This window comes from Nocardia sp. NPDC003183 (genome assembly GCF_053590715.1).
Genome location: NZ_JBSFTG010000009.1, coordinates 55,352 through 111,860 on the forward strand (window position 1 = coordinate 55,352; position 56,509 = coordinate 111,860).

The window sequence follows — 56,509 nt, forward strand, 5'->3', positions numbered from 1 at the left end:
AGACAACCTGTTTTCCGGCCACCGGTGACGAGCATCCCCGCCGATGGACGACTGTCAGCGAAGGATCCCCGCGGCCCGCGCGGCGCGCAGCCAGTCGGGGAACTCACCGAGCAGCCTGCCGTACAGCTCCGCGTCGCTGATCCGGTCGATGTCGTCGAGGGCGAAGAAGCCCGCGTTGTCCACGACGCGGCCGTCGAGTTCGTCGAGGGTGCGCAGGACACCGAAGTTGGCTGTGCCGAGGCCGATGAACTGCCAGAAGGCGGGCAGGTGGGCGGCCTCGCGCATCAGCGCCGCGATCTCACGCTTCTTCGCGAAGCCACCGTCGGTGAAGAACAGGACGAGGGTGGGCTCGGTGAGGGTGTCGATGACCGCGCGCATGATCGGTAGTTCGTCGTTGCGGCCGCCGATGGCGTTGTAGTCGACGCCCTGGTGCGTGCCCTTGAGATGGAGGTAGGTGTGCGCCCACTGCTCCCCGCCCTCGACGGTGATATCGGGCAGTTTCACGTAGCTGAGCGCGTAGAGGTAGGCCTCGAGCACGCCGTCGTCATCGAGTTGCGTGGCGACTGGGATCATGCGCTCGACGACCCGATGCACCGTGCCGGCGCGATACATCTTCTCCATGCTGCCGGTCTTGTCGATCACCAGCACCACCCGCGCCCTGGCTCCGAACGCGCTCTTGTCGATCAGCACCTTCGCGACTTCGCGCTTGCGCATGTCCAGCTTCTGGCGCTTGTCGAACGACAGCGCCGCCTCGCCGGGAACCGTCCGAACTTCCGCGACCACTTCCGGCTCGTCGTCGACGCTCACCCCGTGATCGGTGACCAGGTCGGCGAATCCGCCGGCGTAGCCCTGTCCGACGGCACGGACTTTCCACTGGTCACCCCGGCGATACAGCTCGAGCGCGATCACCACCGACTCGCGATCGAGTCCGTCGATCACATACTCGTGCAGCACATTTCCCGCACTGTCGGCGACCGAAGCCACCGGCGACGTGGCGCCGCCGAACGTATCCCCTTCTGCCGCGACAGTGATCACGGCGCGAATCTGCGCGATCTCGACCGGCACGGCACCGAGTGACACCTCGAGCGCGGCACCCTGGAGCCGAACACCCGGCGCCTGCGGCTGATTGAAGAAGACGAAATCCGCGTCCGAACGCACCTTCCCCGCGTCGGTCACCAGCAGTGCCGAGAGGTCGGCGGCCACGCCGCCGCGCACCGACAGCACCACCTCCCCCGAAGCCAAGCCCGCGTTCTGTCCTTTGACCAGCGCAGCAGCCATCGCCATCCCTCTCATCGCACCGTAACGCCCCACACCCTAGGCGAATACGGGCTAGATCCAGCCCTTCTCGCGTGCTTTGAGGGCGGCTTCGTAGCGATTGGACACCCCGAGCTTGGTCATCGCCGAAGACAGATAGTTGCGGGTGGTACCCGGGGACAGGTGTGCGCGTTTGGCGATGTCCTCCACGGAGGCGCCGTCGGCGGCGAATTCGAGGACGTCGGCCTCGCGGGCGGTGAGGACGGTGTCGCCCGCGCTGATGGCTTCGGCCGCGAGCTCGGGATCGACGTATCGGCCACCGTTGTGCACCGACCGGATCACCTCGGCCAGCGTCGCCGCGGAGGTCGTCTTGGGCAGGAATCCGCGCACACCGGCCGCGAGTGCGCGCTTGAGATACCCGGGCCTGCCATGGCTGGTGACGATCAAAGTGCCGGCACCAGGGGTGATCCGGAGCAGTTCGACGGCGGTGTCGATGCCATCGATGCCCGGCATCTGCAGATCGATGACCGCGACGGCGCCCGGCTCGCCGTCCTCGGCCCTGCGGCGCCACGCGGCGACGAGTTCCGCACCGGAGCCGACGTGGGCCACGACCTCGAGATCGGGCTCCAGGCCGAGCATCGTCGCCATGGCAGCGCGGATGAGGGTCTCGTCGTCGGCGAGGAATACGGGAATCACTGCTTCTCCCAATGGATTTCGAGGGCGAATTCGTCGCCGGAGGTGGCGATGTCGAGGGTCGCGCCGACAGCGGCGAGTCGTTCGCCGAGGCCGCGCAGCCCGGATCGTTCACCGATCGCGCCCTGCGGGCGGTCGTTGCGCAGTGACATGCCGGACCCGCCGAGTGCGAGGGTCGCGGTGGTCGCGGCCGAGTGTTCGACGATATTGGTTGTGCCTTCCCGGACCACCCAGGCCGCGACTTCATGAAATGTCGCGGGCACCTTGGCCGCGTCACCCTCCACGACGAGTGCGCATCCCGCCGCCGACAGCAGTGATCGCGCCCCGGCCACTTCCCCGCGCAGGTCGATATTGCGGTAGCCGCGCACCAGGGTGCGCATCTGCCCCATCGATTCGACCGCCAGTGTTCTGACCTCGTCCATTTCCGCGGTCGCTCGATCGAGGTCGCCTGCCCGTGACAGTGCCGCCGCCAGTTCGCTTTTCACCGCGATGGCCGAGAAGCCGCGTCCGACGACATCGTGGAGGTCGCGCGAGAAGCGCAACCGTTCCTCGGCGACCTGCAGTTGCGCCTCGACACCTTTGGTTCGCTCCAACTCGTCGATGATGCCCAGCCCCCACACGGTGAGCCGGGTCAACACGATCGCGAAGACCCCGGTGAACAGGAAAGCCGCCGCACCCTGCAGGCCCGCGCCCAGTGGCGTACCGAAGACCACCAGCGGAGTGGCCACGCTGAGAACGACCAGAATCCACCACTTGTGGCGAGTGAACGGGATGACGGAGAAGATCGCCATGAACACCGCGGACACGCCCACCGTGCGCGCGCTGAGGACCGTCGCCTCGTCGGTGGCCAGGCGGGCGACGATCCCGCTGATCGCCCACAGCGCGACCAGCATCACGATGGCGACGGGCAACATCCGCGGCCGCGCCACCACACCGGGAACGGTGGCGAACGCGGGTTGTGCCTCCAACGCGAACCCGGCCGCGATGCCACCGGCGACGATCCCGAGCACCGATGGCACCGACTCGGCACTGATCGCCAGCACGACGACGAGCACGGCGATCACCGCCTGGAACGAGAGCCGGGTGTAGAGCCGGAACTTGGCGGCTCCCGACAGCTCGTGCCACCAGGCGGTCGCGCGCATCACCCGCGGTCGTCCCAGCGGAAGCTCTTGCGGGTCAGCACGAGCGCCAGCACGGTCCATAACGCCAGTGTCGCAAACGGCCGGCCGGATTCGGTGACGGTATCGGCGAAGCCGAGCGCGGCGTCGGATTCGGCGAACGCCGACAGCGTGCCCGACGTGCCGAGGGAGAGGAGGTCGGAGACGGCGGCGAAGGGGGTCCAGTCGGCCAGTTGCGCCAGCCGATCGGGCAGTACGCCGCGGATCGAGGACATGCCGAGCATCGCGATGATCATCACCGGCAGCGAGGTGATCTGCGCGGCCTCGGCGTTCTTGGTGTACGCGCTGGTGGCCAGGGCGAGCAGCGAGAACAGCACTGTTCCGCCGACGAGTGCTACCACGATCGCCAGTGGGTTGACGGGCGCGGGGACGCCGGTGGCGTAGACCACCACGGCGATGACGGCGGTGCACGCGAGCGTCATGATGGCACCTGGGATGGCCGGAGCGAGCTGGATCTGCCAGTCGGCGGCCTCGCCCGTGCGCAATCGTTTCAGGACGCCTTCGCTACGGCGGGTGGTCACCATCGACAGCACCGAGTAGTACTGCACGAACAGCAGGGCGAGCAGTGCCAGCAATTCGAAGGTCACCGCCGCCATCGCCGCTGTGGGCTCGGCGTCTTTGCGGGCGATGAAGTAGGTGGCCAACGGAATTCCGATCGGGAAGACCGTCGCCATGTAGACGAGAGTCTTGTTGCGCCGGAACTGCAGCCACTCCGCTGTGGCGAGCGCGGCGAGTGGTCGACGGCGAAATCCGCCGGCGGGCAGGGTGGTGGTCATCGTGCTCCGATCAGGGTGGGAGTGGTTGCCTCGGCGATATCGAGAAAGACCGATTCCAGGGATGCGGCGCGCGCTTCGAGTCCGGTCAGGCGCACACCTGCTTCGCCGGCCCAGCCGAGCAGTTCGAACAGGTGGCCTTGTAAGTCGTTGGTGCTGATGGTGACTCGCGCTCGCGAGTCGACGCGGGCGCCGCGGAACTGCGGCACGGGCAGGCCGGGATGATCGAAGGCGATCCGCGCCGGATGGTCGTCGACGATGTCGCGCAGCGTGCCCCTGCGGGCGATCGCGCCCTTGTGCATGATCGCGATCTGATCGGCGAGCGCTTCGGCCTCGTCCAGGTAGTGCGTGGTGAGGACCATCGTCACCCCCGACGCTTTGAGGTCGGCGAGCAATTGCCATGTCCCACGCCGGCTTTCCGGATCGAGGCCGGTGGTCGGTTCGTCGAGGAACAGCAGGCGCGGCTGCCCGAGCAGGGCGCAGGCCAGGTCGACGCGGCGCTGCTCACCACCCGACAGTGAGCCGACCCGCACCCCGGATCGGTCGGTCAGGCCCACCTGCGCCAAGACTGCCTCGGCGGTGGTCGGCGCGGTGCACGTTCCACGCCACATGTCGAGCGTCTCGCCGACGGTCAGCTCGGCGGGCAACCCGCCCGACTGCAACATGATGCCGACCCGCGGACGGACCTGGTCGCGGTGCCGGAGCGGGTCGAGGCCGAAGACTTCGACCTCGCCTGCCGAGGGGGCGATGAGCCCCTCCAGCATGTCGAGGGTGGAAGTCTTTCCCGCGCCGTTGGTTCCGAGCAGGGCGAACACCTGCCCTTCGTGCACCTCCAGGTCCACGCCTTTGACGGCTTCGAACGCGTCGTCGCCGCGGCCGTAGGTTCGGCGCAGCCCGCGCGCGGTGATGACGTCTGTGTTTCTCATGCCTTCTACGGTGGTCGACGCGGGGCGTCGCCAGTAGTAAGCGCAGTCACCGATCCCCGATGGGATTCACATGGTCAAGCCATGACATAAGTCATCGGGCTGCGGCTGTGCGCAGGAGCGCTACGCCGTAGGCGATGAACCAGGCCGACCACAGCAGCCAGCCGGACAGGCCGATGAGACCGAGCGGGCCGTCGTGGTCGATGATCAGGGGCGTGAGGGTCGCCGCGGTGAATTGCAGTGCGGCGGCGAGGAATCCGATGGTCGCATGCCATGGCTTGACGAGCCCGCCGAGCCGGCCCGCGACCGTCAGTCCGACCAGTGCCGTCGCGAGGAAGGTGCCGTTCAGCGCGAGCAGGGCATCGTGCAGCGCCCACAGTGCGCCGCCTTCCCCGCTCGAAGCGCCGAGGGCATAACGAATTCCGACGATCACTGTGAAAGTCGCGTTCTGCAACAGCAATCCGGCGAAGCCGACCAGCGACCACCCGGTCCCCGCCGTCCGCTCGGCCGGTCGCAGGGCCGCCAGTGCACCGGCACCGAACAGCACGGCACAGAACCAGCCCAGCGGTACCGGCGCCAGCGCCAGCGCCACGAGGTCGCGGTGGTCGACGAAGAACGCGACGGCTGTGCGCGAGTCGGTACCGGGCTTCGGCAACCCGGCGGGTGCCAAGATCAGATTGGCCCCCAGGATGACCAGCGCGAACCCGATACCGGCGATCCCCGCGACCCGCTGAAACCGCGCGCCGCTCGACAGATTAGATTTATCGATCATATTTTGAATATAGGTACCATAAAACGAAAGAGGAACCCCCTTTGGCCACCGACTCACCTCGCCGCCGCTACGACTCCCTTCGCCGCACCCTGCAAGCCCAGGCGACCAGCATCGAGATCGCCCAGGCCGCCCGCAGGCTGTTCGTGGAGCAGGGCTGGGCCGCCACCACGGTCCGCGACGTGGCCCGCGAAGCCGGCGTCTCCGTTCCCACCGTCTATTCCGCCTACGGCAACAAAACCGGGCTCATCCAGGCAATAGTCGATGCCGCCGATCTCTCCGCCGACGCCCCGCAGATGCTCGACACCCTGGAAGCCGCGGCAGGCGACCCCCGAGCTCAGCTGGCCGCCATGGCCGGCTACGACCGTCGCCTCTACGAACGCGCCGCCGACGTCATCGCCCTGATCCGCGAAGCGGGCCGCACCGAACCCGCCCTGGCCACCACCTACGTCGACGCCCGTCACCGCGCCGACCGAACCCGCATCGAGGTCTTCACCTCCTGGCCTCCCGGCACCCTTCGCGAAGACCTCCCCACCTCGGTCGACATCTACGCCGCCCTGTGCACCATCGACGTCTACACCACCCTCACCACCGAACGAGGCTGGTCGCCCGACCGAGTCGAAACCTGGTGGACCGCCACCCTCGCCCGCGAACTCCTCGCTTGACGATTCCCCCTCGGCCGACCGGGAATTTGTCTACTATCGTCCGTAGTAGAACGAACACTGGAGGGGCAGTGAGTGATCCGAACAAGACCGGTACCGGTCATCGCGCCACGAGGTCGTCGATGGCACGACTGGTGGAATCGTGCTCTCAATTCATGAACAAGCGCGGCATCTACCTGGGCCGCCGATCGACGAAACTCCATGTGGCCCTGTACCGCCGAACCAACGGCAGGCTCGGCGGCCACATGCCCGCCTGGCCCGACGCCCGAATCCTGCTGCTCGACCACGTCGGCGCCAGAACCGGCACCCGCCGAACCTCACCCTTGATGTTCCACGCCGACGGCGACATCATCGCCCTTGCCGCGTCCAAAGCCGGCCAACCAACCCACCCCGCCTGGTTCCACAACCTGAAAGCCAACCCGGACAGCACGATCCAGATCGGCGCCCGGTCGCACCCCGTCCGGGCCCGCGTAGCCACCGACGCGGAACGAAAACTGCTGTGGCCGAAGTTCGTCGAGCTCTTCCCGAGCTACGACTTCTACCAACGTCATGCGGGCAACCGCACGATCCCGATCGTGATCCTCACCCCGCGCACCTAGATGCCATCCGACCAGCATCGTCGATCGGCCCCTTCCGCTGCCGTACGCCGATCCGACCGTCGGGGACTTCGACTGGCGCACAGGTAATTTCCCAGCCATTTGCTGAATCCGCAACGCTGTCGACAGGCATCATCAAGGCATGAGTTTTACGGTGGCCTATCTGCAGTACGCCGGATCGGGTCCGATGCGGCACGAGGAGAAGCTCCTCACCGAGGGACTCGCAAGACTCGGCGTCCCCGTCCGCCACTACAGCCTGAAGCGTATTCAACGCAGGCAGTTGACGTTGGGACCCGGCATCTTCATCGCCGGGGATATGGCTGCGATGCACGGCGCGATGCGCCAATTGGGCATCCCGCTACCGCAACCCGACGACTATCCCGACGTGCTTCGCGGCTTCCTCGGGCGGAAGGTGTGGGCGTCGACCCTGGGCGAGATCGAGCGCTCGATGGATGGCGGCTCCTCCCCACCGGTTTTCGTCAAACCCGCGGACCGCCGCAAGGCCTTCACGGGCTCGGTCTGCTACTCGGAACACGATTTCGCCGCATGGGGGAATACCAGTCGGCGCCAGCGCGTCTGGTGCTCCGAGGTCGTCACCTGGGTGTCGGAATACCGCGTCTATGTCATCGGCAGGCAGATCGTGGCCGTGGACCACTACGAGGGTGACAACTCCGTGCCACTGAACAGGGAAACAGTCGAGTCAGCGGTCAGTGCCTACTACCGTTCCGGAACCGCCCCCGCTGCCTACGCCATCGATTTCGGCGTACTGGCCAACGGGGAAACGACGCTCGTCGAGACCAACGACGGCTACGCCCTCGGCGCCTACGACATCACCGCCGACCAGTACACCGCGCTGCTGATGAACCGATGGCGCGATCTACTCACGTCCGAGGCGCGGCCGGCACGAGCCACGAGCTTCTGACGTCGACTCATCGACGACGCAGGGACGCGTCCAGCAGAGATGGTGGGGTGTCGTGTTTTTCGTGGGGGGCGAGGTCGGTACCCGGGGCCACGATGGCATCGACGGCGTCGAGGATCTCGGGCGACAGGACGGTGTCGGCGGCGGCCAGCTGGGCGTGCAGGTGGTTCATGGTGCGGGGGCCGATGATGGCGCTGGTGACGGCGGGATGGGCCGTGACGAAACCCAGGGCGAGTTGGATCAGGGTCAGGCCCGCCTGGTCTGCCAGTGCCGCGAGTTGCTCGACGGCGGCCATCTTGGCGTGGTTGGCCGGGATGGTGGTGTCGAACCGGTCGGGCATGAATGCCGAACGGCTGGTGGATATCTCGCGGTCGGCGCGGATGGCGCCCGAGAGCCATCCCGAGGCCAGCGGGCTCCAGGCGAGCACGCCGAGACCGTATTCCCCGGTGACCGGCAGGACGTGAGTTTCGATGCCGCGCTGCAGGATCGAATAGCTGGGCTGTTCGGTGACATAGCGGCTCAGGTGGCGTTCGTCGGCCGCCCACTGCGCCTGCACGATGCGGTACGCGGGGAATGTCGAGGATCCGAAGTAGCGGATCTTGCCCGCACGCTGTAGATCCGTGAGCGCCGAAAGGGTTTCCTCATCGCTGGTTTCGGGGTCCCAGCGGTGGATCTGATAGAGATCGACGTGGTCGACGCCTAGTCGGCGCAGGCTGTCGTCGAGCGCGGTCATGAGCCAGCGGCGTGAACCGCCGCGATGATTGCGCTCCTCGCCCATCGGCATCGTCGCCTTCGTGGCCAGCACGAGGTTGTCGCGGCGACCCGCGACGGCCTTGCCGACCAGCTCCTCCGATTCGCCCTGGCCGTACATGTCGGCGGTGTCGATGAGGTTGACGCCGCCGTCGATGGCGACATCGATCATGGCGGTGACCTCGTCCTGGGTGGAATTTCCCAGCTTGCCGAAGTTCATCGCGCCGAGCACGAGCGTGCTGACCTGAACGCCGGTACGGCCCAGAGTGCGGTACTGCATGGCGGTTCCTCCCAGATGGGCTTGGTTCGGCTCGCCGGTTCTGGCATCCTCGACCAAGCGGAACGATGTTCCGCTAATCAACATACGGAACACTGTTCCGTTTAACAAGAGGGAGGTCTCGTGGCCGACAATCCGACCGAGGCGCCGCGCCGACGCGCCGACGCGCGGCGCAACCAGCAGGCCCTGCTCGACGCAGCCGCGGCCGCCTTCATCGCCTCGGGCGTCGATGTCCCCGTCCGCGAGATCGCCGCCCGAGCAGGCGTCGGCGTGGGCACCATCTACCGCCACTTCCCCACCCGGGCCGACCTCATCGTCGCCGTCTACCGCCACCAGGTCGAAGCGTGCGCCGAAGCGGGCCCCACACTCCTGGCTGCCCTCGGTTCCCCCCACGCCGCACTCGGCGAATGGATGACCCTTTTCGTCGACTTCCTCACCACCAAACACGGCCTGGCAGAAGCACTTCACTCCGACGCGACCACCTTCGAAACCCTCCACACCTACTTCCTCGACCGCCTGGTCCCCACCTGCGAAGCTCTCCTCACCGCCGCCGTCACCGCAGGCGAAATCCCCGCCGGCACCGACCCCTACGAACTCCTGCGCGCCGTCGGCAACCTTTGCATCGGCGGCCGAACCCCCCGCTACCACCCCCGCCGAATGGTCGCCGTCCTCATCGCAGGGCTGACCGTAAAGTAGCCGACCAGAGCGCAGGCCGAGGACACTCTCGCGCTGACATACCCGAGCGGCGGTGAGCAGGTGGTTGTCGTCGGCACCAATACGCAGAAGGGCCGAGCGATGCCGACAGCAGCCGCCGAGATCGGGGTGGAGCAGCGTGTCGCGTTCATCCAGGCGGACCCGCGCCTGGTAGCCGAGAAGTGGCCGGTCATCCTCGACCTGTCCGGCCCTGGCGGCGACCCGTCCCGAATCCGCTGGGAGAAACCGCAGTTCAGGAGGGGAAGTGGGGCGGGTGGGGCTCGAACCCACGACCAGCGGATTATGAGTCCGCGGCTCTAACCGACTGAGCTACCGCCCCTCGCCGCGGGGGTCTCCGCGGGCGAGTCGCATGGTACCCGGCGAAGTGCGGGGTTGACCACTCGACGCGGCGGTCGTGTCGGACCGGCGGGTACGAGAACGGCGACCGGAGTCGCGGCTTCCGAGAAAGACGCGGCGACCGATCGCCGTGGTGGTGCTGCACCCGGGGGTAGGGTTTACGAGCGTTCAGCTCGCTGGCCTCCCCGCGCTCGTACATCGCGTTCGCGACGTTCGATGTTGCCCCCTGGGTTGCTGGCCAACTTGATGACTCCAACTACCAACAACAGAACCGCAGCTATCACTGCGATGATTATCAGTCCCTGCACGGAACATAACTTAACGTGTATTCCGTTGCAGCGCACAATAAGTTACAATGACGCGCCGACCGTCAACAAGGTACGACCGAGGGCGGAGCGGCTCTCGATCGCGGAGTGAGCCTGCCGCACCTGATCGATCGGGAAGGTTTGCCCGATCACGACTTCCAGCACACCCTCGGCGACCGCTTCCTGCGCGCGGGCGGTGATGCCCACCCAGTCCACGTCCGTGCCGACGATATCGAACAGACCGAGCACCGTGACTCCGCGCGCACCAGCGGCATCGGCGTCACCCGTCGCGAAATCACCTGCGGCGGAGCCATATCCGAGAAAGAGACCGGTGTCGGCGGCGGCGGTCAGGGCCGCGCCACCGATGTCGCCACCCGCACCGTCGAACACGACCGCCGCTCCCCCGCCGGTGATCTCCCGCGCTCGGTCCGCCCAGCCGTCGACGGCGTAGTCGACGACCGCGGTGGCGCCCAATCGCGTTGCGAGCGCGAGCTTTTCCGGTCCGCCCGCCGCGGCGACAACCCGCGCGCCCGCCGCGATCGACAGCTGGATGAGCAACGTGCCGAGGCCGCCCGCGGCGGCGGTGATCAACACCCACGAATTCGGTTGCACGGCAGCCCTGTCGAAGACCGCGAGCGCGGTGCGACCGTCGTGGGCCAGGCCTACGGCCTGCTCGGTGGTGAGCCCGGCGGGGATCTCGGTCAGCGTGGCGGCCTTGGCGAGGGACTTCTCGGCGTAACCGCCGGTGGGCAGGCCGCCACCGATGCCGCTGGCGGCGGTCTGGGTGACAACGCGCTTGCCGAGCCAGCGGGGGTCGACCTCGGCGCCGACCGCGCTCACCACGCCGCCGATCGCGCCACCGGGGACGTAGGGCAGGCTCAGCGGGAAGTAGTCCTGACCCCACCCGCTGCGCAGCCGGGTATCGAGGAACATCACGTCGGCGACCTCGACGTCGACGACCACTTCGACCGAATCCGGTTGCGGTGTGGGAACTTCCACCAGGTTCAGGACCTCGGGCCCACCGAATTCTTTGACCTGCACTGCGCGCATCGCGACTCCTTCGTGGTGTTGACCGAACGAGTCAAGGATGAAACCTGAAGTCGAGTTCAGGTCAAGCGCACTGGGACGTAGGTCACACGATCAGGACCCGCCGCCACAGCTGCTACTGCTGCCACCTCCACAGCTGCTGCTACTCCCACCGGAACAACTGCTGCTGCTTCCACCGCTACAGCTACTACTGCTCCCGCCGCCGCAGCCGCTCGCCCCGCCGCAACCGCTGTTCGAGCCACCGCCACACCCGGACGGGCTGCCCGGATCCCACGGCTGCCCCGAGGTCCCGTCGACATACCCGGTGATCCCGGCCGACCCGGCCACCCATCGCCGATCCAGCGGGCGCGCGTTCTGCGGTTGACTCGACTTCTGGATCAGCCACACGACGGTCGTCACCACCGCGCCGAGACACACCGCGACGAAACCGAGCACGATTACGAGCGTCAACACCATGTTCGCAGGCTAACGCCAGAACCCGGCCACAGCACCCCCACCGTCAGTGGCCTTACAGTGAATTGTGGCGTTCTCTTTCTCCCGGACCGGCAGACGGCAAGTCGACCTTCCCACCGTCGACCGCACCGTCGCCGCCCTGGTCTTCCCCGAAGCGATCTTCAAAACCTCGCCCTGGCAGCCTCGCGAACTCGTGGAAACCGGTCTGCGCCAATGGTTACGGTGCTGCGGTGCCGCCCTTCGCGACGACCAGGTGATCGGTATGCCCTCGCACGCGGTCGACGAGGCGTGGCACGGTTTCATCCTCTGCACCCAGCTCTACGCGACATTCTGCGAGCAGGCTTACGGGCGTTTCCTGCATCACTTCCCCGAGGGCGCCGGGGAGAGTACGCAGAATCACGGCACCATGGTCGAACAGCTGGGCCGCACCGTGGTCGCCTGGTCGCTGGTGGCGCAACCCGGCGAAGAGTGCGTGCTGTGGGACCTCGACCGCAAGGTCGGCGTCGAGAACCCGTGGGGCGTGGACGCCCGGCACGTTGCCGCCGTGGAGGAGCAACTGCGCCGGGCGTAGCCGACCTAGACCAGCTTCATCCGGCGCGCGGCGAACCGCACCGCGCCGGGTGCGATCCGGTTGATCCGGTACTGCACCCACGACTCCGGCGTCACCGGCACGATGTCGCGCCCGGTCCGCACGGCCTTCACGATCTGCGCGGCCACCCGGTCCGGGGTGTAGCCGCGTCGCTCGTACAGCTTGTCGAACTTCTGCTGCGCGGCGGCCTCCTCGGCGGCGGAGACGCCCGAGATGCGGGTGGTGGCAACGATATTCGTGTGCACGATGCCCGGACACACGGTCGACACCGAAATGCCACGGTCGGCCAGTTCGGCACGCAGGCAATCGGAGAACATGAAGACCGCCGACTTGCTGGTGGCGTAGGCCGCCATGTCGCGCTGCGGACTGTAGGCGGCCATGCTGGACAGGTTCACGATGTGCCCGCCGAGCCCGCGATCGGCCATCGCCGCGCCGAAGGCCCGGCAGCCGTTGACGACACCGCCGAGGTTGATCCGCAGTACGCGGTCGAACTCCTCCGACGGAGTATCGAGGAATCCGCCCGCCTGGCCGACACCGGCGTTGTTCACCAGCACATCGGGCACGCCGTGCGCGGCGATCACCGTGTCGGCGTGCGCGCGCACCGCGTCCTCGTTCGACACATCGAGTGGATAGGAGTGCGCCACCCCACCTTCCGATGCGACGAGCTCCGCGGTGGCCTTGGCGGCGAGCTCGTTGACATCGGAGACCACCACTTCGGCGCCGAGGCGCGCGAAAGCCAGCGCGGTCTCCCGGCCGATGCCGCTGCCCGCACCGGTGACGACCACCAGTTTGTGTTCGAATTCCCTTCGCGCAGTGCCTACTTCGGCCCTGGCGAGGCCGCGCGAGACGCCGGCGCCGTCGAGTGCGTCGATGAGCTCGGTGGTCGCGGTCGCGAGGAGTTCCGGATGCGAGAACGGCATCCAGTGCCCGGCGGGGACGTCGCGACGCCACAGCCGGTCGGTCCACTTGCCCGAATCGTCGTAGCCCGCGGGCCGCACGGCGACATCGCGTCCTGCCACGATCAACTGCACCGGCACCTCGGTGCGACGCTCACGCGGGGAGAGCATGCGCGCCACGATGTTCGCGCGATAGATGAGCAGCCCGTCGACCATGTCGCGACGGAAGGTGGGGCCGAGCTTCACATTGGCGGCGGGGGTGTCGTTCATGATCGACACCGCACGCTGCCACAGCTTTTCGGTGCCGATGGCGTTGAATGTGGCGCGCGGCAGACCGGGAGTCATGAAGAAGAAGGTGTAGGCCGAGGAAGCCAGCTGGGTCATCGGCTGCCACACATTGCGCAGGGTGGGCCGGGAGAGGCGGTCACGCACCCAGGCGGACAGGTGGTCGAGGTTGGGGCCCGAGACCGAGGTGAACGAGGCGACGCGCTCGGTGGCCCGCGGTTCACACACCGCCTCCCACACCTGCACCGAACCCCAGTCGTGGGCGAGCACGTGCACGGGACGATCGGGGCTCACCACGTCGATCACGGCGTAGAAATCGCGTGCGAGTTCGTCGAGGCGGAAATCATCGGTGCGCTGGGTGCGAGTGGACTCGCCGTGGCCACGGGTGTCGTAGGCGACCACGTGGAAGCGCTCGGTGAGCAGCGGAATCACCCTGTCCCACAGATGGTGGGTGTCGGGCCAGCCGTGCACGAGCACGACGGTGTCGGCGGCCGGGTCGCCGTATTCGAACACGGCGATGTCGAAATCACCGCTGCGGACGGTGCGCTGGTTCGCGGGCTGCGGGCTGTCGTTCGTCATGATCTTTCGGACTCCTTGTCCAGCGGAGAAATCACAGGTCGAGCACCAATCGCTCACCGCGAGAACGGGATACGCAGGCCAGCATGGCACCCTCGGCGTGGTCGGCAGCCGACAGCGTGGTCTCGCGATGGTCGGGTTCGCCCGAGCGAACCCGCACCACGCAGGTGCCACAGAAGCCTTGCCTGCACGAGTAGGGCTGGTCGGGACGGGAATCGAGGATCGTGTCCAGCACGGTGCGGTCGGCATCGACCGTCACCACCGCACCACTGGACGCGAATTCGATCTCGAACGGGGTGCCGTCGACGATCGGCGGCGGCGAGAACCGCTCGAAATGCAGTTCCACGTCGGCCATCTCGCGCACCGCGGCGACGATCGCCGAGGTCATCGGGGTCGGGCCACACGCGTAGACCGCGGTGCCCGGCCCGACGTCGGGCAGCAGGTCCACCGCGGCAGGTAGACCGTGCTCGTCATCGGTGCGCACCACGACGTTCGCGCCGAAGCCTTCGATCTCGTCCAGGAACGGGATGGTGTCGCGACTGCGTCCGCTGTAGACCAGTGTCCACGGCACGCCGAGCCGGTGCGCGAGCCTGGCCATCGGCAGGATCGGGGTGATGCCGATCCCGCCGGCCACGAAATGCAGTCGCTGCGAAGGTGATCCGTGGCCCGGCACGGCGAACGGGAAGGCATTGCGCGGGCCGCGCACCACCAACCCGGAGCCGACGGGCAAGGCGTCGTGCACCTCGATCGAGCCGCCGCCGCCACCGGGGATGCGTCGCACGGCGATGCGGTACGCGCGCTCGTCGGCGGGATCGCCACACAGCGAATACTGGCGCAGCCGACCCGACGGTAGTTCCAGGTCCAGGTGCGCCCCTGGCCGCCAGCGGGGTAGCACGCGCCCATCGGGTGCTTCGAGGCGAAGACTCACCACGTCCTGGTCGTGCGCTTCGATCCGGCGTTCGGTCACCACCACGGCCAGGCGGCGATCGTCGACGCGTGGGCGCAGATCACCGCGGTTGACCAGCGCGCTCCAGCGCAACCGGGTGGCCGCGATGGCGTCGATGACCTTCATCGCCGGATCGTGGCGGTACTTGCCGTAGAGATCGGCGGGGATGTCGCGCGTGGTCACGACGCTGCCGCGCGGGCGCCGGGCGAGGCCGCCAGATACGCGATCGCCTGCGCCGTCGAGCCGACCGACTGCGGGTTGTAGCCGGGCTGGAAGGTCGACAGCGCACTGGCCAGCAGCGACGGCACGCCGGGCAGCGCACCACGCCACATCGCGCCGAACACACCGGCGAGCAGCCGTGCGTAGCCCCGATCCGGCAGTTGCGGATCCTGCTGGACGAGGAACCGCGCACCGCGCACCAGCACGATGAGGAAGATCGGGAACACCAGCGTCATCGACGCGCAGCGCCGGACGTAGCCGACCCCGAAGTACTCGGCGACGTCGTGGGCGACATTGCGGTGTTCGACCTCTTCGGCACCGTGCCAACGGAACAGGTCGGCCATCCGCGGGTCGGCGCCGAACTTCTCGAGGTCTGCGTTGAGCACCCAGTCCCCGAGCCAGGCGAAGAAATGCTCGAGACAGGCGATGAAGGCGAGCCGCTCGACCAGCATCTGGCGGCCGGCGCGATCGTCGCCGCCGCGCGGGCCGAGCGAGATGCGGAACAGGTATTCCATCTGCGCCAGATAGGGACTCGCGTCGACGCCGTGGGCGGTGAAGACGTCGTCGAGCACCTTCCCGTGGGTCTGCGCGTGCATGGCCTCCTGCCCGATGAAGCCGAGCATGTCCTCGCGCAGCTTCTCGTCCTTGACGTAGGGCAAAGCCTCGCGGTAGGTCTCGATGAACATGCGCTCGCCCTCGGGCAGCAGCATGTTCAGCGCGCTGATCAGGTGACCGGCGATCGGTTCCGCCGACATCCACTGGAGGTCGACACCCGACCAGTCGAAGCTGACATTGCGCGCGTGCAATGCCACAACGCCCGGATCGATCTCCGGGCTTTCTCTTCCCCAAGGAAATAGCTTCATCGGTACTCCTCGATCAACCGCGCACGGACCTCCGTGCCCCAGGTCGCGACGTTGCGTCCTGCTCGGTAGTTCCGATGATACAACTATCCATAACTGTACGTAACACCTAAATGTGTCAGTTGGCCGCGCCGAAGATCGCCAGCGCGACCGGCGCCGCCACCAGCAACCCGCACATCACGGCGTTGATCGCCTTGTGTTCGGCCAGAATCCCGACGTATTCGCGCAGGACAGCGCTGGGCAGGTAGTAGCGCGCGGTCGGCGCGCCGACCGCCTGGGCGTCGATCCCGACCGAACGGGCGAGCAACGCGGTCCGCAGCACATGGAAATTGCTCGTGACCAGCAGAATGCGGCTGTTTATCCCCTGCCTGGCGAGCAGTTCCCGACTGAACAGCAGGTTCTCGCGGGTGCTCGTCGAGCGATCCTCCCGCAGGATCTCGTCGTCGCGCACGCCGTGTTCGACGAGGTAGGCGGCCATCGCCGTGCTCTCGGCAACCTTCTCGTCGGAGCCCTTGCCGCCGCTGGTCACCAACAGCGGCGCGGGGCCGTGCGCGCGGTCGGTACGCCAGATCTGCAGCGCGCGGTCGAGTCTGCTCGCCAGCAGCGGCGGGACCCGGTCTCCGAGCAGGCCGGAGCCGTGCACCACGATCGCGACGGCGTCGTCGGTGCGGGTCACCCCGCCGTAGACGACCGAATAGAGCAGAAACGCGACCAGCACGAAGCCGAGGTAGGCGGCGACGAGCACCACCGCGAGCAGCACCACCCCGAGCACCACCCACTCGGCGATCACCGCCATCACCAGCAGCGCGTACGGAACCAGCAGCGCGACGCCGAGACCGAAGGAGAGCAGGTTCGCCGGACGCACGCCCTCGCGGCGCAGCATCACCACACCGTTGAGCATCAGCAGTCCGGCCAGGACCAGCACGAGCAGCGGCGACAGCGCCAGGGCGAAGAAGACCAGCATTTCGGGCCCTGATCCTTCGGCGCCCGAACCGATCAGCGCGGCGCCGACGCACAGGACTCCGAGCAGCAGCAACACCGCGTTGCTGAACCGGCGCCGCTCCTGACGGAAACACAGCGCGAACACCCCGAGCAGAACCACACCTATCGCCAGCAAGATCACCGGGCCACCCTAACCGCAGCACCGGCGAATCGGATTGCCGAGCTATTGCTCAAACCTGCTGGGCAACCTCGATACATGCGGATGAAAACTTGTTCACCAGCATTTTTATCAGAATGATGCCCCTCTATTTGCAACAGCTGATCGGTAACTGATAAGGGCGAAGGGAAGGCGGTGAGCGATCATGATCATCGATTACTTCCAGTGGTGGGCCAGGATGATCGTCGAATTCTTCTTCTGATCCGAAGACACGATTCGCGCAGGCGCGGGCTCGGATCCCAGTCGCGGGCCCGCCCTCGCGTCAGCGGATAGCACGCGAAGCCGATCAACGCCGCACCCGCGTGGCCCACATCGGTGAACGTGCGGTCCAGGAATACCGGTGGCACACAGACCGCCAGCACACCGAGCACGTACAGCACCCGCCACGGCAGCGACACACGGTAGGCGAGGACGGCGGCGACTCCGGCCAGCCCGTAGCTGACTCCCACATCGAGCGCGAACGCCGCACGCTCCGGGGCTCTGTCGTGGCGAATCGCCCAGAGCAGCACGCCCTGGCTGAGATACGTGGCGCCGACATGCGCGAGGACGACCACCACCAGCCAGCGCAGCGTCCCGAGCCACCGTTCGGCGTTGGCGTGCACGAGGCTGAACAGCACCGCGTAGACCAGCCACCCGCCGCCGTCGGTCCAGAACGCGCTGCCGACCAGCACCCGGATCGGGTCGTCGCCGAGACGATCGAGATTGGTCGAGCGGTGCCCGAGCCAGACTCTGGCTTCCTCCGGCGTGAGCCGCAGCTGGATCGCGGTGGTCACACCCAGCGCCGCCAGCCACACATAGGTGCCGGGAGCGCTGCGAATCCACCGCCACGCCGAGGCGGCGGCCGCCCGCACGCTGCCCGAGGCGCTCACCACGCCAGTGTGCCAGTCCTCGATCACGGTTCCGGTCATCCTCGCCGGGCGGTTGTTTCCCCGGCCGATCCCCGGGTAGGCGGCAACCAGAGCCGTCCACCGACCGGAACGGAGCACGTGATGCCTCAGCAAGCCTGGAGTGACAAGCGCGAACGGCAGTACGAAGACATCAAGAAGTCCGAGCGCGAGCGCGGCCGCAGCGAGAGCAGGGCCGAGGAGATCGCCGCGCGAACGGTCAACAAGACGCGCGCCCAGCACGGCGAGACCAAGGGCTCGAGCAAATCGTCGCGATCGCGCGGTTCCTCGCAGCGCAGCGGCCAGCGGGCGCAGGGCGGCGGCAAGACCCGCGATCAGCTCTACGACGAGGCCCGCCGCCGCAATATCGACGGCCGTTCCAAGATGAACAAGCAGGAACTGGCCAACGCCCTCGGCCGTAGCTGACCCCCAGCGAAAGGTTCGCCATGCAGCTCGGATTCAAACTGGCGGCCGAGGCTTTCGGCCCGAAAGAGCTTGTTCGACAGGCAGTGCGGGCCGAATCGGCCGGTTTCGATTTCGTCGAGATGAGCGACCACTTCCACCCGTGGCTCGACGAGCAGGGCCACTCGCCCTTCGCCTGGACGGTCCTGGGCACGATCGCGGCGAGCACCACCGACATCGGGCTCGCCACCGGCGTGACCTGTCCGACCATCCGCTATCACCCCGCTGTCATCGCCCAGGCCGCCGCCACCACCGCCCTGGTCTCGGATGGGCGGTTCACCCTGGGCATCGGTTCGGGCGAGCGACTCAACGAGCACGTCATCGGCCACGAGTTCCCGCCGGTGCTGATCCGTCAGCGGATGTTGCGCGAGGCGCTCGAGATCATCCGATTGCTGTGGCGCGGCGGCTATCGCAACTATTACGGCGAGTTCCTGGAGCTGTCGGACGCGCGGGTGTTCGATCTGCCGCAGACACCGCCGGTGATCGCGGTGGCCGCGGGCGGGCCGAGCGCCGCGGCGATCGCCGCCGAACTCGGCGACGGACTGTTCGCCACCGAACCCGATCCCGAACTCGTGCAGACCTTTCACGACAAGGGCGGATCCGGTCCGCGCTACGTCGAAGTGGGGGTCGCCTTCGCCGAGGACGATCGCGCGGGCGCCGAAGCGGCACTGTCGACCAACCGGTGGTCGACCGGTGGCTGGAAGGTGATGAGCGAGCTGCCCAATCCGGCGAACTTCGCCGCCGCGTCGAGCACCGTGCGAGTGGACGACATGCTCGAATCCTTTGTCTGTGGCAATGATCCGAAGCGCTACGTCGAGGCGGTGCGCAAGGCCACCGACGCGGGTTTCGACCGTGTGGTGCTGATGAACGCGGGACCCGACATGGACGCGTTCCTCGACTTCTACAGCAGCGAACTCGCGCCCCTGCTCCGCTCGGAGATCTGACAGCGCTGCGGAGGGAGGCCGAAATGCCCATGTACGTCGGCACTTCCGGCTGGCAGTACCGCGACTGGCGGGGTGTGCTGTACCCGCCGGGGCTGCCCGTCCGGCAGTGGCTCGAGCACTATGCGCGGGCGTTCGCGACGGTGGAGTCGAACAACGCGTTCTATCGATTGCCGAGCAGGGAGAACTTCGCCGGTTGGCGGGAGCGCACGCCCGCGGGCTTCGTGATGGCGGTGAAGGCGAGTCGCTACCTGACCCATATCAAGCGATTGCGCGACCCCGCCGAACCTGTGCAGCGCCTGCTCGACCGGACCGCGGGACTGGGTGATCGGCTCGGACCGATCCTGCTCCAGCTGCCGCCGACCCTGCGCGCGGACCCCGATCTGCTCGACAACTGTCTGCGCTGCTTCCCCGACACGGTGCGAGTGGCGGTGGAACCGCGCCACGATTCGTGGTGGACAGACGAGATCGGTGACGTCCTGCGATCCCGTGGCGCGGCATTGACCTGGGCGGACCGTGATTCGCACCCGATCACGCCGCTGTGGCGCACCACCGACTGGGCCTATCTACGCCTGCACGCCGGCCGCGCCGCTCCCCGGCCGTCCTACGGCAAGCAGGCATTGCGCGGCTGGGCGCATCGACTACTCGACGCCTGGTCCCCCGACGCCGACAGCTACGTCTATTTCAACAACGATCACGGTGGTGCGGCGGTCCGCGACGCGGTCACCTTCGCCCACCTCGCGGCGGCCGCGGGCGCGGACGCGACGCGAGTACCCGATGTGCACGCGACCGCGGGCTGATCAGCGAGCCGATGGGGACAGGATCAGGCCGAACCCGGTCTCGACAAGACGGCGAACCCCGCCCCCGATGTCGCGCGATCGATGATCGGCGCGAGATCGCAGGCGGGGTGAACCAGTGCTCACCAGCCGGGATCGGTGTCCAGGGGGACGTTGATCCAGCTCGGGCGGGACGGGTCGAGCTCGAGGTGCTGGGTGCGCAGGCCGCTTTCGTTCAGCAACGGCCGCAGCGGGATTCCGCTGGGGAAGTTGCCGGCGAAGACGTCGACGCGCAGGCGGTGACCCGGCAGCAGGACACCGTCGGTGGCGCGGATGCCGATCTCGATCGTCGTCGGCTCGCCGGGCACGATCGGCTGACGGGTATCCAGGGTGAGGTACGGATACGGGTCGGTGTAGTCGCCGTTCGGCGAGCGGGTCGCCTTGCCCTCGTCGATCGTGCGCAGGGATGCCATCAGCTGCCCCTGGGACCAGACCGTCGACGTGCCGTCGGGCGCGACATCGTTCACCGTCACCGTCCAGTAGCCGTCGGTGGCGTCGAGCACGGTGTTCAGGTGGGCGGCGATCGGACCGGAGATCCGCGTCGGCGCGGCCACCGGAGCCGTGGTGAAGGTGAGCGCGGCGCCCTCGCTGATCCGGGCGTCCTTGGCACAGATATCGGGCAGCGGGACCAGGCCGGCCGTGCCCTGCGCGGCATCACGCGAGCAGATGGTCGTCAGGCTCGGATCCACCGAAACGCGTTGCGCGGCACCGGGAGCAGTGCGCAGGCTGCCGTCGTGGCGGGCGCCCGGCGCGGTGCCGGAGGCGGCGGCGTCGAGATACATCCGCCGGTACTGCATGCCCGGCCGCGGGAAGGCGACGTCGGCGGTCCACTGCCCACTGCCCTGCTGCCACAACGTGACCGGGTCGTAGCGGTCGATACCGTTGTCGATTCCCTTGAGCCACTTGTCGAACCATGCGCGCTGCAACGAATCCGCCGGCGCGGGCGCACCCGGCTGGCCGAGTCCCGAGGTCACCGTCACGTGGTAGACGTCGTCCATGACGAGCTTCTTCTGCTCGGCGGGCACGTTCACCGCGTTGTAGATGCGCGGGGTGGAGTAGGTGAAGATATCGTGCCAGCCGCCGTAGAGGAAGGTCGGCACCCGCACCTGATCGGGCGAGCCCACCCAGGCGGTCCGCAGCGCGCTCTCGTCGTCGAGGATCGACGCCATCTCCGGCGGGATCTGCTCCACGTTCGGAGTGGTCAGCGCGGCGATGAGCACGTTGAAGAAGGTGAACGGGTCGGTCACCCGGTCGCGCAGCCAGACCCAGTCGAATTTGCCGTTCAGCATCGACATCAGGTCGGGCAGCAGCTTCGCGCCGTCGACGGCGAGCAGCCAGGCCGGGATGAACCCGATCCCGAGCGCGCCACCGGGGGCGGCGACGTCGCGGATCAGGTCGCTACCGGGCACGATCGGGAAGATCGCCTTGAGCGCCTCGGGGTGCCGCTGCGCGGTCTGCAGCTGGTTGATCGCCGAGTAGGAGATGCCGCTCATCCCGATCTTGCCGTCGGACCAGCCCTGTTTCGCGGCCCAGTCGACGATTTCCACACCGTCGAGTTGCTCGCGTTCTCCGAAGACCTGCCAGGTGCCCTGGGAGAAGCCGGTGCCGCGCACGTCGACGACCACCTGGGTGTACCCGCCGCGGATCAGATTCCGGTCGACGCCGAAGGTGCGGGCCGCGCCGCCGGGCAGCGCGTTCATCATGTCGCTGAGGCTGCTGAAACCGAAGGGCGAGAAGTCCAGGTTCTGCAGCACCGGCATCAGCAGGTCCGACAGGCCGGGAACCGCGAGCGCCGAGTCGGCGACGTTGGTGACCAGCTTGGTGTAGGGCGTCATATTGACGATCGTGGGCGTCGGCTCGGCGACGGGCTGACCGTCCGCACCGGCCGGGTGATAGACGTTCGCTTTCAATACGGTGCCGTCACTCATGGTGATCGGCACATCCCACTCGATGAAGACGTTGGGGTACTGCTGCGGCCCGTTATGGGTGGCGACGAACTGCGCGTCGAGACCCTCGGCATTCGGCGATGCTTGTCCGACCGGTGCGGATGCGACGGCGCCTGCCATTACGACGACGGATGCGACCAGCGCAGCCAGCCGCCCACGATGTGTGATCATGCTTCGGTTCAGCCCTCCACCATCGGGAACTCCGACGTTCCCGTACCGGGAAGTAACGTAGCGTGGGTCACGTCCGATCGCAAGAACATGTTCTGGGCAATCCACGATCAGCGCCCGCGCGCGTCCCACCGCGGTCACCTGACAGAATTGGCGTTGTGACAGCGTCCGAACTCGATGACGGCCGCCGGTACCGCGGGGCCGCCCCTGGGCAACGTCAGCAGGACCGCCGCACCCGGTTACTCGAGGCGGCCACGGACGCCTTCGGCATCGACGGCTACCGCAACACCACAGTCACCACGATCTGCGCGGCGGCCGGGGTCGGCAAACGCTACTTCTACGAGTCCTTCACCGACAGTGAGGATCTGCTGCTCGAGGTGTACCGCGAGACGGCCGCCAGGATGATCGAGGCGATCCATACCGGCCTGCGCGAGGCCGAGGCCGTCGACGCTCAGGTGCGGGTCGGCCTGACCGCGTACTTCCAGCTCATCCTCGACGACCCCCGGGTTCCCCGGATCGCCTTCTTCGAGATCCTCGGCGTGAGCCCCGCGGTCGACCGGGCCTATCACGACGTTCTCGACGCGTTGGTCGATATCTGTATGGCCCTGATCACCCCGCATGTCGACCTGGAAACCCACCCTGCCGTCAGCGTGCGCACGGTGCTGTTCGGCCTGGTCGGCGCCATCGTGATCATCGCCCAGAAGTGGGTGCTCGACGCCTACCGCCAGCCGATGGCCGATGTGGTGGACAGCGCGTGCCTGGTGGTCAACGCGGTGCTGGCGCGGATCGGACCGGACGGCGACCGACGGTGACGCCGGAACTGCGGCACCTGCGCTATCTGGCCGCTGTCGCCGAGCACGGGAACTTCACCCGGGCCGCGGAGCAGCTACACCTGTCGCAGCCGACGCTGTCGCACCAGATCAAGCAGCTCGAGCGCGCCGTCGGGGCGGTGTTGCTCGACCGGACCGGGCGCAGCGTGCGGCTCACCGACGCGGGGGCGGCCTATCTGGCGCATGCCCGCCGAGCTGTCGACGAGGTCGCCGCGGCGCAGCGGGCCGTGCACGACGTCACCGATCTCAGTCGCGGCCTGCTCCGCTTCGCCACCACTCCCACCTTCACGCCCTATCTGGTCGGCCCGCTGATCGCGGCGTTCCGTGCCCGGTATCCGGGGGTCACCGTCGAGTTCGGCGAGGTGTCCCAGGACGCCATGGAGTCCGAGCTGCTCGACGACCGCCTCGACCTCGGCATCGCGTTCGCTCCACCGCGCCTGCCCGGCATCACGGCCGAAGCGCTGTACGAGGAGACCCTGGCCGCCGTAGCCGGAATCGCCGCGCGCCCCGCGCTACCAGAGTCCGTGACACCCGACGATCTGGGCGGCCGCGATCTCGCTCTGCTCAATTCGACGTTCGCGACCCGCCACCACATCGACAGCTACCTCCACGACCACGGCGTTTCGCCACGAATCGCGGTGGAGGTCAATTCGATTCAGGCACTGCTGGAGGTGGTATCCACCTCGGACCTGATGACGATCCTGCCCGAGTCGGTCACCGACACCCATCCCCCACTCGCCCGGATTCCACTGCGGCCCAGCATGTCCCGGCGAACCGTCACGTTGCTGTCCGCGGCCGAGGGGCACCGCAGCGCCGCCGCGACAGCTTTCGCCGAATCGGTCCGCGAACAGACGCGGTGAGCGCATCGGCGCGCCCGCTCAGCGCAGCAGTGCGACGATCGCGTCCTGGTGGAGGCGTTCGGCGTTCTGTAGCGCGGTGCGGCCTTCGGCATCGCGGATCTGCGGGTCGGCGCCCGCGGCGAGCAGCGCGGTGACGGTTTCCTGGTAGCGCTGCGAGCCGTCGCCGTAGACGACCGCCTCCTGCAGTGCCGTCCACCGCGGCTTGTTCACATGGTTGACGTCGACGCCCGCGGCGATCAGCATCCGCACGGTGCTCACATGCGCGTGCTCGCTCGCCGGGATGAGTGCCGTACCGCCGTAACGGTTCACACTGCGCAGGTCCGCGCCGTGGCGCAGGGTCGCCGCGAGGATCTCGTCGAGGCCCTCGGCTCCGGCGTACAGGTAGGCGGAGTCCTGGAGGTCGTCCGCGGCGTTCACGTCGGCGCCCGCCTCGATCAAGGCCGATGCGGCCGCGGTCGCCGTGTTCTTGGTGGCGGCGACCAGTGGTGTGCGCCCGTTGTCGCCACGCGTCTCCATATCGGCGCCGCGGGCGATCAGGTCGCGGACCCGGGCGGCATCGTCGGCGACCGCCGCGTCGTAGAGGTCGGCGTCCAGAGCGTGGTCGAGCTGCCTGGTCTGCGGGGTGGCAGCGGAAGTCGTGGCCGACGTCTCGGGCGTCGCCGAGGCGGCGGATTCCGGCGTGCCCGGGTCGGCGGAGCAGGCGCCCACCGCGAGCACCGCGAGCGCGAGCACGGCCGCGCGGGGGCCACGAACTGCCGGGCGAGCCGGATTCATAGAAATCTCCTCTGGTCAGGTCATGCTCCACCGTGCCCACCCCGTCCCCCCACGTCCAGGACGCAGCGCCGATCGCCACCATCGACACCGTCTATGCGCAGCCGCGAGGACGCGATCCGGGGAGCTGGGGCATCTCTGGTTTCGACGAAAAGTAGGCACCGACCCGTTGATCGACGGTGTCGCCGGGTACCCCCGGAATATGACTATTCACGAGAACCGCCAACTCGACGAGGTCATCGAGCGGTTGATCATCCGGTACCCGACCATCGCACCCGCTGAGCTCGCCGACATCGTGCACAACGTCTACGACGCGTTCGGGAAGGTACACATCCGCAACTATGTTCCGTTGCTCGTCGAACACCATGTGCGAGAAGAACTCGGCAGTCCGACAGGTGAGATCCCACCCATCCCGCATTGACCGGGCGGGCGGCCCCGCTAGCGTTGACGTAGACCCACGCCAACCATGAGGAGGTCCGCATGCCAGACACCGTCCGCGGAGTCATCGCCCGCGCGAAGGATGCGCCGGTCGAAACCGTCGACATCGTGATTCCCGACCCGGGACCGCACGATGTCGTCGTCCGCGTCCAGGCCTGCGGGGTGTGCCACACCGACCTGCACTATCGCGACGGCGGGATCAACGACGAGTTCCCGTTCCTGCTAGGGCACGAAGCCGCCGGTGTGGTCGAGTCCGTCGGCGCGGCGGTGACCCATGTGGCCGCGGGCGATTTCGTCGTCCTCAACTGGCGCGCGGTGTGTGGCGAATGCCGAGCGTGTCGGCGCGGGCGCCCCTGGTACTGCTTCGACACCCACAACGCCAGCGTCCCGATGACGCTCACCGACGGCACCCCGCTCACCCCGGCCCTAGGCGTCGGCGCTTTCGCCGACAAGACCCTCGTGCACGAAAAGCAGTGCACCAAGGTCGATTCCGAGACCGATCCCGCCGTCGCCGGCCTGCTCGGCTGTGGCGTGATGGCCGGGATCGGCGCCGCCGTGAACACCGGCAACGTCTCACGCGGTGACAGCGTCGCGGTGATCGGCTGCGGCGGCGTCGGTGACGCCGCCATCGCCGGTGCGCGCCTCGCCGGTGCGGGCACGATCATCGCGATCGATCGTGATCAGCAAAAACTGGACTGGGCCAAGGACTTCGGCGCCACCCACACCATCGACGCGACCAGCGAGGACGTGGTCGAGCGGATCAAGGAACTCACCGGCGGTTTCGGTGCCGATGTGGTGATCGACGCGGTCGGCCGCCCGGAGACCTGGCAGCAGGCGTTCTACGGGCGCGACCTGGCGGGCACGGTCGTTCTCGTCGGCGTCCCGACACCCGACATGACATTGGAGATGCCGCTGATCGACTTCTTCTCGCACGGCGGTGCGCTGAAATCCTCCTGGTACGGCGACTGCCTGCCCGAGCGCGACTTCCCGATGCTCATCGACCTCTACCGGCAGGGCCGATTGCCGCTGGACCGGTTCGTCACCGAGCGGATCGGCATCGACGGGGTCGAGCAGGCGTTCGCCGCGATGGCGCAGGGCCGGGTGCTGCGTTCGGTGGTGGTGTGGTGACTCGCATCGAAAGAGTCGTCACCTCGGGCACTTTCGCGCTCGACGGCGGCACCTGGGATGTCGACAACAATGTGTGGCTCGTCGGTGACGACACCGAGGTGCTCGTCATCGACGCCGCCCACGACGCCGATGCCATCGCCGCCGCGGTCGGCGACCGGCACGTCACCGCGATCCTGTGCACACACGGCCACAACGACCACGTCACCGTCGCGCCAGAACTCGCGCAGCGCCTCGATGCCCCCGTCCTGCTGCATCCCGGCGACGAGCCCCTCTGGCGCATGACCCACCCGAGGGCCGACTACCACTCGCTGGCGGATACCACCCGGATCACGGTGGCGGGCACCGATATCGACATCCTGCACACCCCCGGCCACTCCCCCGGCTCGGTCTCGCTGCACCTGCCCGACCTCGCGGCCCTGTTCACCGGTGACACCCTGTTCGCGGGAGGCCCGGGCGCCACCGGCCGCTCGTTCTCCGATTTCGACACGATCATCGACTCGATCCGAGATCGATTGCTCACACTCCCCGAGCAGACCACGGTCCACACCGGCCACGGCGACACCACCACCATCGGCGCGGAGCGGCCCGCGCTCGCGGACTGGATCGCCCGCGGCCACTGACCGCGTGCCCACCGCCGATCAGCGGTGGGCACGCAAGTAGGCGCGGTACCGAGCGCGACGAACGATCCGTGAGCCTCAGTCGCGAAGATCGGCGACGGACTCCTGGTAGGCCACGGCCGCCCGGGCGAAGTAGTCGAAGAGCACTTCGCGCTGCTCGGGGGTGTAGCTCGCGATGATCTCGCCGATCCGGCGCCGCGCCGGGGCGAGCACCTTGTCGAGCTCGGCGGGCTGGTCGATCGGCTCGACGATGACCTTGCGCCGGTCGCCGGGGTCGGCGCCGCGACGCACGTACCCCGCCTGTTCGAGGCGGTCGACCAGACGGGTGGTCGGACCGGTGGTGAGGCCGGTGCGAGTGCCGAGCTCACCCGGCGTCATCGCGCCGCTCAGCGCGAGGATGTTCAGCGCGTACAGGTCGGTCGCGTGCAGATCGACAGCCTTCGCACCTGCCTGCGCGTGCAGCACCACCGAACTCAGGTACCGGCGAAAGATCGCGCTCGGGTCGTCGTCAGGTACCGACATGCTCGCCACTCACTTCCTCCGCGCAGACACTTCGTCGCCAATGATAGATCGGAGTCCACTCCGTTGTGATCGCGCTGCGCGCAACCCGTGAATCCGGCATCTCCCTGCGCGATCGTGGAAGCATGACTTCCACCGCCGCGCCATCGACCACCGATTCCGAGCTGGACGCCATCTTCGCCCCGATCTTCGACCGGATCGCCGCGGGCGCGGTGGAACGGGAGGTCGATCGGCGGCTGCCGTTCGACGAGGTGGGCTGGTTGAAGGAGGCCAAGTTCGGGGCGTTGCGGGTGCCGGTCGAGTTCGGCGGGTACGGCGTGAGTGTGCGACAGCTGTTCCGGTTGCTCATCGACCTGGCGGCGGCCGAGTCGAATCTGCCGCAGGCACTGCGGGTGCACTGGTCGTTCGTCGAGGATCAGCGCCTGGCCGAGGCGGGCCCGGAGCAGGAGCGGTGGTTGCGGGCGGTCGCGGCGGGGACCCTGGTCGGCAATGCGATCACCGAACCGGGGGTCGGCGCGGTCGACCGGTATCGCACCCGGCTGACCCGCGACGGTGACCGAGTGCTGCTCAACGGCGTGAAGTACTACAGCACCGGATCGCTGTTCGCCGATCACATCCTCGTCGCGGCCGACAGTGACGGCGAGCGGCTCGGCGTGCTGGTCGACGCGGACGCCGAAGGTGTTGTGCAACACGATGACTGGGACGGCTTCGGGCAGCGGCTCACTGCGAGCGGCACCACCGAGTTCACCGATGTCGTGGTGGCCGAGGACCGCGTCCTCGGACCCGGCTACGGTGTCGCGGGGCCCACCTACGGCACCGCCTACCTGCAACTGGTGCAGCTGGCGGTGCTCGCGGGGATCGCCGCCCGCGCCGAACGCGACGCCAGGGAATGGGTGAGCGCGCGCACCCGCACCTACACCCATGCCCCCGCCGATCTGCCGCGCGAGGACCCCCTCGTCCAGCAGGTGATCGGCAAGCTGTCGGCGGCGGCGTTCACCGCGCGTGCGGCGGTACTCGCGGTGGCCGATGTGCTCGACCGGGTGCTCGACGCCGGGGCGACGGACGAGAAGGATCTCGTGGCCGCCGAATTGGCCGCCGCGCAAGCACAACTCGGGGTGATCGACATCGTGCTCGGCGCCACGACCCAATTGTTCGAGCTCGGCGGAGCCTCGATCGTGTCCGAACAGCTGCGCCTGGATCGCCATTGGCGCAACGCCCGCACCATCTCGGTGCACAATCCCGCCCTCTTCAAAGCTCGCGCGGTCGGCGACTACCTGCTCAACGGCACCGACCTGCCGTTCGGCTGGAGCGCGGGCGAGCGGAACACCGGCACAACAGCTTCCGCGAGTCCGGAGCCCGAGGATGCGAGCACCGTGGCGGCACCGCGATGAGCAGGCCGATCCGGTTCAACGCCTTCGACATGAACTGCGTCGCCCACCAATCCCCTGGCCTGTGGCGTCATCCCGAGGACCAGTCGCACCGCTACACCGATATCGGCTACTGGACCGAGCTGGCGACACTGCTCGAACGCGGACGGTTCGACGGGATCTTCATCGCCGACGTCCTCGGCACCTACGACGTGTACGGCGGCAACGACATCGCCGCGCTGCGCCAGGGCGCGCAGACGCCGGTCGCCGATCCGCTGCTGCTGGTGTCGGCGATGGCGGCGGTGACCGAGCACCTCGGTTTCGGGATCACGACCGGCACCGGCTTCGAACACCCGTTTCCGTTCGCGCGCCGCCTGTCCACCCTCGACCACCTCACGAACGGGCGGCTCGGCTGGAACGTGGTGACCGGCTATCTGGCTTCCGCGGCAAGGAATTTCGGCGCCGAGGATCAACTCGACCACGACGAACGGTACAACCAGGCCGACGAATACCTCGAGGTGCTCTACAAGCTCTGGGAGGGTTCGTGGGAGGACGACGCGGTAGTGCGCGATGCCGAACGCGGCATCTACACCGATCCGTCGAAGGTGCACCACATCGGCCACCACGGCAAGCACTACACCGTGCCGGGGATCCACGTCTGCGAACCGTCGCCGCAGCGGACGCCGGTGATCTATCAGGCGGGCGCCTCCCCGCGCGGTGTGCGGTTCGCGGCCGAGAACGCCGAGGCGATCTTCATCGCCGGACCCTCGAAACGAATCCTGGCGCAGACAGTTTCGCGTGTCCGGGACGCGCTCGAGGCCGCAGGCCGTGACCGGTACGCGGCCAGGATCTACGCGCTGGCCACCATCATCACCGACGAGACCGACACCGCCGCACAGGCAAAGCGCGAGGAGTACCTGTCCTACGCGAGCATCGAAGGCGGACTGGTGTTCATGTCCGGCTGGATGGGAATCGACCTGTCGCAGTACGACCTCGACGACCCGATCGGCGAGGTGCAGAGCAACGCCATCCAGTCCGCGGTCGCGGCGTTCCAGGAATTCGACGACGACGGCCGCGAATGGACAGTGCGCGATATCGGCCGCTGGGCGGGCATCGGCGGCATGGGCCCGGTGTTCACCGGCTCCGGCGAAACAGTTGCCGACCTGTTGCAGGAGTGGGTCGCCGACACCGACCTGGACGGATTCAACCTCGCCTACGCGATCACGCCGGGGACATTCGAAGACATTGTGCGCCAAGTTGTTCCGGTCTTGACCGAGCGCGGCGTCTACCGGACCGACTACGAGCCGGGCACCTTGCGCAATGCCCTGTTCGGTGCCGGTGATCGGCTCCCGCCCGAGCATCGCGGCGCCGGGTATCGCGTCGGCGGTCCGCGGTCCACCGTGTTGCCACCCGAGCAGTCGCGTCCCGAACCGGTGGAGGCACTCGCCCGTCCGTAGCGTGGCGTGTGTCGCCGATCAGCGCCAGGACGTACTCGGCCTGGCGCCGATCGGCGTGCCCCATAGCTATATCCGCTGGGGTGCAAGGTATTCGGATCGATTCCCGCTGATCGCAACACTCATCATCGGGCGAAGGTGAGCGCACCATTCCGGTATGACATCGCAGACACCCGTTTCCCGTTCCCCTCGTTCGGCCGCGGTAATCGGCGCCGGCCAAACCGGCGTCACTGCGGCGCTAGGTCTTCTCGACGCCGGTTTCACCGTGACCCTCTACAGCGACCGAGATCAACGCTCACTCCGTGACGACGTCCCCGCCACCGGCACCGCCCTCGAATTCGGCGAGACCCAGCAGGCCGAGGCGGCGCTCGGGCTCGACAGCTACACCGGGCGCGCGCCCCGCCACACCGGGCTCAGCGTGCGCATCGCCGGACCCGAGAACGCCGAACTGATCGCCTTCGACGGCACCTTCGACGGTTATGTCGGCGTCGCCGTCGACACCCGGCTCAAGGCCGATGAGCGCCTCACGGCCTTCCTCGAACGCGGCGGCGATTTCGTCGTCGAACCGGTGACTCCCGAATCCCTCGACGCCATCGCCGCCGCCAACGACCTCACCCTGGTCGCCACCGGCCGCGGCGGGCTGGCCGACCTGTTCCCGATCGACGAGGAACGCACTGTCTACGACAAGCCGCAGCGCTCGCTGCTCACGGTCACCGTGACCGGCCTGGACTTCGACCCTGGCGTCTTCGCGCACCGCAGCCCGGCAGGCGGGGCGCACAGCCTGTTCTCCATTCTCGCCGAACAGGGCGAGGCGTGGTGGGGTCCGTACCTGCACAAGGACGCGGGTCCGAGCTGGGCGTTCCTGGGCTGGGCCCGACCCGGCAGCGACTGGGAAACCCGTTTCGCCGCAGCCGATTCCGCCGAATCGGCGTTGCAGATCGTGAAGGATCTCTACCGCGACTACATCGACTGGGACCTGCCGGAAGTGCAGGCCACCCAGGTGATTGCCGAGGACCCGCACTCCTGGCTCAAGGGCGCGGTCCGGCCGGTCGTGCGGGCCGGGGTGGGACACACCGCGGGCGGCCATCCGGTCGCCGCCCTCGGTGACACCGCGGTCGCCTACGACCCCGTCGCGGGCCAAGGCGCGCAGAGCGGGCTGATCCAGGCGCAGCGCCTGGTCGCGGCCGCCGCCGTACACGACGGACCGTTCGACGAACAGTGGATCACCGACCAGTACGCCACGTTCCTCGCTGCCCGCAGCGACGCCGCCGCCAAGGTGACCCGCCTGTTCCTCAGCGACCCCGAATTCGGCGACATCGGCGGCCAGTTCTTCGCCACGGCCGCCGTGAACCCGAAGTTCGCTTCGGCATTGGTCGGCCTGCTGCACCGTCCGCAGCCGTTCCTGCCGATCGACTCCCCCACCGACGCCGCCGCCTACATCACCGAGGTCACCGGCACGGACGCGGCCGAATTGCTGGCGGAGTTCGCCCCCGCGGGCCGCTTCGAACGCTCGACGTTCGCCCCGGCCGCCGTCGGGTAAGAGGTGGATCCGGGCGGCCGCAGACACCTGCGGCCGCCCGCTCCGGTTCGTCCCGCCGGCTATACCGAAGCCCCGGGGCCGGTGCACTCCCAGGCCGCCTCGATCATCCGGAAGATCTCGTCCACCGCGGCTTCCGGATCGGCGGCCTCCCGGCCCAGCGAGTAGGCGTCGATCACGAACCTCGCGATCGCCGCGCTCTCCGTCGTGGTCCGCGCCAACGCGGGATCGGCGGCGACGGCCGCTGCCAGCGCCTGCGCATGGCGCACCCGCATCGACTCCCCGTACCTGCGCAACGCGGGGGATTCGTCGATCATGTGCCAGATCGGGGCGGCGCCGTCCGCCGAGCAATGTCGCACCATGGCATGGATTTCGCGCCGCAGCGCGGGGATGAGCGGTTCGTCGGCCGCCCGGTCGGTGACCGCCCGCACGAGTCCCTGTTCGAAGTCCTCATCCCGCTCGAACACCAGGGCCTCTTTGGCGGCGAAGTGGGCGAACAGTGTCGTGACGGCAACGTCGGCCTCAGCGGCGACTTCGCGGATGCCCACCTCGTCGTACCCGCGTTCCAGGAAGAGCCGCAGGGCGGTATCGGCGATCTTCTGGCGGGTCGCGGCCTTCTTGCGCTCACGACGTCCGGTCGGCACGGTCATGCCAGGAGGCTACCAGTTAGGAATCTGTATCAGTTATGAATTCATACCTGTTTCAAAACACTAACCGTTAGTGTTACGTTCGAGGCATGAGGAAAGTGAGCTTCGCCGAGTTCGGCGGTCCCGACGTCCTGCAACTCATCGATGCCGAGGAGCCCCACGCGGGACCCGGCCGGATTCGCATCGCGGTGCGCGCGGCGGGCGTCAACCCTGTCGACTGGCGGCTGCGCGAAGGCCAGATCCTCGGGGCGCATCCGATCGCCTTGCCCGCCGGTGTCGGGCTGGACGCGGCCGGGGTGGTGGACGAGGTCGGCGCGAGCGTCGACGGAGTCGAGGTCGGCGACCCGGTGTTCGGCGAAGGCTCGAGCACCTATGCCGAGTTCGCCGTGCTGACGGCCTGGGCCCGCATGCCGGCGGGCCTGACGTTCGAGGAAGCCGCTGGGTATCCCTCCGTGGTGGAGACCGCGCTGCGCGTCATCGGCGAGGTCGGTGTGCGGGCCGGGCAGACACTGCTGGTCAGCGGCGCGTCGGGGGGTGTCGGATCGGCGGTGTTGCAGATCGCGCGCGAGCGTGGCATCACGGTGATCGGCACCGCGGGGGCCGCGAACCAGGACTATCTCCGGAGCCTCGGCGCCCTCCCCACGACGTACGGCGAGGGTTGGGTCGAGCGGGTGCGCCGGTTCGGGCCGGTCGACGCGGCCCTCGATCTGGCGGGCTCGGGGGTGATCAGCGAGCTCGTCGAGCTGACCGGGAATCCACAGCGGGTGCTCACCATCGCCGATCTCGGTGCACCCGCCCTCGGGGTCCGATTCTCCGGCGTGGCGGGGAGCGTGCCGGATGCGCTCGCCGAGGCCGCCGCCCTCATCTCGCAGGGCACACTGCGTATCCCGGTCGAGAAGTCGTACTCGCTGTCCGACGCCGCCGCGGCGCACGTCGACAGCCAGGCCGGTCACTCACGCGGACGCCGGGTCATCGTCATCTGAGTCGTGCGCGCGATCGCGGCGAGGCCACGGCGGCCCACACCCAGGGGTGGACAGCGGCCACCCCTGGGTTCGCCGGGTGATACCTGCGGGCACTATCCGGACCGGCACAGAGAGCGGATAGTCATAGTCAGTCCCTATGACTTTCTCCCCGGTGAAGGAAAGGCCACATGCAGCCCAGCTACGTGCACCACGTCAGGCAGCAGGTTCGCGTCTACGGCGAGACCCGCTCCTATATCTACCTGCGTGAGGCGGGGCGCGAGCTCGTCGAGGAGGTCGTCACCTACCGCGATCTCGATCGCGATGCCAGGGCGCTCGCCGCGTGGCTGGCCGATCGCCCGGAATCGACCGAACCCGTCGTTCTGCTCTACCACGACGGCATGGCTTTCCTGCGGGCCTTCCTCGGCTGCCTCTACGCGGGCGTCATCGCGGTGCCCGCGCCCCTGCCGCACGACGAGCGCAGCACGCGGCGCGTAGCGGGCATCATCGCCGACTCCGGCGCCCGCCTGGTTCTGACCACCGCCAACTTCCAGCCGATGGTCGCCGCGGCCACCACCGCGGCCGTGGTGGCCACCGACGAACAGCTCGGTGACCCCGACGCGTGGCGCCTGCCCGACATCGACACCGGGACCATCGCGTTCCTGCAGTACACGTCCGGCTCGACCGGCACCCCGAAGGGTGTCGTCGTCACCCACGGCAACCTCCTGCACAACGAAGCCGCGATCGCCGCCGCGATCGGGAGCGACGACACCTCGACCGGCGTCACCTGGATCCCGCAATTTCACGACATGGGCCTGATCGGCTCGCTGCTCGCCTCGATCTACGCCGGCGCGAACCTGGTGTTCATGTCGCCCACCACCTTCCTCAAACGCCCCGTGCGCTGGCTACAGGCGATCGACAAGTACCGCGCCACCTGCACCGCCGCCCCGAACTTCGCCTATGAACTGATCACCAAGCGCGTCACCGACGAGCAATTGGCCACCCTCGACCTGTCCACCCTCGAGGTGGCGTTGTGCGGCGCCGAGCCGGTCCGCGAACGCACCATCGCCGCGATGCGCGAACGGTTCGCACCCGCGGGGTGGCGACCGACCGCGCTGCTGCCCGCCTACGGTCTGGCCGAGGCGACGCTGCTCGTCACGGCCGGCCCGGTCGACGCACCGCCAGTCGTCACCGACGGACCCGACAGCCTGCTGGTCGGTTGCGGACAACCGGCGCGCGGTCTCACCGTCCGCGTCGTCGACCCGCACACCGGGCAGCAGGCCGTCGACGACACCGTCGGCGAGATCTGGGTTCGCAGCGACAGCGTGGCAGCCGGCTATTGGAATCGGCCCGAGGAGACCAGGCACACCTTCGACGCGTATCTCGGCGGCGAAGGACCCTTCCTGCGCACCGGCGACCTCGGAATGCTGCGCGACGGCGAACTGTTCGTCACCGGGCGGCTCAAGGACCTGCTCATCATCAACGGCCGCAACCTCTACCCGCAGGATGTCGAGGAACTGGTGGAGGAGTTGCATCCCGCGCTCACCACCGGCGTGGCCGTCTCCGTCGAAGCAGGTGGCCGGGAACGACTCGTCGTCGTGCAGGGCATCAAGACAGCGCTGCTGCGCGGTACCACCCTCGCCGAGCTGACCTCGACGATCAAGATCGCGGTCGCCCGCGGTTTCGATGTCCCCGCACCGAGCGTCGTCCTCATCGAGAGCCGCTCCGTGCACCGCACCACCAGCGGCAAAGTCCAACGGGCCTCGATGCGCGAGGCCTTCGTCGACAACAGCATCTCGACCGTCCTGCACGAAGACCTCGAACCGGCCCTGAGCCGATCCTCGACCGCGACCCACTGAGGAGCCGAAACATGTTCGCCACCATCACCACTCACTCCACGACCACCCAGGACTGGCTCATCGAGCGCGTCGCCGACTACACCGAACGCGCACCGCACCAGGTGGACCCGACGATCCCGCTCGCCGAACTCGGCATGGACTCGGTGTCGGCAGTGGCCCTGTGCGGCGAGATCGAAGACCGGTGGATGCTCGACATCGACCCGACCCTGGTCTTCGAATACCCCACCATCGCGGCCATCGCCACCTACCTCACCGCCGAAATCGCCGTCGCGGCATGACCGATATCGCTGTCGTCGGCCTCGACTGCCGTTTCCCGCACGCCGCCGACCCGGCGCGGTTGTGGCAGTTGCTGATCGACGGCCGCGACGCGATCTCCGACGTCCCGTCGAGCCGCTGGAACGCCGACGACTTCCACGACCCGGCCGGCGCACCCGGCACCATCAACACCCGCAGCGGCGGATTCATCGACGACGCCGACGCGTTCGACGCCGAATTCTTCGGCATCACCGCACACGAGGCCGAATCGATGGACCCGCAACAACGACTGCTGTTGCAGGCCACCTGGCGAGCCTTCGAGGACGCCGCGCTCGACCCCCGGGCGCAGGCTGGCTCACGGACCGGGGTCTATGTCGGCGTGATGGCCAACGAGTGGGCCAATCTGCAGATGAGCGACTACGCCGCGATCACGCCGCAGCACGGATCCGGCAACGGATACTTCATGACCGCGAACCGGCTGTCCTACCAGTTCGACCTGGAAGGGCCGAGCATCGCGGTCGACACGGCATGCTCGTCGTCGCTGGTCGCGGTCCACCTCGCGTGCAATGCCCTGGCAGCGGGCGATTGCGACCAAGCCGTCGCGGGGGGCGTCAATCTCGTGCTGACCCCGGCCGTCGGCGTGTTCTACACCCAGGCGGGTCTGTCGGCGCCGGACGCGCGGTGTAAACCGTTCAGCGGCAACGCCGACGGGATCGTGCGCGGTGAAGGCGTGGCAGTGCTCGTCCTGCGCCGCCTGGCGGATGCCGAGGCCGCGGGGCTGCCGATCTACGCGGTGATCAAAGGCAGCGCCGTCAACTCCGACGGGCGCAGCAACGGCATCACCGCGCCGAACCGATGGGCGCAACAGAAGGTGATCGGCGAAGCCTACCGGCGAGCGGGCGTGCGGCCCGACGACATCGACTTCATCGAGGCACACGGCACCGGAACGGTTCTCGGCGACATGATCGAGGTCAAGGCGCTCGGCAAGCTGCACGGGAGCAACCGGGTGCGGCCCTGCGGGATCGGGTCGATCAAGGGCAACCTCGGCCACACCGAGGGCGCCGCGGGCGTGGCCGGGCTCATCAAAGCCGTCCTCAGCCTGCACCACGGGGTGGTCCCGCCGTCCAGGTTCGCCGACCAGGAGAATCCGCGCCTGCAGATGGCCCGGCACGGCCTGCGCCTGCTCGACGATCCGATGCCGCTCGACGGACCCGCGCACGGTGGGGTGAGCAGCTTCGGGCTCGGCGGTACGAATGTGCACATGGTGTTGGCGAGCGCCACCGCATCGCCCGTGACATCCGAGGTTCCCGCCACGTCGGCAGTGTCCGGGGCACCTGGAGCAGCCGGAGCGAGGGTGATCACCCTCTCGTCGGACAGCGAGGATGGGCTGCGGCGCAACGCGATCCGGATGTCGGAGGCGTTGACATCGGTCACGGAGGACCACTTCGCCCAGTTCTGCTGGACGAGCAATCAGGTCAAGTCGTCGGGTCGGCACCGGCTCGCCGTCGTCGCCCACCACCGCGACGAGGCAATCGCGCAGTTGCACCCCGTTGACGGCGCAGGCGAAGACGTGAGCCGGCGGCACGGTCTCGCGCAGCCGGTGCGTGCCGGCTGGATGTTCACCGGTCAGGGCTCGCAATTCTGCGGTATGGGTCGAGCTCTGCACGAGACGAGCCCGGGGTTCCGGCGCGCACTCGAACTCGTCGACACCGCCATGGCCGCCCACCTCGGCCGATCGATCCGAGACCTGCTGCTCGACGAACACGCCGACCTCGATCCCACCGCCCTCGCGCAACCGGCGATCTTCGCCATGGAATACGCCATCGCCAAGACGCTCGCCGACCTCGGCATCCGACCGGCCTGGCTGATCGGGCACAGCATCGGCGAATTCGCGGCCGCGGCCGTGGCGGGTGTCTTCGATCTCGACGACGCCTGCAAGCTGGTCACCGCACGGGGACGGCTGATGCAACGACTGCCGACCGGTGGCGCGATGCTGGCCGTACGCGCCGCCACCGAGCAGATCGCCGACCTGCTCACCGACGAACCGGCCGTGGTGGTCGCCGCCGTCAACGGCCCGGAGGATCTCGTCCTCTCCGGCGACGCCGAGGCGCTGCACCGTATCGCCTCGGCGCTGCGCACCCGGTCGGTGATCGCGAAACCACTCACCGTGTCGCACGCGTTCCACAGTCCGCTGATGGCGCCGATGCTCGCCGAGTTCGACACCATCGCCAGTACCTGCGCCTACCGCGCCGCCGCACTGCCGATCTACTCGACCGTGCACGGCAGGCTGCTCGATCCCGAGGAGGTGATGGACGCCGAGTACTGGACCGAACACGTCCGCGCCACAGTCCGTTTCGGCGACGCCGTCCACGCCGCGCTCGGCACCGACCCGACGCACCTCATCGAGGTCGGCCCCCGGCGCGTACTCGCCGCGGCGGTGCGCAGGATCGATCCCGGGCTCGGTGCACGCTGCCTGTCCCCGAGTCCCGGCCCCGGCGCGACCGGCGACGACCTCGCCGCCACCGTCGCCGCGCTCTACCGCGACGGTCTCGACCCCCTGTGGAACGAACTCTACGAACCCGCGCAGCGCGTCCGTCACCGCCTGCCGGTGTACGAGTTCTCTGGCGCGCACCGGTTCTGGGTGGAGCCACCCACCGTCGGCGACGTCGGCGCATCGGCACCCACACCCCACTCCGCACCTACCGAGGAAACGACGATGGACTCACTGATCGCGCTCTTCCGTGAACAGAACGCGGTACTGGCGGGCCTGCTGGCGGCGCCCGGCCAGGCACCCGGCACACCCCTCGACACCGGCTCCGGCTCCGTGCGCCACGATCACGCCCCGGACGCCGCCGCGATCGTCCGCGCGGAGGTGGCCAGGGTGAGCGGATTTCCCGCCGACCGGCTGGCGGACAGCCGAACACTCGGCGACAGCCTGGGCTTCGACTCGCTCATGCTCACCGACCTGTTCACCGGTCTGACCCGCAAGATCCCCGGCACGACCGTCGACCCGGCCCTGGTCACGGGGACAACGACGCTCGGCGATGTCATCGCCCACTTCACCGGTCGACGCACCGATTCCCCTGCCGCGCCGAACACGTCGGTCGAGACATCCGAAACCACCTCCACCGCAGCCGAAGCCAGGCAGGCAGGCGTCGCCCCCGAGTACCGGATCTCCGACTTCGCCGAGGTGCGAGCCATCACCGATCGGCTCGCGGGCGGCGAAGCACTGGGCCTGGACAACCCCTACTTCCTGATCAACGACGGCGTCACCCGAGACACCTCGTTCATCGGTGGCACCCAGGTGGTCAACTTCTCCAGCTACAACTATCTGGGGATGTCGGGTCACCCCGCCGTCGTCGCCGCCGTGCAAGACGCCGTGGCCCGCTACGGCAGTTCGGTCTCGGCCAGCCGGCTGCTCTCCGGCGAGAAGCCGATCCATCGTGAACTCGAGGCCGAACTGGCCGCCCTGCTCGGTACCGAGGACGCGATCGCACTGGTGGGCGGTCATTCGACGAACGTGACGATCATCGGACATCTGGTCGGCCCCGAGGATCTGGTGATCCACGACAGCCTGGCGCACGACTCCATCCTGCAGGGCTGCCGACTGTCCGGTGCCACCCGCAGACCGTTCCCGCACAACGACCACGCCGCCCTCGACGCGTTGCTGACCGAGATCAGGCACCAGTACCGCCGGGTCCTCATCCTCATCGAAGGCGTCTACAGCCAGGACGGTGACATCCCCGATCTGCCCGCGATCATCGAGATCAAGAAGAAGCACCGGGCCCTGCTGATGATCGACGAGGCGCACAGCGTCGGCGTACTCGGCGAGAACGGCGGCGGCATCGGCGAATACTTCGATGTCGACCGCCGTGATGTCGAGCTGTGGTCCGGCACGATGTCGAAGGCGCTCGCGGGCTGCGGTGGCTATGTGGCGGGCAGCGCGGAGCTGGTCCAATTCCTGAAATACACCACTCCGGGCTTCGTCTACAGCGTCGGCATGACACCGATGAACGCGGCCGCGTCCTTGGCCGCGATGCGGTTGCTACGGACCGACCACACGCCGCTCGACCGCCTTCGACACAATGCCGAACTGTTCCTTCGCCTCGCCCGCGAGGCGGGCATCAACACCGGCGACAGCCACAACACTCCGATCATCCCGTGCATCGTCGGCGACTCGATGAAGACGCTGAAACTGTCCACCGCGCTGCTGCATCGCGCGATCAACGTCAACCCGATCATCTATCCCGCCGTGCCGGAAGACCTGGCCCGGCTCCGCTTCTTCGTCACCTCCTGCCACACCGAAGACCAGATCCGCGACACCGTCGCCGCCCTCGCCGAAGAACTCGCCCGGATTTCCGCCGACGACCTCGTCGACCACTAGCCCTGGCGGTCAGCCGGCCCAGTCGACCCCCTCTCGCCCCGCCACCGACGCACCGGGCCACTGTCGCGAGGAGTCATCCTTTTCGGGTGAGCCGAGCTCACGGCCGATGTGTGACCATCGGCGAATGCCCGCCCGGACAGCACGCCCACGCCGCCTGCGAGCCGGTCTGGCCCAGCTCGCCTTCATGCTCGCCGGGCTCGGCGCGGGCCTGGCCGCCCCGAGGATCGCCTGGGGACCACGCGCGCCGAGCGCCCCGGTGACCGACGCGCTGCTCTCGATCGGCATCGGCCTGCTCGGTGCGGTGGCCTTGATCTTCTCGCTGCTTTTCCTGGTGGTGCAGTGGGTGATGTCCACGTTCACGCCACGGTTGATGCTGTTCCGCGACGACCCCTTCATCTGGCGGACCTTCGGGTTCGCCCTCGGGTTGGTCGTGTTCTGTGTGACCGCGGCCCTCGCCATCGGCAGAAGTCCCGAGGTTTCGGCGGTCGTGCCGGTCCTCGCGATGCTGGCGCTGTTCGTGCTGCTCGTGCTGTTGCGGGCATTGCTGTTGCGGGCCTTCGCCGCCATTCAGTTGGTGCCCGCGCTCAGTACGATCGCCGATCACGGGCGGACGGTGCTCACCGCCCTGTACGCCGCACCCCGCCTCGACTCGCCACAGCTGCCGCCCGTGCGGACGACGGTTGTCTGGAAGCAGCCGCCCGCAGTGCTGCAACGGGTCGAGACGGCCGACCTGATCGACGCCGCGACGGCCGCGAACGTGACCATCGTCTTACGTGAGAATCCTGGCGCCACACTGCATCACGGCTGTCACGTGGCAGATGTGCACGGCGGCGAACTGCCGGAAGACGCTGTGCTGGGCGGTCTCGTCGTCGGCACCGAACGAACCTTCGAGCAGGACCCGCTGCTCGCGCTTCGGCTGCTGGCCGATATCGCGCTGCGCGCGTTGTCCAGCGCCGTGAACGATCCGGCGACTGCCGTACAGGCCATCGACGAGTTGGAGGATCTTCTCGGATGGGTGGCCGAAGCACGTCTCGAACCGCTGCGGGTCACCGACAACGCCGGTGTCGACAGGCTGGTCGTTCACCTGCCGGGATGGGAGGAATTCGTCCGGACCGGGGTCGACGACATCGCCTTCGCCGCCCGCTCCCCGATGGTCGTCACAGGTCTGCGAGACTCCCTGCGTCGAGTACGCGACCGGGCGACCCCCGAGCATGTCGAACTGATCGACAGATGGCTGGCCCGGCTCGACGACCAGCTGGCCCAGCTATGAGCTCGGACGAGCCCAGCGCGCCGTCTGCCACAGTCGTGCCCAGTCGAAGGCCGCGGCGGCGGGACGCACTCCCGGTCTGGTTCTGGGTACCAGCACGCGCAGCGCCCCCGGCTGGATGGTGCACCGGACGGGTGTAGCGAGCAACAGGGATTCGCCGTCTATGCCTGCCGGGATCTCGGGGGCGTCGGCGTCGACGATCAACTCGATCGCTGTCTCCTGCGACAGGCCGCGAAGTCGGGTTCGGCGCAGCAGACCGACCGCCTCCCTGGTGCTGGTGACCGACAGCGTGACCGCGCCGAGAACACCGCGATCGAGGCGAATACGACGGCTCAGGCCCGCTAGATCATTGCTGCCGTACGGGTTGTTGCTCACCAGGATCGCCTGTGGTCCCTCCACCGCCATCGCACCGATCCGGGCGACCAGTTTCGGGCCGCTGTGTCCAGTGAGCAGGTCGGGAAGCAGCGCCAGCACCGTCGCGGTCTTGTCGTCGCGATATTCCGGACTGCGCACGATCTCCGCGTAGACCCCGAACGAGGCGTTGTTGACGAAGGGCCGTCCGTTGACGGTGCCCAGATCGACGCGCAACTCCACACCGTCGCGCAGGGCGTCGAGTGACCGGGTGGGATCCGCGCGATCGAGCCCGAGATCCATGGCGAAGTGATTGCGGGTGCCGGCGCTGATCACCAGGAACGGCAGATCGTGTTCGACCGCCACAGCCGCGACGAGGGCCTGGGTCCCGTCGCCGCCGGCGACCCCGAGCAGATCGGCGCCCTCCGCGACTGCCTGGTGAGCCAGTGCGGTGACGTCGATTTCCTCGGGTCCTTCGAGCAACGCCACGCGGGCACCGAGTTCTTCGGCTTTGCGCACCAGGTCGAACTTCGTCACCTTCCCGCCACCGGAGCGCGGATTCATGATCAGGAAGGGGCGCTGCGGAGGTGGGACCGGAAATTCCGGCATCTTCGCGTCCGAACCGCTGCCGCGCAGGGCGGCGCGGGCGGCGCCGAGGGTCACCAGCGCGAGCGCACCCCACACCAGGACCACCCACAGCAGATTCGCCCGCACGAACGACACCACCACGACGACCGGCGCGAGCAGCGCCACCCCCAGTGCGATCCACCGCAGGATGCCGAACCGGGTGATGAACGAGTAGAGCGCCGCCACAGCGACCACGACGCCGCCGGTGCCGACGATCAGCAACGCCAACGCGCCGAACACCCCGGCGGCGAGCACGGGCACCACCACAGCGGCGGCAGCGGCGACGAACGCCAGTCGCGCCCACCAGCGTCGAGCGCGGCTACCGGCAGTGTCCGGCGAGTTCATGGAGGCGGTTCACTTGGCGGTGGTCTTGCGCGACCGGGGACGGCGCACCGCCTTGGCCGGTGCCGGTTTCGACGCCGATTTCGTGGCCGGTCTCGGTTTCGGAGCCGGTTTCGGAGCCGGGGCCGGGGCCGGTTTCGCGTCGGACCTCGTCTCGGCGGCGGGATCGTCGTGCCACTTGATCTCGATTTCGATTTCGGTCTCGTCGCCGTCGACTTCGATCTCGAATTCCCACTGGAGGCGGTCGGCGACGACGATCTCGATCGAGTCGTCACCGGTCTTCAGTTCCACTTCGGAGCCGTGGGCGAGGGCCCGTCCGATCATGATGAGCCGCTCGCCTACCTCTGTGCGGGAGAGCTCTGTTTTCCTCTTGATCTCCAACTTCGGCACGGCAACTCCTGACTGGATTCAGCGTGGACGTTCCTCCACCGTAGCCACCGCGGCGAGCTGAACGGATCACCCTTTTCGGATGAGCTGCACCTGCCGCCGGGCTTTCGAAACCCCAGCTCAGCCTGCACGGTCCAGGCGGGAGATGCAGTAGCCGTTCGCGGCGTGCTCGAGGGTGAGCTCGACCGCTGATGTCGCACCGTCCGCACTGCTCACCGGCGCGTTGATGGTGACGACGGTGCCCGTCGAGCTACGGACCGTGAGTGCCTTGTCCTCGAATCGCCGCACCCCGGACAGGGCGGTGCCCGGCTGGGTGCCGTTGCACAGCAGTGGGTAGTCCGGTTCCACGTCGGCCGGGTTCACGGGGTCGCCGACCACCCGGCTCAGATAGCGCTCGACGGTGTAGCGAGCCTGCTCCTCGGTGAGCCCGGTCGACGATCGGTCACTGACGATCGGACAGCCGTACACGGACCGTAACTCGCTGGGGCGCAGGCTGACCTGTAGCGCGTCGTTCTGCCAATACGGTCCGAACTGGCCCAGGCTGCCGGGTCGGCGCACCGCATCGGCGATCTGCTCGACATCGCCGTACATCCCGGGGATCTCGGCGGGCGACTGGGTCCAGCACTTGCGGATCAGGGCGCTCATGTCACCGGCGAGGACATCGTCGAGCCAGGGGCGCAGGACCGCCGCCGCCTTCGGGCTGTTCGGGACGGCGCCGATCCGCGCGGTCTGCGTCGTGGCAGGCGCGTCCGAAGCGCCCCTGTTCGCGGCGGTCAGCACGGCGAACGCGGTCACCGCGGCCACCACCGCCGCGCCACCGACACCGAGCAGGACTTTCCTGGTCAGCGACCTGCCAGGAGCCTGCGGCGTATCCCGCCGCAGCACAGCGGTCTCCCCCACCACCGGCGCGCCGGTGAGAGCGGAGATCGCCGCGTCGGCGAGCTCACCGCAGCTGGCGTATCGGTCGTCCGGATTCTTCGCCATCGCCCGCGCGATCACCCCGTCCAGGGCAGGCGGCAGCCCCGGATGTCCGGCCGACGGACGCGGCGGCGGCTCGATCAGATGCGCGCTGATCAACGCGGCCGGACTCTCCCGCTGGAACGGCACGAACCCGGTGAGCAGCTCGTAGAGGGTGCCGCCGAGGGCGTACACGTCGGTGCGCACATCCAGCGGTTGCCCCTCGAGCTGTTCGGGCGCCGCGTACGCGAGCGTGCCGAGCACCGATCCCGCGGAGGTGAGACTCGTCGTCTCCCCCATGCTCCGAGCGATCCCGAAGTCGGTGACCATCACCTCGTCGGTGCCGTCGTCGGCACGGGCGATCAGCAGGTTCGCCGGTTTGATGTCGCGATGCAGCAAGCCTTGCCGATGCGCGTAGTCCAGTCCCTTCGCCGCCTCGGCGACAATGCGTACCGCCCGCTGGGGCGTGAGCACCGACAGCCCCTGGCGCAGCAGCTGTGCCGCGTCGAGCCCGTCCACGAACTGCATCGCGATCCACAACCGATCGCCGTCGACGCCCCGATCGAAGATCTGCACGACATTCGGATGACGCAGCCGCGCGGCCAGATCGGCCTCACGCTCGAACCGGGCCCGAAACGTCGGCTCCACCGCGAGCCGCCCATCGAGCACCTTCACGGCGTCGCGGCGCGGCAGCCGAGGATGCTGGGCCAGATACACCGTCCCCATTCCCCCGCCACCGAGCCTGCGCTCGATGCGGTATCCCGCAAGGATCGCCTCCGGCCCGAACTCCATCACCACTCCTTCGCACGACCACCCACGTGACTGCGCTCAGGTTATCCGGCACGGGCCACCCCTGCCGCAACTCGGATTCGGCTGCACGGGTTCAGCTCTCCGCGCGCTCGCCCCATTTCGCCATCCAGCTCGCGTTCTCCAGCGAGATGGTGTTCTCGCAGTCCGTGACGAATTCCGCCCACCGCACCCGATCGGTGGGTGATCCGTCGGCGCGCCACCGATCGAGCCGCCGTCGCAGGCGATCCGCGGTGGCGAGATAGGTCATCACCAGGAAGTCGTACCGCTTGCCCGCGAGGTAGGCCAGCAACGATCCGCTCAGCGTGGTCATGACCGCGACCCACGGAGCGATCCGGCCCGACGATTCCGCGCCGACGCCGGTGTTGATCGCGGCGACGATCGTGGCCGCGAGGCCGAGTCCGACGGCCGCGCGGCGCAACCTGGTCGCGCGGGCGCCGTAGCAGCGGGCCGTCGGCAGGTAGTAGCCGTCGATCTGGGCCCGTACCCGGTCACGGACGTACTCGTCGGGCCGCATCGATCGCGGCGCCTGGACGGCATCGTCGCCGGGCGCGAGCAGCGGCAGCAGGTCCTCTGCGGCCTGTTCGATGCCTTCGATCTCGGCCTGCAATCGCTCGGTCTGTTGTGCGTCGCCGATGGCGCGGAAGGTGAGAATTCTCTGCTTGATGCCTTCGGAGACGGCCCGTGCCCGGGTCCAGCGGCGGGTCGATTCCGCGGTGAGGTACTGGGCGGTGAGGAACGTCGCCACCGCCAGCGCCACCGCACCCGACAGCGCCACGACGCGGGTCGTGGTGCCGGCCGAGCGCAGGATCGTCGTGGTCGAGGCCGTGGCGATCGCACCCCAGCTGCCGAGGAACAGGACGGTGAGCCGCACTCGATCCAACCGGCGCTTCATCCGGGTAGCGGTGGCCGACCAGCGAGTTCGCCGCTGCCAGAGAGTGTCCAGGAGATCGTCGTCGGACATCGGCTACTCCTCCTCGCCGGCGATCGGAAGTCCCGGGCAGAGCTCGATGTAGCCGATCTCCGAGGAGACCCGGCCCCGCCACATCTCCCGGCTCATGTTGTGCGTCATCTTGGCGCACAGTTGCTCGGGCGAGGCGGTCGGCACGGGCCACATCCGGATGGTCTCGTCGATGCTCGCCGAGATGATCCCCGAACCGTCGGGCAGGAAATCGACAGCGGTGACGAGAGCGCCGTGACCGACCAGGGCCGGTCCGATCTGGCGGTGTGTTCCCACATCCCACAGCCGCAACACGTTGTCGGTACCGACGGTGACCAGTGTGCGGCCGTCCCGAGAGAATTGGACTCTGGTGGCGGGGCCGTCCTGCACCATGGGTTCGCCGATTTCCTGGCCGGTATCGGTGTTCCAGATGCGAATCGTCTTGTCTTCGTAACCGACGGCGAGCAGGCGGCCGTCCGGGCTGAAGCTGGTGCTCTTGACCCACCCGTCCCCGACCATCGGGTCGCCGACCGGATTGCCGGTGTCGGCGTCCCACAACCGGACCGCGTAGTCGGTGGCGCCGGTGGCGACGCGCCGTCCGGCGTCGTCGATCGACACCATCTGCACGAAACCGTCGTCGTGGCGCAGTTCCGGTCCGACCGGCCGCATACTCGCCATGTCTCGAATCTGGGCCTTTCCGTCGCCGGCGATCACGATCCTGCGCCGACCAGGATCGTGTGCGAAAACAGCCGTTTCGGGCGGCAGCGGGATCGGCGGCCCGACCGCAGCGCCCGATGCGGCATCCCAGAACCGAATTTCGGGCCAGGTGAGGGATTCGGGGCTGAACCCGGCGGCCTCCAGCTGTGTGCCTTCTGCTGTGTACTCCGCGAGCTGGAAAAGGCCTTCGTCGCCGCGGATCAAGGGACCGACCTGCGCACCGGTGCCGGTATCCCACTGCCGAATGGTGCCGTCCGCACCGCCGGAGACGATATGTCTGCCGTCCGGGCTCACGTCCGCGCCCAGCACTCTCGCGCCGAGGTGGATGGTTCGCCCGCCACCCACATCCCACTCGCGGACGGTGGAATCCATACTGCCGGAGAGGATTCGACCGGAGTCGGGATGGAAGGCGACACTGGACACCACCAGCTCGTGTCCCTCCAGTGGCTCTCCGATGGGCCTGCCCGTCGCGGCATCCCACAGCCGGATCGTCTTGTCATCGCCTGCCGAAGCGATCTGCGTGCTGTCGCCGCTGTAGACGACTTGTTCTACCGCGGCGGTGTGCCCGCGAAGCAGCTCCCCGATCGGGCGGCGGGTCCTGGTATCCCATTGCTGGAGATCGAATCCCGCGACCACCAGCCGGTCGCCATTGCGGTCGAAGGCAAGGCTGTTCACCGCGCTGCCGGTGTGCGCGGTCAGCGGATCCCCGGAGGGCCGTTGGGACCGAGCGTCCCACAGTTGGACGGTGCCGCCGACGTCACCCGAGGCGATCAACCCGTTCTCGCCGAACGCCACCGAGGTCACCGGCGTGGTGTGCCCGGTCATCTCGCCGATCTGCTGATGCGTCTCGGCATCCCAGAGCCGGACGGATTCATCCAAGCTCGCCGACACGATGTGGTGGCCGTCCGGGCTGAACGCGACGCCGACGACCACACCGGTGTGGCCGCGCATTTCGGACCCGATCTGCTTCTGGGACTCGACATCCCAGAGCCGAACAGTTCGATCTCGACCTGCGGACACCAGCCGGGCACCGTCCGGACTGAACGCGATGCGAGTGACTTCGGACGCGTGACCTGACAGCAGAGCGCCGATCGGGGTCCAGGTTGCGGCATCGAGGAGCTGGATCGCGTTCCCACGCGTGGCAGCGATCTGTTTCCCATTCGGGCTATAGGTGACGCTGGAGACGTCGGCCTCGTCCATGTCGGCGATCTTGCGGATTTTGCCCTGCTGGTGGATCGCGTTGAGCAGGGCGAACTCCCGCCCGGTCCCCTCGCCGAGACGGTACGCGGCGATAGCCATCTGCATACCCAGGATGTCGTCGCTCTTTCCCGGCCACCGGCCCGAGAGCATGAGTTGCGAGTTCGCCGACAATGCCAGTGCTGTCGCGCGACGGCTCTCGGCGACGGCACGTTCTTGCGCCCGATCCGCGCGCACCCACAGCAAACCCGCGACCAGCGCGGCCACCACGGTCACCGCCAGCGCCGCCCGCAGAATCCGCGACCGCCGGTGCAACGCCCTGGCGCTGCGCTGCGCGTCCTCCTTCGCCCGGCTCTCCGTGGCCGCCAACGTTTCCGCCGCCTGCTGGCGTTCCCTGGCGGCCCGCAGCTCGTCCTCCCGGTGCCGACGTTCCTCGGCGATGCGCTCGTCCTCGACCTGCCGTGAGGCCAGCAGCAATCCCCGGGCAGGGTTGAGCCGCTCGCGGAATCCTGGTGCGGTGGCCAGTGATTCGGCATCGGTGAGCCGTGACCCCGACAGCAGCCATTCCTCGCGCCGCCCGTTCTGCTCCCACGCCTGCGCGGCCCGCTCGAGGTTGTCGGCGGCCTCCAGCTCGCCGGCCTGCACCCGCAGCCAGTCGGCGAGGGTATCCCATTGGCGCAGCAGGCTTTCCAACGCGACCTCGACGACAACGGCGCCGTCTCGCTCGTCTTTGACCAACAGCCTGCGTGCGACGAACTCCTCGAGCAGTGGATGACTCTCCGGCGGCAGATCGAACCAGCGGGCCGGGCGGCGCATCGGCTGGTCGTTGCCGGAATTGATCGTCGCCAGCCACGGCACGAAGGCCCGCCGCAGGATCGCCAACTGCCCGGCCCGGACCTCGGGATCGGCGTCGAGGAGCTCGTCGACCTCCCGCTGTACCACTCGCCGCAATCCACCGAGGGATTCGTAGTGCGCGAGGGTGATCTCCCCGTCCCCGTAGTCCCGGTACAGCCGGGCGAGGGTGAGCGAGAGCAGCGGCAGGGTGTCGGCGCCGCGGGACCAGTCGTCGAGCAGACGTTCCACCAGGTCCGGGGCGAACGACAACTCGGCGCCGGCTTCTCTCGCCCGCCGCGCGGGCCCGACGATGACCTCCTTGAACTGGGCCTGCGGCATCGGTTTCAGATCGTCGAACGGGCGCACCGCGACCGACGCCAGCATGGGTGCGGTCTGGAGCGGTTCGTAGCGGTCCGAGCGGATAGTGGCGACCGCGATCATCGCGATCCCACGCTCGCGGTCGAGCAGTCCGCCGAGGAGAGTGAGCAGCACGCCCGCCTGCTCCCCCGCCTCGGGGCCGAACAGCTCCTCGGCCTGGTCGATCGGCAGAATCAGCGTCGGCGCCGGGTCGTCGCCGGAGTCCACAACGCGATCGCGCGCGGCCTGCTGTGCTTCGATCAGCCAGGCCCGCACCTGTTCGATGTCGCGGACGCCGTCCTCGATCTCGGTGAGGCAGGGCCGGCGCAGCCCGACGCCGACGCGCAACGCGTGAATCGACCGCGCGAATCCGGCATCGCCGGTGAGCGCCCTGCGGTGCGGCCGCACGATGTCCATGGTGCGGAAGTGGCGGTCGTCGCGGGCCAGCCGAGGCAGCAACCCGGCGCGCACGAACGACGACTTGCCGACGCCGGAGGGACCGAGGACGACGAACAGGTGGCCACCACCGAGGCCACGCAGGCCGCGCACGGTGTCCATCGCTCGCCCGATCTGCGCGTCGCGGCCGAAATATACTGCGGCATCGACAGATTCGAGCGGTTCCCACCCGCGGTACGGTGCGCGTCCCGGGTCGCCGGGCGGTGGCCAGCCGAAGGTGTCGGCGCCGATACCGGCCGCCCGCAGACCGTGACGTAGTCGCTGCAACCCCTCGGTCAGGAACTCGACCTTCTCCCCGTCCACCAGGATCGTGGTCTTCGGTCCGTCCCCGAACAGGTCGCAGCGCTGCCACTCGCTGGTCATGTCGCGCCCGGTCAGCGGTTCGAGCCGGACCGTGAAGATCGGCTTGTTCAGGGACTCGGCATGGCGGTATTCGACCTTGCACTCATGAGAACTGTCCCAGTTGTCCGACAGCAGACAGATGACCGCCTCGCAGCGGTCGCCTGCCCGGCGCAACGCGTCCTTCCAGCGCACGCCTGCCGGAATCCCGGTGTCCGGGTCGAGATCGAGGAAGATCTCACCCGCCAGACCGGGTTCCGCCTCGATCAGCCAGGCCCGCAGTGCGACCGCTTCGCGGCTGTCCCGGCTCGAATGGCTGAGGAACAGCCTGGCCTTCATGGCAGTTACACCCGCGAACGGTCGATACCCGCTTCGACCAGCGCCGAGCGCGCCACGTCCTTCGCGCAGGCGGTGAGCGCGCCGAACGCGCTGATCCGGCTGAACGTCTGTCCGGTGTGGACGACGTTGTCGTTTTCGTCGTCGCCGTCCACGATCGGCACAGCACCCGCCAGCAGCCATGTGCGAACATCGGCGACCGACGGCATCGTCCCGGCCACCCGCAGATGGAATTGCTGAATCAGCAGCACGATGCCGGCGACCACGGGCGTGGCCTGACTGGTGCCGTGCTGGATCGACTCGCCGCTGTCGTTGCGGATCCCCGACGAGGTCGTCGGCGCGCCGGGCGCGAAGATGTCGGTCGCGCAGGCGCCACCCACACTCGAGTGCAGGCGCTGCGAGAACGGGGTGATCCGATCCGGAGCCGTCGAGAGGGCGGTCGCCCCGGAGCCGTAGCTGAACGAGCCCTCGTCGGCGTCGTAGACCGCGCCGACACTGATCGTCTGGCGGAAGATCGCCGGGTAGCTCATGCCTTGCCCACTGTTGTGGGCGAAGTAGTCGTTACCCGCCGCGACACAGCAGGCGACGCCGGCGTCGGTGAGTTTCCGCATCACCTCGCCGATGCCGTCGCCCGCGAAATCCGCGTCCGAGGTGTTGTTGTCCGATGCGCCGAGCGACATACACACGGCGGAGATACCCAGCGATGCCCGATTGGCCAGCACCCAGTGCAGTGCGTCACGGATCGCCTCGAAGCTCCCGCCGCCGGAGTTGCCGAGGACCTTGACGGGCACGATATTCGCGCGCGGCGCCATCCCGGTGTGCACCCCGCCGGCACAGATGATCCCCGCGACGTTGGTGCCGTGACCCTGTCCGTCGCTCGGATCGGTGGGCGAACCGTTGTTGTCGGCCGTGAAGTTCCGGCCTGCCCGAACCCGGCCCGCGAAATCGACGTGGGTCGTGCGGAGCCCGGTATCGAGGACGGCGACCGTCATGCCGGATCCGTCGACGTTGAACTTGGCGCGCGCCTCCGCCGCGCGCACCAGCAGATCCACCTCGAGCAGTTCGGGCATCACCGTCAGGTCGGTCTGCAACGGCTTCTCCACGGGGACAACGAACTCGTAGGCGACGTCGGCTACCGATTCGGCAGAGATGGTGTCGGACATGATGATTCCTTTCCTACACAGCCGAGTACGCGACGACGAAGTCGTAGACGTCGCGGGTCATCCGCCGTCCGAACCTGGGCTTGCTGTTGTCGCCGATCGCGCCGGCGGCACCGCGCAGCACGCCCACGACACAGGGCCATCCGTCGATGCCGTACACGTAGAGACATCGCGGTGCAGGACGATGTGCGCCGTTCACCTCCGCCCGGAGCAGCTCGACGAACGAAGTGGTCGGCGCGGGGTACACCGAGTTCGGTGAGACCTTCGCGTCGCCGATCAGAGTCGGTGGTCGGCCTTGGGGCGATGTCAGCGTGGTGATTGCGGTAGACATCCGTACTCCTCGACACTCGCGCGGCGCAGATGTCCCAAACGCCGACGTCAGCCGCAGATTTTCAGGCTGATCTGAACGTACGAGGATGTGTCCGAACCCACACGAGTACCCGGCTACCCCAATTTCCTTGCAGGTACTACCCGCGCCGAACTACCGAGAAGCGAGAGCGAGCACCGCTAGCTCTGGTCCGGGTCTTCGACCGCGGCCAGGAAGGTCGGCAGATGGTTGCCGGGGACCGGCTCGGCGGGCTCCGCACTCGCGTCGCCGAGATGCTGGGCGCTGAACAACGACACCGGTGCGGCGCCGGCGGCGTTCAGATGCGGATCGGTCATGGGGTCCCCCGTATATCGGTGTGACTGAGGTGGAATTTCGCGGAGCCTGCGCGTCAGGAGGATTCGACGGTTGGACGCTCGTCCGCGCGCGCCGACAGAACTCGGTTCAGCGACGCAGCTGGTTGTGTGGAATCAAGACCGTGGTGCGCTCGTCGATCGGCTCCATCGGCTCGAGCTTCGGCTGCGTGCTCAACTTGTCCGACAGCTTCTGCCGGCTCACCGACACCAGCTTCCTCGTCACCGGACTACCCGCGACCGCTCGCGAGGCCGCAGTGATCTGTTCGTAGCGTGCCCGACCGGCCTTCGTACCCAGCACATAACCGGCCGCCACGCCGATGATCAACCGCAGCATCTCCTGGAGCTCCTCCCACGTCTGTGTGCGGGCTCCATCCTGCCCCAGCCGCCCCACCCCTGTCGATCCGGCCACCGTTCGACAGCACATCGTTATACGCCGCATGTCCGCAGGTAGCGCCCCGATTTGGGTTCCCGCGACACGATGCGCTAAAGTTTCATCTCGGTCAGCCCGCCAAGGCAGACCACCTGAGTCTAACCACCCAGGACAATCCCCTATAGCTCAATTGGCAGAGCAGCCGACTGTTAATCGGCAGGTTTCTGGTTCGAGTCCAGATGGGGGAGCACGTCAAAAAGAGGTTCTGACCTGCGAATATTCGCATGTGTCGGTATCTCTTTTTTGTGTTGCACTAAGGGTGCAACGCTGTCACCTGGCCTTTGTGTAACTCGACCCGCCTGTCGCTCGGTTTCGAGGTCAAGTCTGATTGCGCTCGGGAAACTGCCCTCTGATCTGCGGAATCGCTCCGACGTGAGAGGTCTTCTGAGAAGGACGACACGGAATCAACACGTTTGGATGGCGTGTTGCCGCTCTCAGCATCAGCAGGAGCGCCCGTGACGTTCCTGCACTGGTCGACCGCAACCCTGGTGGCCGCGTCTCGATCCGGATCGTCGAGCACAGGTTCGCGGGCGTCCCGCTTGTTGCTACTCCTGTTCCGGGGACTTCCTCTGCCAGGCCACAATTCGGGTGGGTCGGACTCGATTCGGTCGGCATGGTCGAACGCTGCCACGATGGCATCCCGGTGTGTCTCAAACACGGCGAGCAGATCGTTGTTGCTGATGTTGCCCACGGCTACGACCAGAAGGCGGCGGGCTGGCCGTGTAGTTGGTGTGAGATCCGGAAGTCGGCGTCCTTGGAGACCACTACACGGTTCTCAGTGTTTGCGACCTTGGCTACCCGTCATCGGCGGTGCGGTTTCCTGCGGGCAACTGCGTTGTGCGGCGCGCGTCGTGCCCAGCGTCGTGCAGGAACCGTGCGAGCCGTGCCGGGAGTTGCGCGTCGACAAGGAACTTCACGCCGCGCTACTCGTGACGCCGGCATTTCGAGCTCGCTGGCAACCTCGCCTCGGAGAGTGTTGCTGTGCACCTCGAACACTGCGGCGGCGAGTTTCTCTAGTCGCCGCTTGTCGCATCGAGCGCTGCGTAGACGCCTTGGTTCGCGGTCCATAGATCGACGACCGCGCCGTTCATCCACAGGATCGTCACCTGGCTGTCGTCGTGTGGGTCTCCGACTGCAATTCGGGCGTGGCTACGCCAGTAGGAGATCCCTGGTCCGGCCTGGCCGATGTCGCTGACTGGTGTGCTGACTGTTGTCTCGACTTCTACTTCGTCCCAATCGATTTCGACGGTCACAGTCAGGACGCTGCAAAGAGCGAAGCGCTGCTACCTAGCTTTCGGTGTGCCCAGCACAGGCACGTGACGCTTGCCCCGAATACCGCCTGCGATTGGCCGGCGTGGGCTGAACGTGTCTCGACGCCAGCCTCGGACGAGCGGTCGAGGACCTGGGAGCGGCGTTGGCGCTACGACCCCGCACCCGATTTGCTCGTGGTCCAGTGTTGATCGTCGAGGTCGGAGAACAGCTGATCCCGCAGTCCACTTGGTTGGCACCTCGGTTGTTGCGCTTCAAACTCTGTCGTGACTAGGCTGGGCCCGTTGTCTTGATCAGGGGGGCTCGCGTGCCAAGTGATAACGGTACGCCCGGAACAGATTTCGCGATGGTTCCAGGCGAGGTGACTGATGCCGGTGTCTACATCCAGCAAGTCGCGGATTCTCTGATCAACGGACTGAATTCGCTTGACCGCGAGGTATCGAGCGTCCTTGATAATTGGAGTGGCGCTGCGGCAGATGCATTCGGGGACGGCTGGACTGAAACCAAGAAGGGCGCCGCCGACGTGTTGAACGCCCTCAACACCATAGGTGGACTCTTGGGTGTCGCAAGCAAGACCATCGCCAACCAAGACATCTCGAATTCCATCAACCTGAGTTCGCTCGACCTACCGGAACTGAACATGTGATGGTCGACAACTCCCGCGACTTCACGTTCGACATCGATGAGTTGGACCAGCTCGTCACCCGCGCCAATGGATTCATCGGGTTCCTCACCGAAAGTCTCGACGGACTCAACCACCGAATCGCGACCATCCAACAAAACTGGCAGGGAGCCACTGCCACCGCACAGGAGGAAGCCTACCGCGAATGGGCAACCGGGGCAGCCGCAGTGGTTGAAGGAATCACTGAGATGTACAACGCCGCCGTCACCGCCCGCGATGCCTATAGTGCGGCAGCGGAGATTAATTTGAGAATGAGCGGTGGCTGAACTCAGTGGGCTCAATCTCCCCGCAGTCCTATGAGAGCGCAGCCAAGGAATGCTACGACCTGTCGGAGAAATTCCAAACCGTCTACAACTCACTGCAAACCGTCCTTTTAGAAACCAGCGCGATGGCCGGCGGCTACCAGGCAGTCAAGACGTGGTCGAAAGCCCACGACGACCGCGCCGCCGCAGTGACGCTGGTAGCGACCAGCTTCGCGCAGGCACTGCAACACTTCGGGGACATACTGACTGCGGCTGGCTACAACTGGAAGTGCGGGGAGTACAAAGCCAACCGCGACCCCAACAAGGGTGACCCACCATCGTTGCCTGGCGGTTTCCCCTCGGAACTACCCTACGGCCCGGGCACAGTTACCGGCGTCGCGTCATCGGGGACTTACAGTCGGGGACTCGAGACGGACTGGACCGAACTGCAAGACAAGGTGACCGCGCTTGTCACTGGTGGCGAAGTCCCCGACGGGGATACCGACAAGCTCGCGCGCGCCGCGACCGCATGGAAGACCTTCGCCCAGTCAGACCCTGTATACGGCGGCAAGGCACGACTGTTGATGGTCGCCTCCGGACTGGAGCGTGGCTACGGATCCGACGTCCCGGACGACATCCCGAACCTCACAGTTCACCTTCGCACGCTGGCTACCAGCGTCGGCGACATCGAAGCCGCTGCCCGCGACATCGCGGCCGCAGTCGACGCCCACAAGGTCGCTTTGACAACGATGCGCTCGGACATGAACACCCAGTTCGCCATGGTGGTGGTTGTCACCGCCATTCAGATCGGGACTTCGAGGGTGCGGGTCAAAGAGCCACCAACGAAGCAAAAGACACCGAGCAAGCAACAGACACCCAGCGAACGCCAAGACGACATCGACTTCCTGAACCAGGCCGCCGGAGCCTTGGCTGGTCCCGCCAACACATTCCTCACCGCGCTCAACGGCTTCACCTTTACTACGGCTGTCCTCACTACGGGCGGACTGCCAACGATTATCGGACTCCCGATACTGACCACTGATCCTGAGCAAGGCAGAGTTCCTACGAAGGAAGGCAAGTCGGAGATCCCGCCCAAGGACCGGTACTCCGGCGGTCTGGTGAAGGTCAACAAGCCCGACCCTGACGCCGACAAATTAGCCGAACGTATCGGCGGCGAGTCCCGAGTGAAGTATAAGAACGACCCAAGCGGGCGCGAGTTCGATGCGGTGAGTGACGAGTACGTCGCGCAGGCCAAGCCTGCTAACTTTGCCGGTAACAAGAAATTTCGTTCTCAGGCTCGCGCCACCTTCGAAGCCGCCCAGGCCAATGACAAGAAGGTGTACTACCATTTTGATGGCCCGCCTAGTGATGATGTTATCCGAACGTTGAGGCGCTACTCGGATGAGTATAATGTAGAAGTCGTTATCGACACCGATCCGCTTTAGTTATGAAAGGGAATTGTGTTCGAATATCATGGTTGGATCAGCATACAGTCTTCTGCTGGTGACGAGACCGATGTTGAATTGGAAGCTGCGTATCGCGCTGCTCAGGATGCTGTCGCAGAACTACGACGCGGCGCGGGGCTGATCGACACCCGAATGGTGAATGGGGCCGCTCAGCTCAGCCTGTCGGGGCTGTTGAATCATCGGGGAGATGAGGGACGGCAGGTTATCGACTGCTTTGTGCGCGTCGGCCGCGTTGCAGCTGGATCGTACGGGCTTCTTTATATCAGGGATGACGAGGATTCGACAGGGCAGGACAATGAATTTCAAGTAATGGTGATGAAACGCGGAAAGGTTACGACCACACGCGATACAAACCTGTCTCCTTGCATCCCGATGATCGAGGATGATATTTAGCCCAAAAATTCCTTTGGTCTAGCATTCTGGCCTGGCGGGTCTGAACTTGCCTGTTCACGGCCGTTCCGGCGGTGTAACCGTGTGACGGGATGGCCCGGTCAGCGGGCTCGCTGGCGGGTTCCACGGACCCGCGCGGCCGTCGGCGAAATCTTGCTCGAAGCATCGATCACCATACCTAAGGGGTAGAACTCGCCACGTTGGGTCGGCTGCTCTCCTGCCAGGATCAGCGCG

General features: G+C 67.5%; 52 protein-coding genes, 2 tRNA genes and 1 pseudogene. 26 read left to right on the plus strand and 29 right to left on the minus strand.

The genetic code is table 11. From position 1 onward, the window contains the following. Window positions 1-54: 54 nt before the first annotated feature. The 6 genes from ACWDXS_RS23915 to ACWDXS_RS23940 form a co-directional block, all read right to left on the minus strand. Window positions 55-1,278: a vWA domain-containing protein gene (locus ACWDXS_RS23915; protein WP_449969154.1), complete on the minus strand. Its 1,224-nt coding sequence runs from the start codon at window positions 1,276-1,278 to the stop codon at window positions 55-57. A 51-nt stretch (window positions 1,279-1,329) separates the two neighbouring features. Further along, complete coding sequence (locus ACWDXS_RS23920; protein ID WP_378637725.1) at window positions 1,330-1,950, minus strand: response regulator; 621 nt, start codon at window positions 1,948-1,950, stop codon at window positions 1,330-1,332. Further along, on the minus strand, window positions 1,947-3,089 hold the full coding sequence (locus tag ACWDXS_RS23925; protein ID WP_387447920.1) for a sensor histidine kinase: 1,143 nt from the start codon (window positions 3,087-3,089) through the stop codon (window positions 1,947-1,949). Before ACWDXS_RS23925 ends, ACWDXS_RS23920 begins: the two co-directional genes overlap by 4 nt. Next, window positions 3,089-3,901, minus strand: coding sequence for an ABC transporter permease (locus ACWDXS_RS23930; protein ID WP_449968799.1), 813 nt, complete (start codon window positions 3,899-3,901; stop codon window positions 3,089-3,091). Before ACWDXS_RS23930 ends, ACWDXS_RS23925 begins: the two co-directional genes overlap by 1 nt. Then, entirely contained in the window at window positions 3,898-4,824 is a 927-nt protein-coding gene (locus tag ACWDXS_RS23935; RefSeq protein ID WP_449968802.1) for an ABC transporter ATP-binding protein, read from the minus strand. The genes ACWDXS_RS23930 and ACWDXS_RS23935 overlap by 4 nt, the downstream gene beginning before the upstream one ends. 91 nt (window positions 4,825-4,915) lie before the next feature. Then, on the minus strand, window positions 4,916-5,593 hold the full coding sequence (locus ACWDXS_RS23940; protein ID WP_378994022.1) for a hypothetical protein: 678 nt from the start codon (window positions 5,591-5,593) through the stop codon (window positions 4,916-4,918). Between the two features lie 41 nt (window positions 5,594-5,634). On the opposite strand from ACWDXS_RS23940, the gene ACWDXS_RS23945 reads away from it, so the two are divergent. From ACWDXS_RS23945 to ACWDXS_RS23955, 3 genes are all read left to right on the plus strand, one after another. Next, the gene (locus ACWDXS_RS23945; RefSeq protein WP_378994020.1) at window positions 5,635-6,255 is read left to right on the plus strand and encodes a TetR/AcrR family transcriptional regulator; all 621 of its coding nucleotides are present in this window, start codon (window positions 5,635-5,637) and stop codon (window positions 6,253-6,255) included. A gap of 68 nt (window positions 6,256-6,323) precedes the next feature. Then, window positions 6,324-6,851: a nitroreductase family deazaflavin-dependent oxidoreductase gene (locus tag ACWDXS_RS23950; protein ID WP_449968806.1), complete on the plus strand. Its 528-nt coding sequence runs from the start codon at window positions 6,324-6,326 to the stop codon at window positions 6,849-6,851. A gap of 139 nt (window positions 6,852-6,990) precedes the next feature. Continuing rightward, the gene (locus ACWDXS_RS23955) at window positions 6,991-7,770 is read left to right on the plus strand and encodes an ATP-grasp domain-containing protein (protein WP_449968809.1); all 780 of its coding nucleotides are present in this window, start codon (window positions 6,991-6,993) and stop codon (window positions 7,768-7,770) included. 7 nt (window positions 7,771-7,777) lie between these two features. Here ACWDXS_RS23955 and ACWDXS_RS23960 read toward each other — a convergent pair whose 3' ends face one another. Continuing rightward, complete coding sequence (locus ACWDXS_RS23960) at window positions 7,778-8,797, minus strand: aldo/keto reductase (RefSeq protein ID WP_449968812.1); 1,020 nt, start codon at window positions 8,795-8,797, stop codon at window positions 7,778-7,780. Between the two features lie 120 nt (window positions 8,798-8,917). Between ACWDXS_RS23960 and ACWDXS_RS23965 the strand changes: the two genes are divergently transcribed. After that, window positions 8,918-9,490, plus strand: coding sequence for a TetR/AcrR family transcriptional regulator (locus tag ACWDXS_RS23965; protein WP_449968815.1), 573 nt, complete (start codon window positions 8,918-8,920; stop codon window positions 9,488-9,490). 263 nt (window positions 9,491-9,753) lie between these two features. Here ACWDXS_RS23965 and ACWDXS_RS23970 read toward each other — a convergent pair. Together ACWDXS_RS23970 and ACWDXS_RS23975 are read right to left on the minus strand one after the other, a co-directional pair. Beyond that, window positions 9,754-9,827: transfer RNA gene (locus ACWDXS_RS23970), tRNA-Ile, on the minus strand. A 367-nt stretch (window positions 9,828-10,194) separates the two neighbouring features. Then, entirely contained in the window at window positions 10,195-11,199 is a 1,005-nt protein-coding gene (locus ACWDXS_RS23975; protein ID WP_449968818.1) for a zinc-binding dehydrogenase, read from the minus strand. Between the two features lie 517 nt (window positions 11,200-11,716). On the opposite strand from ACWDXS_RS23975, the gene ACWDXS_RS23980 reads away from it, so the two are divergent. Beyond that, window positions 11,717-12,220, plus strand: coding sequence for a glycine-rich domain-containing protein (locus ACWDXS_RS23980; RefSeq protein ID WP_378994008.1), 504 nt, complete (start codon window positions 11,717-11,719; stop codon window positions 12,218-12,220). A gap of 5 nt (window positions 12,221-12,225) precedes the next feature. Here the strand turns inward: ACWDXS_RS23980 and ACWDXS_RS23985 are convergent, their stop codons facing one another. From ACWDXS_RS23985 to ACWDXS_RS24005, 5 genes are all read right to left on the minus strand, one after another. Further along, window positions 12,226-13,998, minus strand: coding sequence for an SDR family oxidoreductase (locus ACWDXS_RS23985; RefSeq protein WP_379315057.1), 1,773 nt, complete (start codon window positions 13,996-13,998; stop codon window positions 12,226-12,228). Between the two features lie 31 nt (window positions 13,999-14,029). Further along, complete coding sequence (locus ACWDXS_RS23990) at window positions 14,030-15,124, minus strand: PDR/VanB family oxidoreductase (protein ID WP_378994004.1); 1,095 nt, start codon at window positions 15,122-15,124, stop codon at window positions 14,030-14,032. Next, on the minus strand, window positions 15,121-16,023 hold the full coding sequence (locus ACWDXS_RS23995; RefSeq protein ID WP_387447899.1) for a metal-dependent hydrolase: 903 nt from the start codon (window positions 16,021-16,023) through the stop codon (window positions 15,121-15,123). The genes ACWDXS_RS23990 and ACWDXS_RS23995 overlap by 4 nt, the downstream gene beginning before the upstream one ends. A 115-nt stretch (window positions 16,024-16,138) precedes the next feature. Then, window positions 16,139-17,143 (minus strand): YdcF family protein, encoded by a 1,005-nt coding sequence (locus ACWDXS_RS24000; protein WP_449968823.1) that lies wholly within the window; start codon window positions 17,141-17,143, stop codon window positions 16,139-16,141. 185 nt (window positions 17,144-17,328) lie between these two features. Next, window positions 17,329-18,087: a rhomboid-like protein gene (locus ACWDXS_RS24005; protein ID WP_449968826.1), complete on the minus strand. Its 759-nt coding sequence runs from the start codon at window positions 18,085-18,087 to the stop codon at window positions 17,329-17,331. 81 nt (window positions 18,088-18,168) lie between these two features. Between ACWDXS_RS24005 and ACWDXS_RS24010 the strand changes: the two genes are divergently transcribed. From ACWDXS_RS24010 to ACWDXS_RS24020, 3 genes are read left to right on the plus strand one after another with little or no spacing between them, the layout of a single operon-like run. Further along, on the plus strand, window positions 18,169-18,489 hold the full coding sequence (locus ACWDXS_RS24010) for a plasmid stabilization protein (protein ID WP_378993996.1): 321 nt from the start codon (window positions 18,169-18,171) through the stop codon (window positions 18,487-18,489). 20 nt (window positions 18,490-18,509) lie between these two features. Beyond that, window positions 18,510-19,469, plus strand: a complete 960-nt coding sequence (locus tag ACWDXS_RS24015) for a TIGR03557 family F420-dependent LLM class oxidoreductase (RefSeq protein ID WP_379315833.1) — start codon at window positions 18,510-18,512, stop codon at window positions 19,467-19,469. 23 nt (window positions 19,470-19,492) lie between these two features. Next, window positions 19,493-20,266, plus strand: coding sequence for a DUF72 domain-containing protein (locus ACWDXS_RS24020; RefSeq protein WP_449968831.1), 774 nt, complete (start codon window positions 19,493-19,495; stop codon window positions 20,264-20,266). A 119-nt stretch (window positions 20,267-20,385) separates the two neighbouring features. Here ACWDXS_RS24020 and ACWDXS_RS24025 read toward each other — a convergent pair whose 3' ends face one another. Beyond that, complete coding sequence (locus ACWDXS_RS24025) at window positions 20,386-22,419, minus strand: CocE/NonD family hydrolase (RefSeq protein ID WP_449968834.1); 2,034 nt, start codon at window positions 22,417-22,419, stop codon at window positions 20,386-20,388. Between the two features lie 155 nt (window positions 22,420-22,574). Here ACWDXS_RS24025 and ACWDXS_RS24030 point away from each other — a divergent pair, with 155 nt between their 5' ends. Beyond that, window positions 22,575-23,228 carry a TetR/AcrR family transcriptional regulator gene (locus ACWDXS_RS24030; RefSeq protein ID WP_378993988.1) on the plus strand — a complete coding sequence of 218 codons (654 nt, stop codon included), beginning with the start codon at window positions 22,575-22,577 and terminating at the stop codon, window positions 23,226-23,228. Further along, complete coding sequence (gene cynR / locus ACWDXS_RS24035) at window positions 23,225-24,106, plus strand: transcriptional regulator CynR (RefSeq protein ID WP_449968838.1); 882 nt, start codon at window positions 23,225-23,227, stop codon at window positions 24,104-24,106. The genes ACWDXS_RS24030 and cynR overlap by 4 nt, the downstream gene beginning before the upstream one ends. A gap of 18 nt (window positions 24,107-24,124) precedes the next feature. Here the strand turns inward: cynR and ACWDXS_RS24040 are convergent, their stop codons facing one another. Then, the gene (locus tag ACWDXS_RS24040; protein WP_449968841.1) at window positions 24,125-24,880 is read right to left on the minus strand and encodes an ankyrin repeat domain-containing protein; all 756 of its coding nucleotides are present in this window, start codon (window positions 24,878-24,880) and stop codon (window positions 24,125-24,127) included. Between the two features lie 199 nt (window positions 24,881-25,079). On the opposite strand from ACWDXS_RS24040, the gene ACWDXS_RS24045 reads away from it, so the two are divergent. From ACWDXS_RS24045 to ACWDXS_RS24055, 3 genes are read left to right on the plus strand one after another with little or no spacing between them, the layout of a single operon-like run. After that, on the plus strand, window positions 25,080-25,298 hold the full coding sequence (locus ACWDXS_RS24045) for a three-helix bundle dimerization domain-containing protein (RefSeq protein ID WP_379224744.1): 219 nt from the start codon (window positions 25,080-25,082) through the stop codon (window positions 25,296-25,298). Between the two features lie 59 nt (window positions 25,299-25,357). Further along, window positions 25,358-26,443, plus strand: coding sequence for an S-(hydroxymethyl)mycothiol dehydrogenase (locus ACWDXS_RS24050; protein WP_387447883.1), 1,086 nt, complete (start codon window positions 25,358-25,360; stop codon window positions 26,441-26,443). Next, window positions 26,437-27,063, plus strand: coding sequence for an MBL fold metallo-hydrolase (locus ACWDXS_RS24055; RefSeq protein WP_449968846.1), 627 nt, complete (start codon window positions 26,437-26,439; stop codon window positions 27,061-27,063). Before ACWDXS_RS24050 ends, ACWDXS_RS24055 begins: the two co-directional genes overlap by 7 nt. 75 nt (window positions 27,064-27,138) lie before the next feature. Here the strand turns inward: ACWDXS_RS24055 and ACWDXS_RS24060 are convergent, their stop codons facing one another. Further along, on the minus strand, window positions 27,139-27,582 hold the full coding sequence (locus ACWDXS_RS24060) for a MarR family winged helix-turn-helix transcriptional regulator (RefSeq protein ID WP_387447880.1): 444 nt from the start codon (window positions 27,580-27,582) through the stop codon (window positions 27,139-27,141). 122 nt (window positions 27,583-27,704) lie between these two features. Here ACWDXS_RS24060 and ACWDXS_RS24065 point away from each other — a divergent pair, with 122 nt between their 5' ends. From ACWDXS_RS24065 to ACWDXS_RS24075, 3 genes are all read left to right on the plus strand, one after another. Beyond that, window positions 27,705-28,970 (plus strand): acyl-CoA dehydrogenase family protein, encoded by a 1,266-nt coding sequence (locus tag ACWDXS_RS24065; protein ID WP_449968849.1) that lies wholly within the window; start codon window positions 27,705-27,707, stop codon window positions 28,968-28,970. Beyond that, window positions 28,967-30,403 (plus strand): LLM class flavin-dependent oxidoreductase, encoded by a 1,437-nt coding sequence (locus ACWDXS_RS24070; protein ID WP_449968852.1) that lies wholly within the window; start codon window positions 28,967-28,969, stop codon window positions 30,401-30,403. The genes ACWDXS_RS24065 and ACWDXS_RS24070 overlap by 4 nt, the downstream gene beginning before the upstream one ends. A 154-nt stretch (window positions 30,404-30,557) precedes the next feature. Next, complete coding sequence (locus tag ACWDXS_RS24075) at window positions 30,558-31,940, plus strand: styrene monooxygenase/indole monooxygenase family protein (RefSeq protein WP_449968855.1); 1,383 nt, start codon at window positions 30,558-30,560, stop codon at window positions 31,938-31,940. 59 nt (window positions 31,941-31,999) lie between these two features. Here the strand turns inward: ACWDXS_RS24075 and ACWDXS_RS24080 are convergent, their stop codons facing one another. After that, window positions 32,000-32,587: a TetR/AcrR family transcriptional regulator gene (locus ACWDXS_RS24080; RefSeq protein ID WP_387447872.1), complete on the minus strand. Its 588-nt coding sequence runs from the start codon at window positions 32,585-32,587 to the stop codon at window positions 32,000-32,002. Window positions 32,588-32,673: 86 nt separating this feature from the next. On the opposite strand from ACWDXS_RS24080, the gene ACWDXS_RS24085 reads away from it, so the two are divergent. The 5 genes from ACWDXS_RS24085 (at window position 32,674) to ACWDXS_RS24105 (ending at window position 41,311) form a co-directional block, all read left to right on the plus strand. Beyond that, window positions 32,674-33,567, plus strand: coding sequence for an NADP-dependent oxidoreductase (locus tag ACWDXS_RS24085; protein ID WP_449968859.1), 894 nt, complete (start codon window positions 32,674-32,676; stop codon window positions 33,565-33,567). A 167-nt stretch (window positions 33,568-33,734) separates the two neighbouring features. Continuing rightward, window positions 33,735-35,402: a fatty acyl-AMP ligase gene (locus ACWDXS_RS24090; protein WP_449968862.1), complete on the plus strand. Its 1,668-nt coding sequence runs from the start codon at window positions 33,735-33,737 to the stop codon at window positions 35,400-35,402. Window positions 35,403-35,413: 11 nt separating this feature from the next. Beyond that, window positions 35,414-35,680: an acyl carrier protein gene (locus ACWDXS_RS24095; protein WP_378993964.1), complete on the plus strand. Its 267-nt coding sequence runs from the start codon at window positions 35,414-35,416 to the stop codon at window positions 35,678-35,680. Continuing rightward, window positions 35,677-40,041: a type I polyketide synthase gene (locus tag ACWDXS_RS24100; RefSeq protein ID WP_449968866.1), complete on the plus strand. Its 4,365-nt coding sequence runs from the start codon at window positions 35,677-35,679 to the stop codon at window positions 40,039-40,041. Before ACWDXS_RS24095 ends, ACWDXS_RS24100 begins: the two co-directional genes overlap by 4 nt. A 124-nt stretch (window positions 40,042-40,165) precedes the next feature. After that, the gene (locus tag ACWDXS_RS24105; protein ID WP_449968869.1) at window positions 40,166-41,311 is read left to right on the plus strand and encodes a DUF2254 family protein; all 1,146 of its coding nucleotides are present in this window, start codon (window positions 40,166-40,168) and stop codon (window positions 41,309-41,311) included. On the opposite strand, the gene ACWDXS_RS24110 is transcribed toward ACWDXS_RS24105, so the two are convergent. The 9 genes from ACWDXS_RS24110 to ACWDXS_RS24150 all read right to left on the minus strand — a co-directional run bounded on the left by ACWDXS_RS24110 (window position 41,306) and on the right by ACWDXS_RS24150 (window position 52,130). Continuing rightward, the gene (locus tag ACWDXS_RS24110; RefSeq protein ID WP_378993958.1) at window positions 41,306-42,631 is read right to left on the minus strand and encodes a diacylglycerol/lipid kinase family protein; all 1,326 of its coding nucleotides are present in this window, start codon (window positions 42,629-42,631) and stop codon (window positions 41,306-41,308) included. The two genes, ACWDXS_RS24105 and ACWDXS_RS24110, sit on opposite strands and share 6 nt — an antisense overlap. A 9-nt stretch (window positions 42,632-42,640) precedes the next feature. Next, the gene (locus ACWDXS_RS24115) at window positions 42,641-43,018 is read right to left on the minus strand and encodes an amphi-Trp domain-containing protein (RefSeq protein ID WP_378993956.1); all 378 of its coding nucleotides are present in this window, start codon (window positions 43,016-43,018) and stop codon (window positions 42,641-42,643) included. Between the two features lie 117 nt (window positions 43,019-43,135). Then, on the minus strand, window positions 43,136-44,764 hold the full coding sequence (locus ACWDXS_RS24120; RefSeq protein ID WP_449968873.1) for a serine/threonine-protein kinase: 1,629 nt from the start codon (window positions 44,762-44,764) through the stop codon (window positions 43,136-43,138). A 91-nt stretch (window positions 44,765-44,855) separates the two neighbouring features. Then, a complete protein-coding gene (locus tag ACWDXS_RS24125; RefSeq protein WP_449968876.1) occupies window positions 44,856-45,743 on the minus strand; it encodes a DUF4231 domain-containing protein in 888 nt (295 codons plus the stop codon). A gap of 3 nt (window positions 45,744-45,746) precedes the next feature. Next, a complete protein-coding gene (locus ACWDXS_RS24130; protein WP_449968879.1) occupies window positions 45,747-49,958 on the minus strand; it encodes an nSTAND1 domain-containing NTPase in 4,212 nt (1,403 codons plus the stop codon). A gap of 5 nt (window positions 49,959-49,963) precedes the next feature. Next, a complete protein-coding gene (locus tag ACWDXS_RS24135; RefSeq protein ID WP_378993948.1) occupies window positions 49,964-51,118 on the minus strand; it encodes a S8 family peptidase in 1,155 nt (384 codons plus the stop codon). 13 nt (window positions 51,119-51,131) lie between these two features. Continuing rightward, window positions 51,132-51,446, minus strand: coding sequence for a hypothetical protein (locus tag ACWDXS_RS24140; RefSeq protein WP_449968883.1), 315 nt, complete (start codon window positions 51,444-51,446; stop codon window positions 51,132-51,134). Between the two features lie 176 nt (window positions 51,447-51,622). After that, the gene (locus ACWDXS_RS24145) at window positions 51,623-51,778 is read right to left on the minus strand and encodes a hypothetical protein (protein ID WP_378993944.1); all 156 of its coding nucleotides are present in this window, start codon (window positions 51,776-51,778) and stop codon (window positions 51,623-51,625) included. 106 nt (window positions 51,779-51,884) lie between these two features. Beyond that, a complete protein-coding gene (locus ACWDXS_RS24150) occupies window positions 51,885-52,130 on the minus strand; it encodes a hypothetical protein (protein ID WP_056821808.1) in 246 nt (81 codons plus the stop codon). A gap of 211 nt (window positions 52,131-52,341) precedes the next feature. Here ACWDXS_RS24150 and ACWDXS_RS24155 point away from each other — a divergent pair. Next, a tRNA-Asn gene (locus ACWDXS_RS24155) sits at window positions 52,342-52,414 on the plus strand. A gap of 505 nt (window positions 52,415-52,919) precedes the next feature. On the opposite strand, the pseudogene ACWDXS_RS24160 reads toward ACWDXS_RS24155, so the two are convergent. Together ACWDXS_RS24160 and ACWDXS_RS24165 are read right to left on the minus strand one after the other, a co-directional pair. Next, window positions 52,920-53,012, minus strand: a pseudogene (locus ACWDXS_RS24160) (hypothetical protein); the annotation flags it as partial. Window positions 53,013-53,239: 227 nt separating this feature from the next. Continuing rightward, window positions 53,240-53,479, minus strand: a complete 240-nt coding sequence (locus ACWDXS_RS24165; RefSeq protein ID WP_449968888.1) for a hypothetical protein — start codon at window positions 53,477-53,479, stop codon at window positions 53,240-53,242. Window positions 53,480-53,802: 323 nt separating this feature from the next. Between ACWDXS_RS24165 and ACWDXS_RS24170 the strand changes: the two genes are divergently transcribed. Genes ACWDXS_RS24170 through ACWDXS_RS24185 form a run of 4 tightly spaced genes read left to right on the plus strand, consistent with a single transcriptional unit; the run spans window position 53,803 to window position 56,278 of the window. Then, the gene (locus ACWDXS_RS24170) at window positions 53,803-54,141 is read left to right on the plus strand and encodes a WXG100 family type VII secretion target (protein WP_449968891.1); all 339 of its coding nucleotides are present in this window, start codon (window positions 53,803-53,805) and stop codon (window positions 54,139-54,141) included. Beyond that, on the plus strand, window positions 54,141-54,443 hold the full coding sequence (locus ACWDXS_RS24175; RefSeq protein ID WP_449968894.1) for a WXG100 family type VII secretion target: 303 nt from the start codon (window positions 54,141-54,143) through the stop codon (window positions 54,441-54,443). Before ACWDXS_RS24170 ends, ACWDXS_RS24175 begins: the two co-directional genes overlap by 1 nt. A 5-nt stretch (window positions 54,444-54,448) precedes the next feature. Continuing rightward, window positions 54,449-55,864 (plus strand): restriction endonuclease fold toxin, encoded by a 1,416-nt coding sequence (locus tag ACWDXS_RS24180; RefSeq protein WP_449968897.1) that lies wholly within the window; start codon window positions 54,449-54,451, stop codon window positions 55,862-55,864. Window positions 55,865-55,879: 15 nt separating this feature from the next. Then, window positions 55,880-56,278, plus strand: a complete 399-nt coding sequence (locus tag ACWDXS_RS24185) for an Imm7 family immunity protein (RefSeq protein ID WP_449968900.1) — start codon at window positions 55,880-55,882, stop codon at window positions 56,276-56,278. Window positions 56,279-56,509 lie beyond the last annotated feature (231 nt).

Bases quoted from the DNA above. Each gene is read 5' to 3' on its own strand.
- ACWDXS_RS23915 (WP_449969154.1), bottom strand. From the start codon at position 1,278: ATGGCTGCTGCGCTGGTCAAAGGACAGAACGCGGGCTTGGCTTCGGGG.
- ACWDXS_RS23925 (WP_387447920.1), bottom strand. From the start codon at position 3,089: ATGCGCGCGACCGCCTGGTGGCACGAGCTGTCGGGAGCCGCCAAGTTC.
- ACWDXS_RS23930 (WP_449968799.1), bottom strand. From the start codon at position 3,901: ATGACCACCACCCTGCCCGCCGGCGGATTTCGCCGTCGACCACTCGCC.
- ACWDXS_RS23935 (WP_449968802.1), bottom strand. From the start codon at position 4,824: ATGAGAAACACAGACGTCATCACCGCGCGCGGGCTGCGCCGAACCTAC.
- ACWDXS_RS23940 (WP_378994022.1), bottom strand. From the start codon at position 5,593: ATGATCGATAAATCTAATCTGTCGAGCGGCGCGCGGTTTCAGCGGGTC.
- ACWDXS_RS23955 (WP_449968809.1), top strand. From the start codon at position 6,991: ATGAGTTTTACGGTGGCCTATCTGCAGTACGCCGGATCGGGTCCGATG.
- ACWDXS_RS23960 (WP_449968812.1), bottom strand. From the start codon at position 8,797: ATGCAGTACCGCACTCTGGGCCGTACCGGCGTTCAGGTCAGCACGCTC.
- ACWDXS_RS23975 (WP_449968818.1), bottom strand. From the start codon at position 11,199: ATGCGCGCAGTGCAGGTCAAAGAATTCGGTGGGCCCGAGGTCCTGAAC.
- ACWDXS_RS23985 (WP_379315057.1), bottom strand. From the start codon at position 13,998: ATGACGAACGACAGCCCGCAGCCCGCGAACCAGCGCACCGTCCGCAGC.
- ACWDXS_RS23995 (WP_387447899.1), bottom strand. From the start codon at position 16,023: ATGAAGCTATTTCCTTGGGGAAGAGAAAGCCCGGAGATCGATCCGGGC.
- ACWDXS_RS24005 (WP_449968826.1), bottom strand. From the start codon at position 18,087: ATGACCGGAACCGTGATCGAGGACTGGCACACTGGCGTGGTGAGCGCC.
- ACWDXS_RS24010 (WP_378993996.1), top strand. From the start codon at position 18,169: ATGCCTCAGCAAGCCTGGAGTGACAAGCGCGAACGGCAGTACGAAGAC.
- ACWDXS_RS24015 (WP_379315833.1), top strand. From the start codon at position 18,510: ATGCAGCTCGGATTCAAACTGGCGGCCGAGGCTTTCGGCCCGAAAGAG.
- ACWDXS_RS24020 (WP_449968831.1), top strand. From the start codon at position 19,493: ATGCCCATGTACGTCGGCACTTCCGGCTGGCAGTACCGCGACTGGCGG.
- ACWDXS_RS24025 (WP_449968834.1), bottom strand. From the start codon at position 22,419: ATGATCACACATCGTGGGCGGCTGGCTGCGCTGGTCGCATCCGTCGTC.
- ACWDXS_RS24040 (WP_449968841.1), bottom strand. From the start codon at position 24,880: ATGAATCCGGCTCGCCCGGCAGTTCGTGGCCCCCGCGCGGCCGTGCTC.
- ACWDXS_RS24045 (WP_379224744.1), top strand. From the start codon at position 25,080: ATGACTATTCACGAGAACCGCCAACTCGACGAGGTCATCGAGCGGTTG.
- ACWDXS_RS24050 (WP_387447883.1), top strand. From the start codon at position 25,358: ATGCCAGACACCGTCCGCGGAGTCATCGCCCGCGCGAAGGATGCGCCG.
- ACWDXS_RS24060 (WP_387447880.1), bottom strand. From the start codon at position 27,582: ATGTCGGTACCTGACGACGACCCGAGCGCGATCTTTCGCCGGTACCTG.
- ACWDXS_RS24065 (WP_449968849.1), top strand. From the start codon at position 27,705: ATGACTTCCACCGCCGCGCCATCGACCACCGATTCCGAGCTGGACGCC.
- ACWDXS_RS24070 (WP_449968852.1), top strand. From the start codon at position 28,967: ATGAGCAGGCCGATCCGGTTCAACGCCTTCGACATGAACTGCGTCGCC.
- ACWDXS_RS24075 (WP_449968855.1), top strand. From the start codon at position 30,558: ATGACATCGCAGACACCCGTTTCCCGTTCCCCTCGTTCGGCCGCGGTA.
- ACWDXS_RS24080 (WP_387447872.1), bottom strand. From the start codon at position 32,587: ATGACCGTGCCGACCGGACGTCGTGAGCGCAAGAAGGCCGCGACCCGC.
- ACWDXS_RS24085 (WP_449968859.1), top strand. From the start codon at position 32,674: ATGAGGAAAGTGAGCTTCGCCGAGTTCGGCGGTCCCGACGTCCTGCAA.
- ACWDXS_RS24090 (WP_449968862.1), top strand. From the start codon at position 33,735: ATGCAGCCCAGCTACGTGCACCACGTCAGGCAGCAGGTTCGCGTCTAC.
- ACWDXS_RS24095 (WP_378993964.1), top strand. From the start codon at position 35,414: ATGTTCGCCACCATCACCACTCACTCCACGACCACCCAGGACTGGCTC.
- ACWDXS_RS24100 (WP_449968866.1), top strand. From the start codon at position 35,677: ATGACCGATATCGCTGTCGTCGGCCTCGACTGCCGTTTCCCGCACGCC.
- ACWDXS_RS24105 (WP_449968869.1), top strand. From the start codon at position 40,166: ATGCCCGCCCGGACAGCACGCCCACGCCGCCTGCGAGCCGGTCTGGCC.
- ACWDXS_RS24110 (WP_378993958.1), bottom strand. From the start codon at position 42,631: ATGAACTCGCCGGACACTGCCGGTAGCCGCGCTCGACGCTGGTGGGCG.
- ACWDXS_RS24120 (WP_449968873.1), bottom strand. From the start codon at position 44,764: ATGGAGTTCGGGCCGGAGGCGATCCTTGCGGGATACCGCATCGAGCGC.
- ACWDXS_RS24125 (WP_449968876.1), bottom strand. From the start codon at position 45,743: ATGTCCGACGACGATCTCCTGGACACTCTCTGGCAGCGGCGAACTCGC.
- ACWDXS_RS24130 (WP_449968879.1), bottom strand. From the start codon at position 49,958: ATGAAGGCCAGGCTGTTCCTCAGCCATTCGAGCCGGGACAGCCGCGAA.
- ACWDXS_RS24135 (WP_378993948.1), bottom strand. From the start codon at position 51,118: ATGTCCGACACCATCTCTGCCGAATCGGTAGCCGACGTCGCCTACGAG.
- ACWDXS_RS24140 (WP_449968883.1), bottom strand. From the start codon at position 51,446: ATGTCTACCGCAATCACCACGCTGACATCGCCCCAAGGCCGACCACCG.
- ACWDXS_RS24145 (WP_378993944.1), bottom strand. From the start codon at position 51,778: ATGACCGATCCGCATCTGAACGCCGCCGGCGCCGCACCGGTGTCGTTG.
- ACWDXS_RS24150 (WP_056821808.1), bottom strand. From the start codon at position 52,130: ATGCTGCGGTTGATCATCGGCGTGGCGGCCGGTTATGTGCTGGGTACG.
- ACWDXS_RS24175 (WP_449968894.1), top strand. From the start codon at position 54,141: ATGGTCGACAACTCCCGCGACTTCACGTTCGACATCGATGAGTTGGAC.